The sequence below is a fragment of the Paenibacillus hubeiensis genome (genome assembly GCF_032334105.1).
Lineage (GTDB): Bacteria > Bacillota > Bacilli > Paenibacillales > Paenibacillaceae > Paenibacillus > Paenibacillus hubeiensis.
Genome location: NZ_JAVYAE020000001.1, coordinates 995,820 through 1,053,490 on the forward strand (window position 1 = coordinate 995,820; position 57,671 = coordinate 1,053,490).

At 54.0% G+C, this 57,671-nt stretch carries 52 protein-coding genes (2 of these 52 cut by a window edge); 5 read left to right on the top strand and 47 right to left on the bottom strand.

What is annotated here, in order from left to right; translation table 11 throughout:
- From RSX24_RS04755 to RSX24_RS04825, 15 genes are all read right to left on the bottom strand, one after another.
- A protein-coding gene (locus RSX24_RS04755) for a F390 synthetase-related protein (protein WP_339277043.1) crosses the window boundary here: on the bottom strand, positions 1 to 230 show its beginning. It extends 1,084 nt beyond the left edge of the window; 230 of the gene's 1,314 nt are visible here — the first part of the coding sequence; it begins with the start codon at positions 228 to 230; its stop codon lies beyond the left edge, outside the window.
- Positions 227 to 1,090: an MBL fold metallo-hydrolase gene (locus tag RSX24_RS04760; protein WP_343259792.1), complete on the bottom strand. Its 864-nt coding sequence runs from the start codon at positions 1,088 to 1,090 to the stop codon at positions 227 to 229. Before RSX24_RS04760 ends, RSX24_RS04755 begins: the two co-directional genes overlap by 4 nt.
- Entirely contained in the window at positions 1,084 to 2,085 is a 1,002-nt protein-coding gene (locus tag RSX24_RS04765; RefSeq protein WP_343259793.1) for an NAD-dependent epimerase/dehydratase family protein, read from the bottom strand. The genes RSX24_RS04760 and RSX24_RS04765 overlap by 7 nt, the downstream gene beginning before the upstream one ends.
- Positions 2,082 to 3,377 carry an ATP-grasp domain-containing protein gene (locus tag RSX24_RS04770; protein WP_343259794.1) on the bottom strand — a complete coding sequence of 432 codons (1,296 nt, stop codon included), beginning with the start codon at positions 3,375 to 3,377 and terminating at the stop codon, positions 2,082 to 2,084. The genes RSX24_RS04765 and RSX24_RS04770 overlap by 4 nt, the downstream gene beginning before the upstream one ends.
- Complete coding sequence (locus RSX24_RS04775; protein ID WP_343259795.1) at positions 3,367 to 4,368, bottom strand: beta-ketoacyl-ACP synthase III; 1,002 nt, start codon at positions 4,366 to 4,368, stop codon at positions 3,367 to 3,369. Before RSX24_RS04775 ends, RSX24_RS04770 begins: the two co-directional genes overlap by 11 nt.
- A gap of 96 nt (positions 4,369 to 4,464) precedes the next feature.
- Positions 4,465 to 5,349, bottom strand: a complete 885-nt coding sequence (locus tag RSX24_RS04780) for a TIGR01777 family oxidoreductase (protein ID WP_343259796.1) — start codon at positions 5,347 to 5,349, stop codon at positions 4,465 to 4,467.
- A 127-nt stretch (positions 5,350 to 5,476) separates the two neighbouring features.
- Positions 5,477 to 6,010, bottom strand: coding sequence for a hypothetical protein (locus RSX24_RS04785; RefSeq protein WP_343259797.1), 534 nt, complete (start codon positions 6,008 to 6,010; stop codon positions 5,477 to 5,479).
- A 208-nt stretch (positions 6,011 to 6,218) separates the two neighbouring features.
- Positions 6,219 to 7,613: a M20/M25/M40 family metallo-hydrolase gene (locus RSX24_RS04790; protein WP_343259798.1), complete on the bottom strand. Its 1,395-nt coding sequence runs from the start codon at positions 7,611 to 7,613 to the stop codon at positions 6,219 to 6,221.
- A gap of 74 nt (positions 7,614 to 7,687) precedes the next feature.
- A complete protein-coding gene (locus RSX24_RS04795) occupies positions 7,688 to 9,337 on the bottom strand; it encodes an ABC transporter substrate-binding protein (protein WP_343259799.1) in 1,650 nt (549 codons plus the stop codon).
- 271 nt (positions 9,338 to 9,608) lie between these two features.
- Positions 9,609 to 10,166: a DJ-1/PfpI family protein gene (locus RSX24_RS04800; protein WP_236416056.1), complete on the bottom strand. Its 558-nt coding sequence runs from the start codon at positions 10,164 to 10,166 to the stop codon at positions 9,609 to 9,611.
- 157 nt (positions 10,167 to 10,323) lie between these two features.
- Positions 10,324 to 11,058, bottom strand: coding sequence for a YdcF family protein (locus tag RSX24_RS04805; RefSeq protein WP_236416059.1), 735 nt, complete (start codon positions 11,056 to 11,058; stop codon positions 10,324 to 10,326).
- A 480-nt stretch (positions 11,059 to 11,538) separates the two neighbouring features.
- Complete coding sequence (locus RSX24_RS04810; RefSeq protein ID WP_343259800.1) at positions 11,539 to 12,093, bottom strand: nucleotidyltransferase family protein; 555 nt, start codon at positions 12,091 to 12,093, stop codon at positions 11,539 to 11,541.
- 282 nt (positions 12,094 to 12,375) lie between these two features.
- Positions 12,376 to 13,263, bottom strand: coding sequence for a glycoside hydrolase family 43 protein (locus RSX24_RS04815; RefSeq protein ID WP_339277028.1), 888 nt, complete (start codon positions 13,261 to 13,263; stop codon positions 12,376 to 12,378).
- Between the two features lie 89 nt (positions 13,264 to 13,352).
- The gene (locus RSX24_RS04820) at positions 13,353 to 14,210 is read right to left on the bottom strand and encodes an EamA family transporter (RefSeq protein ID WP_339277027.1); all 858 of its coding nucleotides are present in this window, start codon (positions 14,208 to 14,210) and stop codon (positions 13,353 to 13,355) included.
- A gap of 18 nt (positions 14,211 to 14,228) precedes the next feature.
- Positions 14,229 to 15,203: a metallophosphoesterase family protein gene (locus tag RSX24_RS04825; RefSeq protein WP_343259801.1), complete on the bottom strand. Its 975-nt coding sequence runs from the start codon at positions 15,201 to 15,203 to the stop codon at positions 14,229 to 14,231.
- 305 nt (positions 15,204 to 15,508) lie between these two features.
- On the opposite strand from RSX24_RS04825, the gene ant(6) reads away from it, so the two are divergent.
- The gene (gene ant(6), locus RSX24_RS04830; protein WP_343259802.1) at positions 15,509 to 16,375 is read left to right on the top strand and encodes an aminoglycoside 6-adenylyltransferase; all 867 of its coding nucleotides are present in this window, start codon (positions 15,509 to 15,511) and stop codon (positions 16,373 to 16,375) included.
- Between the two features lie 60 nt (positions 16,376 to 16,435).
- Complete coding sequence (locus RSX24_RS04835; RefSeq protein WP_343259803.1) at positions 16,436 to 17,206, top strand: DeoR/GlpR family DNA-binding transcription regulator; 771 nt, start codon at positions 16,436 to 16,438, stop codon at positions 17,204 to 17,206.
- A gap of 213 nt (positions 17,207 to 17,419) precedes the next feature.
- Here RSX24_RS04835 and RSX24_RS04840 read toward each other — a convergent pair whose 3' ends face one another.
- The 16 genes from RSX24_RS04840 to RSX24_RS04915 all read right to left on the bottom strand — a co-directional run bounded on the left by RSX24_RS04840 (position 17,420) and on the right by RSX24_RS04915 (position 41,279).
- Positions 17,420 to 19,390, bottom strand: a complete 1,971-nt coding sequence (locus RSX24_RS04840; RefSeq protein WP_343259804.1) for a rhamnogalacturonan lyase family protein — start codon at positions 19,388 to 19,390, stop codon at positions 17,420 to 17,422.
- 222 nt (positions 19,391 to 19,612) lie between these two features.
- Positions 19,613 to 21,136, bottom strand: coding sequence for a sulfatase family protein (locus RSX24_RS04845; RefSeq protein ID WP_343259805.1), 1,524 nt, complete (start codon positions 21,134 to 21,136; stop codon positions 19,613 to 19,615).
- Positions 21,137 to 21,163: 27 nt separating this feature from the next.
- Positions 21,164 to 23,584, bottom strand: a complete 2,421-nt coding sequence (locus RSX24_RS04850; RefSeq protein ID WP_343259806.1) for a helix-turn-helix domain-containing protein — start codon at positions 23,582 to 23,584, stop codon at positions 21,164 to 21,166.
- Positions 23,585 to 23,648: 64 nt separating this feature from the next.
- Positions 23,649 to 24,518: a carbohydrate ABC transporter permease gene (locus RSX24_RS04855; RefSeq protein WP_236416330.1), complete on the bottom strand. Its 870-nt coding sequence runs from the start codon at positions 24,516 to 24,518 to the stop codon at positions 23,649 to 23,651.
- A 148-nt stretch (positions 24,519 to 24,666) separates the two neighbouring features.
- Positions 24,667 to 25,641 carry an ABC transporter permease gene (locus tag RSX24_RS04860; RefSeq protein ID WP_236416076.1) on the bottom strand — a complete coding sequence of 325 codons (975 nt, stop codon included), beginning with the start codon at positions 25,639 to 25,641 and terminating at the stop codon, positions 24,667 to 24,669.
- A 30-nt stretch (positions 25,642 to 25,671) separates the two neighbouring features.
- Positions 25,672 to 27,306, bottom strand: a complete 1,635-nt coding sequence (locus RSX24_RS04865) for an extracellular solute-binding protein (protein WP_343259807.1) — start codon at positions 27,304 to 27,306, stop codon at positions 25,672 to 25,674.
- Positions 27,307 to 27,497: 191 nt separating this feature from the next.
- Entirely contained in the window at positions 27,498 to 28,040 is a 543-nt protein-coding gene (locus RSX24_RS04870) for a hypothetical protein (RefSeq protein ID WP_343259808.1), read from the bottom strand.
- Between the two features lie 299 nt (positions 28,041 to 28,339).
- Positions 28,340 to 29,296, bottom strand: coding sequence for a carbohydrate ABC transporter permease (locus RSX24_RS04875; RefSeq protein WP_438286770.1), 957 nt, complete (start codon positions 29,294 to 29,296; stop codon positions 28,340 to 28,342).
- A gap of 82 nt (positions 29,297 to 29,378) precedes the next feature.
- A complete protein-coding gene (locus tag RSX24_RS04880; protein WP_343259809.1) occupies positions 29,379 to 30,278 on the bottom strand; it encodes a carbohydrate ABC transporter permease in 900 nt (299 codons plus the stop codon).
- Positions 30,275 to 32,872 (bottom strand): DUF5696 domain-containing protein, encoded by a 2,598-nt coding sequence (locus RSX24_RS04885; protein ID WP_343259810.1) that lies wholly within the window; start codon positions 32,870 to 32,872, stop codon positions 30,275 to 30,277. Before RSX24_RS04885 ends, RSX24_RS04880 begins: the two co-directional genes overlap by 4 nt.
- Positions 32,873 to 32,886: 14 nt before the next feature.
- Complete coding sequence (locus RSX24_RS04890) at positions 32,887 to 33,507, bottom strand: Yip1 family protein (protein WP_343259811.1); 621 nt, start codon at positions 33,505 to 33,507, stop codon at positions 32,887 to 32,889.
- Positions 33,488 to 34,987, bottom strand: a complete 1,500-nt coding sequence (locus RSX24_RS04895) for an NHL repeat-containing protein (protein WP_236416088.1) — start codon at positions 34,985 to 34,987, stop codon at positions 33,488 to 33,490. Before RSX24_RS04895 ends, RSX24_RS04890 begins: the two co-directional genes overlap by 20 nt.
- Positions 34,988 to 34,997: 10 nt before the next feature.
- Entirely contained in the window at positions 34,998 to 35,861 is an 864-nt protein-coding gene (locus RSX24_RS04900; protein ID WP_236416089.1) for a carbohydrate ABC transporter permease, read from the bottom strand.
- Position 35,862: 1 nt separating this feature from the next.
- Complete coding sequence (locus tag RSX24_RS04905; RefSeq protein ID WP_236416334.1) at positions 35,863 to 36,768, bottom strand: carbohydrate ABC transporter permease; 906 nt, start codon at positions 36,766 to 36,768, stop codon at positions 35,863 to 35,865.
- 81 nt (positions 36,769 to 36,849) lie between these two features.
- Positions 36,850 to 39,780, bottom strand: a complete 2,931-nt coding sequence (locus RSX24_RS04910; RefSeq protein ID WP_343259812.1) for an extracellular solute-binding protein — start codon at positions 39,778 to 39,780, stop codon at positions 36,850 to 36,852.
- A 116-nt stretch (positions 39,781 to 39,896) separates the two neighbouring features.
- Positions 39,897 to 41,279, bottom strand: a complete 1,383-nt coding sequence (locus RSX24_RS04915) for an ABC transporter substrate-binding protein (RefSeq protein ID WP_236416092.1) — start codon at positions 41,277 to 41,279, stop codon at positions 39,897 to 39,899.
- A gap of 551 nt (positions 41,280 to 41,830) precedes the next feature.
- Here RSX24_RS04915 and RSX24_RS04920 point away from each other — a divergent pair.
- Complete coding sequence (locus tag RSX24_RS04920; protein WP_339277006.1) at positions 41,831 to 42,865, top strand: LacI family DNA-binding transcriptional regulator; 1,035 nt, start codon at positions 41,831 to 41,833, stop codon at positions 42,863 to 42,865.
- 190 nt (positions 42,866 to 43,055) lie between these two features.
- Here RSX24_RS04920 and RSX24_RS04925 read toward each other — a convergent pair whose 3' ends face one another.
- Positions 43,056 to 44,234 (bottom strand): DUF4272 domain-containing protein, encoded by a 1,179-nt coding sequence (locus RSX24_RS04925; RefSeq protein ID WP_343259813.1) that lies wholly within the window; start codon positions 44,232 to 44,234, stop codon positions 43,056 to 43,058.
- Between the two features lie 46 nt (positions 44,235 to 44,280).
- Complete coding sequence (locus RSX24_RS04930) at positions 44,281 to 45,501, bottom strand: RtcB family protein (RefSeq protein WP_438286757.1); 1,221 nt, start codon at positions 45,499 to 45,501, stop codon at positions 44,281 to 44,283.
- A 457-nt stretch (positions 45,502 to 45,958) separates the two neighbouring features.
- Here RSX24_RS04930 and RSX24_RS04935 point away from each other — a divergent pair, with 457 nt between their 5' ends.
- The gene (locus RSX24_RS04935) at positions 45,959 to 46,135 is read left to right on the top strand and encodes a hypothetical protein (RefSeq protein ID WP_236416096.1); all 177 of its coding nucleotides are present in this window, start codon (positions 45,959 to 45,961) and stop codon (positions 46,133 to 46,135) included.
- An 85-nt stretch (positions 46,136 to 46,220) separates the two neighbouring features.
- On the opposite strand, the gene RSX24_RS04940 is transcribed toward RSX24_RS04935, so the two are convergent.
- The 12 genes from RSX24_RS04940 to RSX24_RS04995 all read right to left on the bottom strand — a co-directional run bounded on the left by RSX24_RS04940 (position 46,221) and on the right by RSX24_RS04995 (position 55,852).
- A complete protein-coding gene (locus tag RSX24_RS04940; RefSeq protein WP_236416098.1) occupies positions 46,221 to 46,655 on the bottom strand; it encodes a GNAT family N-acetyltransferase in 435 nt (144 codons plus the stop codon).
- A 42-nt stretch (positions 46,656 to 46,697) separates the two neighbouring features.
- The gene (locus RSX24_RS04945) at positions 46,698 to 47,198 is read right to left on the bottom strand and encodes a GNAT family N-acetyltransferase (RefSeq protein WP_343259814.1); all 501 of its coding nucleotides are present in this window, start codon (positions 47,196 to 47,198) and stop codon (positions 46,698 to 46,700) included.
- Positions 47,199 to 47,266: 68 nt separating this feature from the next.
- Positions 47,267 to 48,202: a hypothetical protein gene (locus RSX24_RS04950; protein ID WP_343259815.1), complete on the bottom strand. Its 936-nt coding sequence runs from the start codon at positions 48,200 to 48,202 to the stop codon at positions 47,267 to 47,269.
- A 492-nt stretch (positions 48,203 to 48,694) separates the two neighbouring features.
- Positions 48,695 to 50,620, bottom strand: a complete 1,926-nt coding sequence (locus RSX24_RS04955; RefSeq protein ID WP_343259816.1) for an FtsX-like permease family protein — start codon at positions 50,618 to 50,620, stop codon at positions 48,695 to 48,697.
- Entirely contained in the window at positions 50,617 to 51,372 is a 756-nt protein-coding gene (locus RSX24_RS04960) for an ABC transporter ATP-binding protein (protein ID WP_236416107.1), read from the bottom strand. Before RSX24_RS04960 ends, RSX24_RS04955 begins: the two co-directional genes overlap by 4 nt.
- Positions 51,373 to 51,472: 100 nt before the next feature.
- Positions 51,473 to 52,477 (bottom strand): sensor histidine kinase, encoded by a 1,005-nt coding sequence (locus RSX24_RS04965; RefSeq protein WP_343259817.1) that lies wholly within the window; start codon positions 52,475 to 52,477, stop codon positions 51,473 to 51,475.
- Entirely contained in the window at positions 52,474 to 53,163 is a 690-nt protein-coding gene (locus RSX24_RS04970; protein WP_236416111.1) for a response regulator transcription factor, read from the bottom strand. Before RSX24_RS04970 ends, RSX24_RS04965 begins: the two co-directional genes overlap by 4 nt.
- Before the next feature lie 73 nt (positions 53,164 to 53,236).
- The gene (locus tag RSX24_RS04975) at positions 53,237 to 54,010 is read right to left on the bottom strand and encodes a class I SAM-dependent methyltransferase (protein WP_343259818.1); all 774 of its coding nucleotides are present in this window, start codon (positions 54,008 to 54,010) and stop codon (positions 53,237 to 53,239) included.
- A gap of 22 nt (positions 54,011 to 54,032) precedes the next feature.
- Positions 54,033 to 54,434 carry a hypothetical protein gene (locus RSX24_RS04980; RefSeq protein ID WP_236416113.1) on the bottom strand — a complete coding sequence of 134 codons (402 nt, stop codon included), beginning with the start codon at positions 54,432 to 54,434 and terminating at the stop codon, positions 54,033 to 54,035.
- A gap of 83 nt (positions 54,435 to 54,517) precedes the next feature.
- A complete protein-coding gene (locus RSX24_RS04985; protein ID WP_343259819.1) occupies positions 54,518 to 54,781 on the bottom strand; it encodes a hypothetical protein in 264 nt (87 codons plus the stop codon).
- A 26-nt stretch (positions 54,782 to 54,807) separates the two neighbouring features.
- Positions 54,808 to 55,317: a GNAT family N-acetyltransferase gene (locus RSX24_RS04990; RefSeq protein WP_343259820.1), complete on the bottom strand. Its 510-nt coding sequence runs from the start codon at positions 55,315 to 55,317 to the stop codon at positions 54,808 to 54,810.
- Between the two features lie 4 nt (positions 55,318 to 55,321).
- Entirely contained in the window at positions 55,322 to 55,852 is a 531-nt protein-coding gene (locus tag RSX24_RS04995) for a YfiT family bacillithiol transferase (RefSeq protein ID WP_339276992.1), read from the bottom strand.
- 237 nt (positions 55,853 to 56,089) lie between these two features.
- Here RSX24_RS04995 and RSX24_RS05000 point away from each other — a divergent pair, with 237 nt between their 5' ends.
- Entirely contained in the window at positions 56,090 to 56,743 is a 654-nt protein-coding gene (locus tag RSX24_RS05000; RefSeq protein WP_343259821.1) for a hypothetical protein, read from the top strand.
- Here the strand turns inward: RSX24_RS05000 and RSX24_RS05005 are convergent.
- Together RSX24_RS05005 and RSX24_RS05010 are read right to left on the bottom strand one after the other, a co-directional pair.
- The gene (locus RSX24_RS05005; protein ID WP_343259822.1) at positions 56,725 to 57,276 is read right to left on the bottom strand and encodes a GNAT family N-acetyltransferase; all 552 of its coding nucleotides are present in this window, start codon (positions 57,274 to 57,276) and stop codon (positions 56,725 to 56,727) included. The two genes, RSX24_RS05000 and RSX24_RS05005, sit on opposite strands and share 19 nt — an antisense overlap.
- Positions 57,273 to 57,671, bottom strand: partial view of a cupin domain-containing protein gene (locus RSX24_RS05010; RefSeq protein WP_343259823.1) — the 3' portion only. Its footprint extends 57 nt past the window's final position; only the last 399 of its 456 coding nucleotides appear in the window; its start codon lies beyond the right edge, outside the window — the gene reads right to left on this strand; its stop codon occupies positions 57,273 to 57,275. The genes RSX24_RS05005 and RSX24_RS05010 overlap by 4 nt, the downstream gene beginning before the upstream one ends.

Sequence of the window (57,671 nt, forward strand, 5' to 3'; positions counted from 1 at the left end):
AGCCGATCGAAATGCTGCATCATCAGCGTTTTATCGATCAGCGGGAAATTTCTCCAGTCAGACGACGCAATCCCTGCCCACCATTCCCGGTAAAAAGGAGAGCTTTCGCGGATGCGATCGACGTGGCGAACGATCTGCCGCTCCTGCCAGCGCTCAAGCGCCTGGCGCGTCCTCCAAGTTCGGAGCCCCCGAGTCAATGCGTAGTGGCGCAGTATGCGAAACGTGCTCATCGGGTCGCCCCCTCGGCCGTTCCCCAGGCTTGCAGCGCTTCGCGGCAATGGCTGGGCACGATTCGAATGTGAGGGAATCGCTGATGCATCGCGATCAACCGGTCAAAGTTGCGACGATACTCCCCCCGGTCCGACATGATGAGGCCGGCAAACGCATGCGGCCTGCGTTGTTCGCGAAAGGCCCTGCTGGACCAGACAGCGTCGGCGCACAGGAAATAATCGTGCCTGCCCGTGCTGAGCAGCAGTCCCATCATGCCTGCGGCATGTCCGGAAACATCAACGCCCAATATGCTGCCATCCCCAAACAGATCGTAGACCTCCGGAAATGGAAAATCTGCCGGAAGGCTTTCCACTCGCTTCGCCTTTCCTGTCACGGGAAGAGACCTGGCCTCAAAATCTTCCGGCAGCAATCCGGACAGGAAACCTGCCCGCACGGCAGCGATCGGGCCCAATGAACGAACGGCATCGTAGGCCTGCGGCAAATAGATCATTTTTGCCTGCGGAAAATCCCGCACGCCCGCAATGTGATCCCCGTGGAAATGCGAGAGAATGATATAGCGAATGTCTTCCGGCTGCAGGCCGATCCGCGCCAAAAACCGAACGGCACCGTCCCCTTCATTGTAGACGACGGGCGTAATATAACGGTACAGCGCATTGGGCAGACGATTCGTTTCCCGGAAGAAACGCGAGCTATAACCCGTATCCAGCAGCATGGGTCCATGCACCGGATGCACGATGCAGGCGAAACCGGCCGGAAACGAAACGGGGCGCAGGCTTCCGCCGCGCAGTGTCAGGAATTCGGGATGCGTGCAGTACCCCGCAGCGCCAAGGTGCAGTTCAACGGCGGTCGATATCAGCATGCAGCAGCCCTCCACCAATCCGCGAATTTCCGCAAGCCTTCGTCCACGGACAATCGCGGCGCATACCCGAGCTTTCGCTTCGCGTCGTTAATGTCCAAGGTCTGCGTGACGGCTAACGAGCCGACCGTATAGCGGGTAAGCATCGGCTCCCCGAGAAAAGGCAGCAGGCGATGCACCCCTTCGAGCACCGCCGCGGCTCCGTACGCCGTCCGAAGCGATATGCGGCGCGTGCGCAAAGGCAGTTCGAGCATCGAGAAAAGGTCGGCAACGACGTCCTTGAACGGCCTTGGATCGCCGTTGGATATGTTGTACGCCCTGCCGAGCGCTTGTTCGTCGGCTTTCCAGCAAAGCAGCAGCGCGTCCACGACGTTATCGACGCACGTCAGATCGATCTCCGCCTGTCCGCCATCGATCATCGGCACGCCCGATTTGGCATTCGCCGCCACGATCCGCGGGAACAGCGTCCGGTCATGGGGGCCGAAGATGGCTCTCGGACGAATGATAATGGAAGGCATTCCTTCGGCGTGAGCCTGAAGCACAGCCTGTTCGGCCAAACGTTTCGTCGCCGCATAATGATTCGCCGGTCTCGGCGGCAAGGGATCATCCTCATGAATCATATGCCTGGAAACGTATCCGAAGTACACGCTTGGCGTGGATACATGAATTAATCGCTGCACGCCTGATCGCAGGCACGCATCGGCTACATTTTGCGTGCCTTCCACGTTGCTGCCGTAAAATTCGCGATACGCTCCCCATGGCGACGATAACGCCGCGCAGTGGAACACCGCATCCTGTCCTTGGCATGCCTGTTCGACAGCGTGTTTGTCCCGAAGGTCGCCGCGCACAAACCGAATGCCCTCCGCTTCCGATTGAAGCGACTGGCCCAAGCCGGAATCGCGCCCCATGGCGGTAACCTCCCAGCCTTCCGAAGCCAGCCTGACGGCCAGGTTGCGGCCGAGGCAGCCGGTGGCCCCCGTTACCAATGCTCTGTTCATTGCTGTTCACCATTCCATTCTATGTCATGAGTCAGGGCTTCCGTCAGAGAAACCCGATAGTTCCGTGCAAGCCGCCATGCGTCCAGCACGATGCGCGGCTGCTGCAGCCAGGGTCTTCCATCCCCGCGAGCGTATACGACATCGCGAGCGCCCTTCCAGGCATGCGCCCATTTCCGCAATCGGGACGGCGTCCACGCATATTTTAGTCCGACGCCCAGCATCGGCAGCAGCAGCATGGCCTTGGCATCAGGCTCCGGAACAACCATGCGCCCTTCGCTCGCCAGACGTTCAGGAGCCAACAAGGCGCTGACCAGCTCTTCCCCCGAACCAAACAGATGAATGCCGCTCGTGGCACGGGGATTGCACTCTATGGCAAACACTTGGCCATCCGGCGTTTCCATGAAATCGAAGCTGATCTGGCCGCTATAGTTCGTCCCCTCGACAAAACGCCTGACCCAACGCAGTGCCTGCTCATGTTCCAGATGCTCAAAATGCACGCTGGCTCCTGCCCGGCCTGTCCGGAAACGATTCTCGTAAGCGGCATGCGCCACCACCAAGCCTTCATGCGCAATGCTGTAGGTGCACACTCCCCGGCCTTCAATATAAGACTGTGCGACCCAAGGAGAAGCCGGGGACAAACGATCGCCTTCCGGCGGTTCATTCCGGTATGAGTGCCGGGTTTGGGAAAGATCGTGCAATGGCATGCTCCATGCCCCACGCCGATTCCCGCCGCTGCGCATTTTCGGCAGCCGCACTTTGGAAGCAAAGCGGGAATACACCGGTTTCCATACCCAGTGCCCCTTTGCCTGCAAGTCAGCGTCTTCCTTGATCCACTGCCGACGACTCTCGATCAGGCGAGTTTCGGGAACCGGAAGACCCAGCGAGCGGGCAAGCAAAATAAACTCATGTTTATGATGCAGCCTATGCAGCTGTTCCATGGCCGGAGCCAAAACACGGCAGTGCTCGCGCAGCCGCTCCGCCCCCCGGGCCACGTGGAAAATCTCCTCGCACATCGGGATCAGCACATCGATCTGATGAAACTTTACCAAGCTCTCCAAGGCCTCCAAATACGCGGCCCGCTCTTGGCGTGGCGGCGGTACCGCCAAACACCGGTCTACCGCGGAAGACGCACTGCATAGATGGTGTTTCATGCTCTCGGCAACATATACCTTATGGCCTGTCCGCTTAAGCATGCGCGCCAAATCAAGCGTCACCGGCGCACGCCCGCCCGTCAATAACACGCGAAGGGGAGTAGAGCGCATATGGCCTTGCACGGCAATGTCAATAGTCAAAAATGAGTCCCCCCAGAGACAATCCCGCAGCCGTGCCCACCATCAGCACCCTGTCGCCCCGTTGAATGCGCTGCTGGCGAATGGCTTCATGCAGCCCCATCGGAATGGACGCGGCAATCGTATTGCCATGATTGCGCGTGATGTCCATGAACCGTTCCGCCGGAATGCCCAGTTTTTTGCGAAGCAGCCTCATCGCCATCGCGCTTCCCTGATGGGGAATGACCAGTTTGAAATCCTCCATCCGCGTTGCGGAAGCCGCAAGCAAGTCATCCATAAATCCCGGGAGCAGCCTTGACGCCATACGAAAAATCGCCTGCCCATCCATATGAAACAAATACGGCTCCGGTGCGGAAGCATCGTAATGGGCCGCATGAAGCCTTGTTCCTCCACCGGCAATCTCCGAGTAGCGCGCTCCCCGGCTGTACGTTTTCATCGAGGCATGCACGATCCGGGAACTCTCGTTGTCGGCAGCCCGCTCAATAATAACAGCCGCTGCCCCGTCCCCGAAAAGCGCGGCGCTTTCTTTGTCTGCCCAGTTTAGTCCCGGCGAAGCAATCTCCGAGGCAACCAGCAGCACCCGGTGGTAACGGCCCGCATCTACCATATAAGAGATCACGTCCAGACCGTTCAGGAAGCTCAGGCAAGTCGCGTCCATGTCAAAGGCCGGGATGCCCGAATCCTGCTCTCCCATGGCCTGCTGGATGAACGCAGCCGTGCTTGGCAGAGGCTGCTCCTTCGTGCCGCTCGTACACACGAGGCAGTCCACATCGGTGAATTGCAACCCGGCATCCTCCAGTGCCGCCTCCGCCGCCCTTGCTCCCATGTACGACGACGTTTCCTTTCCTTCGGCATAGTGACGCACGCCCACACCCGTCGCTTTGCCAACCCAGCCTGCAGGCACCTGCAGGCGAGCATCCAGTTCCTCATCCGTTACTTTCCGTACCGGAAGATACTTTCCGGTTCCAACGATCTTCACTCTTCTAAGCTGCAATGGCCCAACCTCTTTCTATTTATGTAACGGAAAAAAGGCAGACGATCTGCCTCTTCCACATCTTCATGTCATACGAACAAACCGAACCTGTTAAAGCTATCGCTGCAAAATGCTCGCAAGCGCCTTATCAAGCGTGTCATATTTGAACACAAACCCTTCCTGCTCCAGCCTCTCGGGAAGCACCCAGCGGCTTTTGAGCACAAGCTCCGTTTCGGTTCGAATAAAGCGCGCGCCGAGTTCCAGCATCCAGCGCGGCGAAGGCAAGCCGACTTTCGCCCCCATCTGCTCTCTCAGACTCGCCATCAACTGGCGGTTCGTTACGGGATGGGGCGCAGAAGCATTAAAGGCACCTTCCAACTGCTCATGCTGCTGCAGAAACTGGACTATCCGGAACAAGTCCTCGATGTGCAGCCAGCTGAAATGCTGCCGTCCCGATCCCTGCGCACCGCCCAAGCCGAAGCGGACCAGATTCGTGAGCGGCTGCATCACCCCGCCATTGCCCAGCACGATGGCTATGCGAAGGGCGATCTGGCGCGTGGAAGGCAGCTGAAACTCAAAGAAAGCTTGCTCCCAAGCTTTCGCGACGTCAACAGAGAACCCTGTACCGATCTCGCCTTCTTTTTCCGTCATCGGGCGATCTTCGGCATGCCTGTAGATCGTCGCCGTGCTCGAATTGATCCAAACCTTCGGCGGCTGTTTGCAAGCCAGCGCGGCCTCGCCCAGTGCCCGGGTTGTCCGAGTTCTGGACTCCAGAATCACCCTGCGGTTCTCCTCGGTATAACGGCAATTCACGGATTTTCCGGCCAGATTGATCAACATTTCGGCCCCCTCCAGAGCCTGGACAATGCCTGATCGGTCTTCCCAGCCGACATGCCCCGGTTGGCGCGAGATGATGAGCACCTCGTACCCGAGCTTGCCGAATCTGTCCGCAAAATCCTGCCCTACAAACCCCGTGCCTCCCGCCAATACCACTTTGCCCATCGAATCGCCCCGTTTCCGCGCAGAATGTACTGCGAACATTCCATATACAAGTAAGAACGCCGAAATCGCCTTATTGGTTTGCTCATTTTTGCACATTTGTTGCTCATGGAAGCGATCGCGACCTCGATTATTCGTTCCGCGTATTCCCTGCTCCCAGTGCCGCGTATAATTTCACGCATTCTTGGCGTGCCCAATCGTGAGCAGGGTTTTGCTCAAGCTGCTCTCTCAGCACATCGTAAAAATCATGAATCATGAAGCCCTCTGGCAAGGAACCGAGCATGGCGACAAAGTCATACTCCGGCAATACGCGCTTTCCTGAACCGATTTCCTCCAGCCAAACCATCCATGCGGATACGGACAACACGCCTTCCTGCCAAAGCTCCGCTTGCAGTCCCAGCACATCCTGCAACTGCTCGTAGGCCGTTTCGTCGGCACAACGCCGACAGGCCGTTACAGCCAGTTCATACAGTTCCGTCACGGCGCGGCGCTCCTCCGGGGTCAATTGCATTTCCAGACCGGCGAGAAAATCATCTGTCTGAATGGAGCGTCCATCGTCGTACAGAAGCGGAGCTTGAGCAAGCAAACGTACGATTTCTTCCATCTGCTCCGCACATATTTTATGTTCTTGAACAAGTCGGGGTAACATATAGTCTTTGATCATCGTACACTCCTGCATCGTTTGGTTATGATTTACACTATTATAACATGACGGCGCAAGCGCTCTGCCCGAAAATAAGGAGTGACGAGCAGACGAGCAATGCATACCAGCTAATGTGGCGAAACAAGGTAATGCCTCTGAACCAAAACATCGCAAAAAACGCAAGCTGCGAGCTGTGACACACCCTCACTTGCGTTTTCGTTCATTTATATCACCGGATTGCATGACCTGGTTGTCCCGACCATCTCTTGAAAGAAACGCGCGACAAATGCTCCAACACGTAACATGTACTGCGGATCGCCCTGAAAAAAGTGCTGATTTCCAAGTTTTCGTTCGGACCATGATTGTTTTGGTCGTAATTCGCATATGGAACAATAACGGAGGGCACGTTCAAAATCTGGGTCCACACATAGTCCGGCAGCGTGCCGCCAAGGCTGGGCTGAATGACAGGACGTTGCCCTGTGGATTGCTCCAATGCCTCGGCAATGGCGAGCACGGCCGGATGGTCTGCGGGCGTCCTTGAAGCGGGGACCGCCCCTTTGCGCGTCAGCGTAATGCCGGCATCATGTTTTCGCACATGGCGGGCGAGCGCTTCGTATACCTGATCGGGGTCCTGTCCTGCAACGAGACGAATGTCCAACCGGGCTGTGGCGCGTGCCGGAATGATCGACCTTCCTCCTTTGCCTGTATGACCGCTGAACAATCCGTTCACATTCAGCGTCGGCTCGAACATCAGCCTGCGATGATACGTATCGCTATCGATATCCAGCGCAGCATAGCCGCTCTTGCGTCGAACCCCTTCCAGATCGTAGGGGATGTCGTGCAATATCTTTTCTTCAAGCTCCGTCGGCGGTTTTACTCCATCGGCAAACCCTTCAATGGTCACCTCGTCTCCGCTGCGCATCGTGTGCAGCAACTCGACCAGTCGCCATATCGGATTAGGCACGATATTGCCGAGGTTGCCCGAATGGTTGTCCCATCTCGCTTCTTCCGCCACCAGCTCCACGCCCAAAGCACCGCGCACGCCGAGCAGGATGGATTGTGCTCCCGACTCATGGGAAGAACCGTCTGTCGTATAGACCAGGTCCGCTTGTAGAAGCGTGCGGTGCTGCTCTACGAAAGCTGCCAGATGACGGCTCCCGGCTTCCTCTTCTCCCTCGATGATCCATTTGACGTTCACGGGCAATCGTCCGTGGAAATCCAGGTACGTCTTTGCACCGAGTATGCTTGCAACGAATTGCCCTTTGTTGTCGCCCGCTCCCCGTGCATAGATGCGGCCGTTTCGAATCGTCGGTTCAAAAGGAGCAGTTGCCCATTCGTCCAGCGGATCGGGAGGCTGCACATCATAATGGCCATACATAAGCACGGTGGTTTCATTGTCGGGATGGAGGTATTCCCCGTAAATGATCGGATGCCCTTCCGTTTCATAACGGCGGTTTTCGATGCCACAATCCGTGAACAACTCTTGTACCAGGGAGGCGCATTCGAGCATGCCGATATTTTGCGTGCTGATGCTTGGCTGGCGCAGCAGCTTGAACAATCGCTCCAAATACAGCTCTTCGTTCCGGGAAATAATTGAATCCACGCCTTTGACCAAGTTTCTCATCCTTTCTGTGTACAATTCCGTTTCGTCGTGCAGTCTCAATAAAGGGAAGAGTTCGTTTTATCCGGACAATGCGTCTATTTTTGAACGTATACATCGTTGAAGATCGGATACCCCAAGCCATCAAATTGCAATCCTTTCAGCGTATCGCTAGCTCCTACCACATACGGGAAGATGTATATCGGAATGATAATCGCGTGATCGTGGATGTACCTCAACACTTTGCCGTATATCTCAGCCCGCTTGGCATCGTCGAATTCAACCGCCCCTTGTTCAAGCCACTCGTCGACTTCCGGACTGGAAAGATTGGACAGTGTAGCCCTCGCTCCCGGAGCAGCTGTATGATAGAAAGGAAGCAGCGCATGCGGATCATCCTTGACCTGGCTGTTGCCGTAGATATCGTAGTCCCCGTTCGTGTGCACAACGGTACCGACATCCTGCGTAATTTCCACTTCGACCTGTACGCCGATTTTTTTGAGCTGCTGTTGGATCATTGCAGCAATGTCATTCCGCTTTTCCCGGTTCGGCGAACCGTCCACGTAATGCAAGACAAGTTTCTGTCCATTCTTTTCACGAATGCCGTCCGCGCCGACTTTCCAACCGATCTCTTCCAGCAGTTGCGCTGCCTTCGCCTGATCGGGCTGGATCGCATTTTCCAGAGAAGCATCGTAACCCAATATGGAAGGCGTCACCGCAGACCAGGCTTGCTCATAGGTGCCCAGATACAGCGTCTTCACGATCGAACCGACATCGATGCCGTATTGCAATGCCTGCCTGGCCTTCAATTCGTCCCATGGTTCTTTTTTCTGATTAATGAACAACGTATAAGGAAGACCTGGCGTGTTCACTTTCAGCAATTGAAAACCGGGCTGTTTCTCCAATGTCAGCACATTTTGGGGCGGGACCGTCTCGATGGCCGTCACTTGTCCGCTTTGCAGGCTGCCCACGCGAGTGGCTTCTTCCGGCATGATTTTGAACGTGAGCGTGTTTAGATATGGTGCTCCTTTATTTTCAACTGTTTCTGGAGCCCAAGCGTAGTCGGCATTGCGTTCCACCTGTACCTGCACGTTCTCGTCCCATTTGATGAATTTGAAAGGTCCTGTACCGACTGGATGCTGTCCGAACTGCTCGCCGTACTTTTTCACCGCGGTTGGCGATACGATGCTCAGCGCAGCTTGGCTCAAATTGCCGAGAAATGCACGCGAAGGCTCGGATAAATTCAGTTGGATTGTATATTCATCGATCACGTCGGAGCTTTCGTAAGGAACGATTAATGCCGCCGAATTGCCGGCTTTGGTGTTCGGGTCAAGAATACGGTCCAAGCTGAATTTCACCGCTTCGGCATTGAATGGCGTGCCGTCATGGAACGTCACTCCCTTACGCAGTTTGAACGTATACGTTTTGTGATCCTCCGACTCCTCCCACTCGGTGGCCAGCCAAGGTTTGATCGTGCCATCGTTCGTTTTTACCACCAAATTTTCGAAAATCGTCCGGTAAACGCGAATGGCAACCGCAAGCCCGCTTCGTGCCGGGTCCAACGTATCCGGCGAGGTGGCGAGCGCGTAAGTGACGTCCCCTCCTTTGGCTATCGTACTCCCCGATGCTTCAGACCCTTCTGTCGGACTGTTCGTCGCCGTTCCTTGACCCCCGCCCGAACCGTTCGCGCAAGCCGACAACAACAAAACCAATGTCAAAATGACCGAAGCCCAGCGTATCCGTGTGCGCATGCGATCCCCACTCCCCCTGTCAGACATTCATGTGCTGCTGATCCGCAACATTAGCCCATGATGCCTGCGCGTTATAATATTGATTAATTCAATTGATATACTTGGTATTAAATGATACTTGATCCCTTCCTGGATGTTTAATCGAAACAATCTATAACGTTATTGAAAAATCATATACTCGGTAAGCTTCTCACCAAGAGAAGCGGGCTAACTCAAAAAGGACGCCCCCTCGGCAAGATGCCGACAAGAACGTCCTTTCGTTTCATTTTGATCATTTTGAGTCGCCAAAATACTTGAATACTTCGACCGTCTCCGCTAAATCTTCCGGACCCGAATAGATCTCCATGACCTTGCCGAGCTCAATGCCGAAATCAACGTATCCTTGCGCTTTGGCCGTAACGAGACGCCCGTCAACGACCACGTTTGCATCCATGTAATGCCCTTCCGAAGTGATGGTCCTCATTTCCGTCTCCGCATTGGTGGTGAACGAGCGTCCCGCTAATAAGCCGGCCTTGCCCAGCAGCAATGTGCCTGCACAAATGGCGGCCAGCGCCGATCCATTCCGATCGAGCGCCCGCAGCCATTCAAACAATGGCTGCCTGTCAAGCAGCGATGTGACATCACCGCCAGGAATGATAAGCAATTCAACTTCAGCGGGGTTCAGTTCTGTGAAAAGGTGGTCCGGGTTGACGGACAATCCCTCGTAAGATCGAAGCGGTCCCCGATCCGGCGCCACCGTTACGATTTCCCCTTGCGTTTTCATAAAATAACTTGCCAGCATGATTTCAAAAGAAACATAACCTTCGAACAACAGTAGATGTGTCTTCATCTGAAATAAATCACTCCTTCCGCAGATGTTCGCGGATTGCCACGCTGGGGCTCTCCCCAACCTCATGCGTATCCGTCAAACCTTTATCGGTCCAAACAACAAGGGCCGCCATACCCGATCGGGAACAACGAGCCGGCGTTTGCCTGTTTTCCCGCATCTAGAGAAAGGCCTTGATCGCCGCGAAATACTCGCGGATCATGTTGACCGGCTTCAGATGCATCGGCGAAGGCGCCGAAATGCCGTATGCTGATGCATATCCGTTTTTGGAAGCCAGGTATTTGGCCCTGAACATGTGGTAGTCGCTCGTTACCAGCATGATTTCAGGATGTTCGTTCCCTGCATCTTCAATGATCTTTTTGGAAAAGGCGAGATTCTCCTGCGTGCTGGTCGACTTGTCTTCCATCAGCACCTGTCCCGGATCGATGCCCTGTTCCTCAACAAGGTATGTTCTCATGGCGAGCGCCTCGGTAATGGATTCCCCCGGTCCTTGACCACCCGATACAATGACGGGAATATCCGGGTGAGCGCGTATGTAGTCCAGACTGGCATCCAGTCGCTGCTTCAAGGTCAGCGAGAGCTCTGTGCCTTTGATGCCTGATCCGAGAATGATGACATAATCGGCCTCTTCGGGATCATCCGAGTGCAGCTGGGTAAATACGAGGGCCTCTATGATGACGAACGAAACGGCAGCGATGCCGAAGCCGATCAGCAGAATTCTTTTGAACACCACGTGTCTCTTATAATCAATACGGCGCAGAACGATGAACGCCGCGCTGAGCATGCCGAAAAACATGACGGGAAACCGTGCTCCCCAGAACGATAAAAAGAGCATAAAACTAACCACTAAAACGATATCCAATATCCACCCTTTGCTGCGCATGAATTGTTTCATGAACTCCGGCCTGTCCTCCTTCTTTGAGCTTTACGCCAGAACTCTGACTCAAGCTCCCGTATACCCTATAAACAAATCATATGAAGTTTCGTTGCGGCCAAACAAGGAACCAAATTCCAATCGCGATGGATAGACGGATTGCACGAATTGCGAGTTACCACGTATCCTTCCCATCATGTAACGGAAAGCAGGCGCTGGAGAGACTCTAACGAAACTCACACACCTTATTCGGCAAGATTTCGCCTATGTTGAAGGCTAACGAATCTCAGGCACGCTAAAGTAGACCGAACGAGTCTTTTTAATGTCAATCCAGCCAAATAGCGTCTCTACGGTTCGTTAGCGCTCGAAACCACATCAATGCCGCCGAATAAAACGCCTCAGGTTCGTTAACACGTGAACATCCCATCCAGTTCTCTATCAATCGGCATCCACTCCCACCCACAGCTCCACGAACGAAATACTCGATGAATTTGCCCAAGGCTAATCCCGAATAATCGTCAGTTTCGGCCACTGTAGATGCCAATTTTTGCCTTCCACACGCCGCAAATATGCGCTCCGGTCCGCAAAAAAGGGACTTCGACGCACAATCAAACCGTACAAGTCTTCCAGTCCGTGCGGCGCGCAAATGTCGAGTTGGTCCTGCTCATTCAGGCGAGCGCCTACCGCCGTTACCACCTCGGGCCAATGCCGAAGGGCATCCGACGTCGATTGATACGGCTCCGTACCGTTACGCAGATGCATCCGGGCCTGATTTTTCACCGACCAGAGCGGATTCCCCGTTTCACGACGAAGAACGTTCTCGATCTGCACGTCCCGTTCTTCCCGCACATCCTCCGGATCATAATAAACTACGTCGATATCGGTATGCGAGTCGCGATGCTTATAACCATGCAAACGATCCCATATATAATTGCGAATATATCCCGCGCCAATGCAGCATTGAGGCAAGCCAAGCGCCCGTACCCGCCGCAGATCCTGCAGAAGCTGCGCGTATTCGGAGATGTCCTCTTTCAGCCGATCCTCCAACCGTATCATCGCCTAAGCCAAGCCCCCTTCCCACAGATCCCATGTAATCTCCAAATCATCACCTTACCACTATATCACGTCCGGCTGACCCAAATAAAACAAACCCCGGTTCCCGGAATAACTAACCAAGCCAAAGACCCCTTTAAGAAACGCAAATACCCCTTCCGCAGCCCCGCTCACATCCATCCGTACAGACGTTTGCAGCCTGGGCAACCAAAGGGGTTTTCCCGCATACGATGCTTATTGGTTTCTATTCGACCTTGTCACTTCGCTGAATTTATCGAACCCGGCTCAACCCAACTTGTCTATGAGGCTGAATTTCCCGTTTTGCTCCGCAATGCGGAATATGGCCGGGCGTTCCTTCGGATGTTCGTTGGGCGTATGAATGGTCAGGCAGAGTTTGCCGTCCAACGTGCGAAACAACATGCCATGTCCGCCATCTTTGGCAAACAGCGGCGTCTCGTCCTGCTTCCACGGCCCCTCGGGCCGCCCCGATAATGAACGCGCAATGCCCATCGTATATCCGGCCTCCCCCATGGTGGACCACATCATGACAAGCTCGTCGTTTTGCATCCGGTACAAAAAAGGTCCGTCCGTCACATGACGGCGGCCTTCGTCCCCGCTGCCCACCGACCATGGGGCTTCGGAAGCCCGGAACAACAGAACCGGTTCACCGATCGCTGCCGACAGGTCTGGCTTCAGACGGACCGCATACATCTCCCCGTCTTCAACCTGAACCCACTCCCGGCAAAAGATCATCCACGGGTCGCCCTGTCCATCCACATGCAGCGTGCCGTCCAGGCACTCCCATTCCGGCGGGGTCAGCGTTTCCGCCCATATTTCAAACGGGCCTTCCGGCTGATCCGCAACCAGCACCCCGGTTACCCGCGGTATGCCCTCGGCCTTGAAGCTGGCGAACATGTAATACCGTCCATCCCATTCATGGACTTCGGGTGCCCAATAGTGATGATCGGACCAAAAGTCCGGTGCCGGACGAAAACACGGAATCGGTCCCTGCCAATGGACAAGATCCTCGCTCTCGTAAACATCAAAACCGATGGCCGGACCGTTCCATACGTTTTTTCCGATCGAACCGTACAGGTAGTATTTCTTTCGGGACGGTACCGTCAATATGTAAGGATCACGCAAATGAATCTGCTCCAGGCTAAACTCGCTCAACCATGACTCCCCCTCTTGAAAAATACGTTGTCCCCAAGAGTATACATGATATTCCCGAACCCCGGTGCTTCAAAAATCAGACATGGCCCTCATCCCCACATGCCGATCAACAAGATGCCGCCGAATATGACGATCGAGCAAAGGATGCGTTTCCTGCCCTGCTGCTCCTTCAGCAGCAAAATACCGAGAAAGGCGGCAAACACCGTCCCTACCTCACGCAGCGGGCCAAGACGAGCCATCGGCGCCTGCTCCAGCGCAAACAGGAACAGCAGGTACGACCCGGGGTTCAGCAGCGCACCAAGCAGGATGGTCGACCGATTGGCCTTCCATTCCTGCCGCAATTGTTTTGAAGCAAGCATGGCCGGCGTAAGTCCCGCCACGAAACCGATGTTGGTTACTTCAAGCAGGGACAACGGCGAAAGGTGTTCCAGATTCAACTTGTCCACAAACACGTAGCTGGTGGTACACAGCCCGACGCAAAGCGCCATCAGCACCGGTTTCAACCCCTGTACTCCGGAATGGCCCGCCACTGACCTGCCGCCGATGCCGCTCAACGCAACAAAACCGCCAAGCATGCAGGCAATGCCGATCCATCCCGCCGGGGACAGCGCTTCCCTCAAAAAAACGACGCCGATCAGCGGGACCAGCAGCGTGCTCGTCCCCCGCATAATCGGATAAATTTGTGACAGGTCGCCCAGAACGTACGTCTTGGACAACAGCCACGAATACAGCGCCTGCAGCGCCATAGATACCACCAACAATCCGTATGCCACGGTGGACAGTGTTTGTTCCGCAAGCTCCATTACTAATGTGGGAAGCAAAATCACCGTCGGAATCATCATTATCGACCAAAGAAAAACGCTTTTGTTCAAGCTGCGTTTCGTAAACATGCTCCATATCGCATGAGCCATGCCGGATGCCAACACCAGCGTAATCGGCAAAATCATCGTTGTCTTCGTCCTCTCTTACGCTTGCTGCTGCCCTGCGGCCGTTTCCGGAGCATGTTCGGGCTGCTCTGCAACCGTCGAACCGTCTTCCAGACGAAGCCATGTATCAAACGAGCGCTGCCCTTCCTGCAGCCTGATGACCCGCGCCCCGCGCAGCATGCCGTCACGTCCGTACGTGCTGTGTCCGCTGGAACGCCCGTAACAGAGGCGAATGCCGTGGTACGTCCCGTGAAAATCATTTACATGGTCATGCCCGCAAAAGGCGCCCATCACGTCCCCCATTTCCAGCATAGCCGCAAACAGGCCCGAATTCACTTGAGCGGAGCACACCGGTTCATGCTTCACGCCGTAACAGGTCTGCGTATCCCACATGTACTGATATTCCGGAATCGGGATATGGAAAAACGCCAAGGCTGGCAGCTTCTCCCCGCGTGCGCGGCCGGGATTGGCGCGTGTGGATTCATCCATCAGCCACTGGAGCTGATTCGGCTGAACCCAGCCGTAACCGGGGATGGATTCGATCTGCGAATAGGCGCCCGAATCCAGAAAATACAGCTGCGCTGCCGCCTTGCCGTCCGTACCGGCGATGAATAACGCATAATTGCCCAATCCGGCAATGGACGTCGGCCCGGGTTCGGTGACGCTGTGGTCATGTTCCTGAATGACGTCCATCAGCCCCTGCTGGGTGATCCGATTCTCCGCGTCATGATTCCCGTATACAAACGCCCAGGGGATGCCCCGTTCCTCAATCGCGGACACCGCATCCCGGAATGCCTGCTCCGGATGCTCGCATGGTTGATTGCCCGGATCGACCGGGCCGGTATAGATCACGTCTCCCGTAAACACGACGAGATCGGGCCGTTCGGCCTCCACGATCGTTTCCATCATCCGGCGCGTGCGTTCGTCTTCGGGCCGACCGTCTTTCCAGTGCAAGTCCGTAAACTGCACGATCGTAAAGCTTCCATTTTTCCCAAATGCCAATGGCTGTTTCATCCTGCGCCTCCTGCCCATGCCTGAAATCCACATTGTTGTTTTGTGTGGTTTCATGTTGTTTGTTATGATATTATTCCTGACTCCTCCATCTGTCAACTACGAACTAGAAGGATTGCGCGGCCTTTGCGTCGAACTACACAACAACAAAATAACAAACGATATAGATTGAACTGGAATTTTACACCAAACGGAGAGAGAACAGAAACAATCTGGAGATAACAGCGATTGGAGGATGGCTCTGACCGCGTAGTGTCTCTGTGTAAAAATCATTGGTTCAACCTATATACGCAATGGAGGAATGCATCATGCGAACAGACCAGGACATGCTGGCATGCATCCTGAACGCAGCAAAATCCGATGAACGCGTGCGCCTCGTCACGCTGGAAGGCTCACGAACCAATCCCAACATTGCGCCAGACCCGTTCCGCGATTTCGACATATCCTTTTTCGTGACCGAACTGGACTCCTTCAAGTCGAACGATGCCTGGCTCGACGTTTTTGGCGAAAGACTCATGATGCAAAAGCCCGAGGATATGGAGCTGTTCCCGCCCGAGCTCGGCAACTGGTTCTCCTACCTCATGATTATGGCGGATGGGCACAAACTGGATTTGACGCTCATTCCTCTGAACGAAACGGAAGCCTATTTCGAAGACAGCGACGGACTGGTTCGCGTGCTGCTGGACAAGGACGGCCGGGCTGCGAAGCAGCAGCAAACTGCACCCACCGATCAGTCCTACTGGATCAAACCGCCTACGGCCAGGTCCTTCGACGATTGCTGCAACGAGTTCTGGTTCGTCGCCACCTATGTCGTCAAGGGCCTCGCACGAAAAGAGATTCTGTTTGCCGCGGATCACATGAACAACATTTCCAGACCGAATCTGCTGCGCATGATGAGTTGGCAGATCGGGGCGGAACAAGGCTATTCTTTTAGCGTGGGGAAAAACTACAAATTCATCGACCGCTTTTTGCCGGAGGAAGACTGGCAGGCGCTGCTGTCTTCTTATTCGCAACACGGATATAAGGAGATGTGGACATCCCTCTTCGTCATCTACGACCTGTTTCGCAAATACGCGAAAGCGGTCGCATCCCGGCAGGGTTACCCTTATCCTCCATACGACGAGGTAATTACGGAATATACGGAACGGATTCATCGCGATTTGAAACACCGTTAACAACCGTGTCCCCCGAGTATTGAAATGCAGAACGACGTAAACTACAGGAGGCACCGCATCATGTCCCTAACCTATGAGGAACGCAAACATACGATTCTTACCCGGCTGGCCATCGAAGGCAAGGTTCAGGTGCAAACGCTGGCTCAGCTGTTCCAGGTCTCGACCGAGACGATTCGGCGGGATCTGGACCGACTGGAGAAGGAAGGCGAGCTGCGCAAAGTATACGGAGGCGCCGTCCGCGTTCGCGCCGGCATGAATGAAGCCCCCTTCCAGAAACGATCACAGCTGCAATCGGCCGAGAAACAGGCCATCGGCCGCGCGGCGGCCGCATTGATCGAGGATGGCGAGACCGTCCTCTTGGACAACGGGACGACCACGCTGGAGATCATGCGCGAGCTGAGAGCCCGTTCCCAGGTCACCGTCATCACCAACTCCGTCCCGATTCTGACCTGCGCGCTGGAACAATTCGCAGGCAAAATCATTTTTGCGGGAGGAGACATCCAGCCTGCCGTTCAGGCCTCCACCGGCCCGATCGCGCATGAGCTGCTGAACCAGTTCAAGGTCAACAAGGCGTTCATCTCCGCGGGCGGCATATCGCTAACGGACGGCATCACCGACTATTTGCTGGAGGAAGCCCGAATATCCCGCACGATGATGGAGCGGGCCGAGGAAACGATTTTGGTGGCGGACCATACGAAATTCGGGCGCTCGACCTTTGCGCGCATTGCGCCACTGGAAAGTATTTCGATGGTGGTTACGGACAAATGCTGCCCGGCCGATTGGCTGCAGGCGCTGCAACAGCTCGAAATCGATGTCGTGCGGAGCGATTGAACATGCAAAACCAGCCCTTGACAATTGAACTGCACCCCCATTTGTTAGACAGGACTAACAATGGAGGCGCAGGTCATGCAGGGCTGGTTTTCTTTTCGTGATCATTTTGAAGGAGTGCTTGCGAACAGCGCATCTGACCCTTACCGGGTTCCGTTGTGCCACGCATCATTGAGCGAAGAATCGCCGTCTCCTGCCGGATCTCCCGCAAACGGGTTATTCCGATACGGGCCGGATATTGGGCAACAGCGGCGGCGTCATTCCGTCGCCCAGATAATAATCGGTCAGCAGCGACTGCATGTATCCTTTGACCGCGAGACCGTTACGGTATGCGGGATTATGAGGCAGCGTGTACAGACGGACGTCCGACGGGATGGTCGTTGTATATAATCTCAATTCCAGGTTGTCACTGGCTTCGAACAGAATTTCTTCGCGCCAGTCGCCCAGTAAATCGCCGTACAGCACGGGGGCGTTCCTCGAATTAACGCGCACGCCCTCTGCCGTGAACAGATTGGCCGTCTCTTCCGATTCCCAATTCCATTTCTCCACAACGTTTTTGTCGAGCAATTCGCTCAATACGTCTCCGTCCCACCATATGCGGAAATTGGTGGAAGGCTGAACCGCACTGATGACTTCGCCGTCTACATTGTAAATGCTGCCCGAGCTTGACCATGACTCAAGCCCTTTATACCGGGGATCGATGTCCGCAACCGTGCCGCGTGCCACGTCCTGGGGCACTTCGCCCGTGCGGATCAGCTCCCCGGTAGCCGCATCGGCATAAAACCAGGGGAACTGGTTGACGTTGCCGTTCTCCGCCTGCTGTATCCCGTACTGCTCCAGTCCCGGACGGTCCGGATCGATGTCCGTAATATGGAACCGATCGCCGTGCACGACGCCGGGCAGGCTGTACAACGTATTTCCGTCATCATCCAGCGCCCAGCCGCCGAAGGAAATTTCGTCCCGACCGTCTTCGTCCAGATCCAGTATGCGGATTTGATGAAAAAACTCCCCGTCTGCCCCGGCATGTCTCCATCGCTCGGTCAGCGCGCCGTCCCTGTAATCATAGGCTGACGTTACGTACTGGAACACGCGGCTGGCGGCACGATTTTTCAGTGCAGTCACCAGGCTCGGATGCACGCCGTCCAAATAAGCGATGCCGAAATGCCCGCTCAGCGGACCGTCTGCGGCGTAGTCATTCACGATCGTCGTCCGGGCAGCCTCTGTTCCACTGAGACCGTCCACGACCGACACGTATTGTTCACGCTGCGGCGTGGCAGGTATGACATTCCCGTCCGCGAACGCAACGCCTTCATACGTGCGCAGCAGCACCTCCGCTTTGCCGTTGCCGTCCAGGTCGAAGACGGTGACATTGTCGTTATCGCGCCAACCGCCCAAGCCCGGAACGCTGAACTCGCTAACGGATGCGGGCGGAGCGTTATACGTATCGATCGCGGTGACGCTGTAAGGTCCCAGATCGATGCGCCAGAGAAACCCTTCGGTCAGACTGTACGCTTCGACATATTTGTTGCCCCCATTGACCGGGATGCGGGTCACCACGAATTCATACTCCCCATCTCCGTCCAGATCGCCAGGCCAGCCATGCTGCACGAAATAGTCGGACGGATTGGAGGTCATCGGCTCGAGCGGAATGCTGAAGAAGTTGCGAACCTCCGGTTGCGCAGCGATAACCGTCTCCTCGCTAATATCCTGCAGCTGTCCATTCACAACGGATTTCACCACGTAACCGTGGCTCTGCGTAACGTCTACTCCCGTGTCCGTAAAATTCGTGCCTTGGGCAAGCGGCGCGTCATTCAGCTTCACTTCTTCCGAGCCCGTTCTGCGGTAAATGTCAAATGTGGTTTGCTGCGATTCGGTACCGAGCAAACGCCAGCTCAGGTAAACTTTTCCCTCTCCCAAATAAACGGCGGTCAACCCTCGCCCGAGCTGTTCCACCAAACGGGGCGCAGACGTTGTTTCCGCATGGGCATATGGGTCCCATCCCAAGCTTCCTGCCAACGGGAACGCGCCAATGACGCCGCTGAGCAGCAGCATCAACATCCGTTTGCTGCCGCGGGCCGTTCTGCGCCCCTTGTCTGTTTTGCCTGCTGCATGCACTGTGCTCGGTCCGTTTTCTCCGCCTGTGCTGTTCTTCCCTTCTTCCCTCTTCGCCGTTTTCCACATCTTCATCGCAAACTCGCCTCCATCGTGATTAATCTTTGGTATAAAAAAAGAGGCAAAGTCCGACTTCCGCCCTGCCCGCATCGAATTTCGTCCTGCAAGCATTCTGGCAGCCAACGGCTTTGCCTCCGGTTACCCGGTCAACAGAGTAATTCATGTGAAGTGACACGCGCATCCACGCCTAAAGGTCCAATACAAGATGTAACCACGGGCACGTCCGTCGCAGGCAATCTACCTCAACGGTTTCAGTCCGCCGCGATCGTAGAAAAACGGCCCTTTGGCCCAGCTGACCGCGAGATGCATCAACAGTTCGGTCTTCAGCTGCTCCCTGATCCGCGCGTGCTCTTCGCGCTCATACAGGTTGTCCCACTCATTGGGGTCTGTGAGCAAGTGATACAGCTCTCCTTTGGTTTCATGAACCCGGGAAGCTGCCTGCGCGACGGAGCCTTCGATATACAAAATGAGCTTCCATTCCCCTGTCCGCCACATATACGCGGGTGCCGAATGAGGCGCGGTTACGCCTTTGCCGTGGAACTCGCAAAACGTGCCGCGATGCCGCAGCCCGCCCAGCAAATCGACGCCGGGAAGCATCGGGTTCGGTTCAAGCCCGGCTGCCTCCATGAGCGTCGGCACCACATCGACCAGTTCTGCGGGTTTGGCGTCGACGGTTCCGCGGTTCCGCTCGGGTATGTAGGATCCGGAAAGGATGAGCGGCACTCTGACGCTGCTGTCGTACAGGTTGTATTTGGTAAACCGGTATTGCCGTTCGCCCAGCATCTCGCCATGGTCCGACAGAAAAACAACCAGGGTGTCCCGTCGTCTGCCAAGCCGCTCCAGCTTCTCCAGGGCACGCCCGAAATAATGGTCCAGCCAGGAACAGTTCGCCCAATATCTCAGCGTGGTCCGTTTGCGTTCTTCCGGACTGCGCTGCTCCCACACCTGCCTTTTGTCCAGATACGATTGCCGGCTGTGCGGATTTAATTCATCGGATGCGGACAGATGCGTGTCCGGCTCGTCCAGCCAGGGCGGCTGCGCGATGTCGGGGATATCCTCCAGCCGGTACAGATCCTCAAATGCTTTCGGCACATTGAAGCCGGCATGCGGTTTGAGAAACGACAAGTAAAAAAATAACGGACGATCCGGATCCACGCCGTCTTCCAAAAATTGCAGCGCCTGCTCCGCAACCCATCCGTCCCGGTGTTGATGCATCTCAAGTTGGCTCGTCATCCCGGTATAACCGTTCGCGTTTTCTTCGCCGCCGCCGAAATCCTTCGTCTCCCGATGGTACGCCTCCAGATCCTCGGCATGGGTGTCTCCCATCATGGTCGCTCCCTGTTCGTAATGGCCGCTTGTGCGCGCCAATCCGACGGCCCGCACTTCAAATCCGCGGGTAGACGGTTCTTCCACGCCTTCGGCATGGTTCCAGTGCGTTTTCCCAAAGCCGGCGGTCTGATACCCTGCACGGCGCATCAGCTCCGGCAGCGGTTCCGACGGCAGCCTGTCTTCTTCGAACAGCCCGCCGTAGTTCGTACGCACGCCAAGCTGCGAAGGGTAATACCCGAACATCATCGAGCTGCGGCTCGGCACGCACATGGGCGCCTGGCACACGGCCTCCTGAAAAGTAATGCCTTCGGCGGCAATCCGGTCGATATTCGGGGTGCGTATATATTCGTTATACTGACCGATGCAATCCCATCGCTGCTGGTCGGTCATGAGAAAAATAATGTCCGGCTGATTTTGCGATTCCTGTGACACGTCGCCTCTCACGCTCCTTTGGCTTTTTTAGACGGAACGGTCATCCCGAGCATGCACGTCCTGCCTTTGAAGGTCCTGTCGATACCGGTTCGGTGTCGTGCCCTCGCTTTTCTTGAACAAACGATTGAAATAACTTGGCTGATAACCGACCTGTTCCGCAATTTCGCTGATTTTGACGTCGGTCGTCCTCAACAACTCCTTGGCCCGCTCCAAACGGACGGCCGTGAGATAGTCGACGAAATTTTGCCCGAATGCCTGCTTGAACGCCCGGCTGAGCGTATAGGCATGGATTCCGTGAGCATCGGCCAGTTCGTCCAGGGACAGCGCTTCGGCATACTGCGTTTCGGCATGTTCCTTCATGTGATGGACCGCCATCTGTACCTGCTTCTCCTCCCGCCCGGTGAATTCCTCCACGCAAATGCGAATGATCCGCTCCCTGAACCACACGCATGTCTCCTCCAGATCATGAAGCTCCATCACTTCTTCATAGAGCCCCAACCCGAACAGCCGCACGGGATCTTCACCCAATTGCGCAAGCGCATGCTGGATATGGGCAAGCAGCTGGTACATGGCCTGGCGAACCTGCTCCCCGGGCGATGCGGAAGCGGCATAACGATTCGCAAAATCGCGAAATCGATCCATTGCTTCCTGTTCGCTTCCGTTTCGCAATGCGGCAAGGATATCCTGCTCCAGCTCCAGCGGATAGAACGCCCGCTCCATACCGGCTTCTTCGGCATTCTCGGCCATGTCGGTGAGCGGAGAAGCGGAAGAAAATCGCCTTTTTCTCAGCACTGCGCGCGCCTCTTGAACAAGCTTTGGAAGATGGGTCGCATCGGCGCATGCTTGACTGACGGCCACCGTGACCCGCACGCCCCATTCTGCCTGAACGGCATCGATCCATTGCTGCCCGATCCGGCACACTTCTTCCCTGAATCGGGATATGCCGATGCCTGATTCCCCATGCGGCGGAACGGCCAGCAGCAGCGCGATGGACAGATCGTGATAGTTGATCGTCTCGGAGAGACAAGGCAATTCGCCGGCCCGCTGCGTCAGCATGTCGGCGGCCATGATGCCGATCCACTCCGGAGATTCCTTGCCAAACGGATTTCCGTTTTTCTGCAGCAGGGTGACCGGGCGGATATGGCACAGCATGACGATAAAGTGTTCATCCTGCACGGCCCATCCCAGCTCAGCCAGCCTGGCCCGCCATTCGCGGTCCGAAGAGGAATGAAGCTGCCCAAGCGTGAGCTGCTGGAGCAAATTGTTCCGCGCCAGAGGAAGCTGTTCTTCCAACCGCTGCTGCAATGATTCGCGCTCCCTTTTCACGCCAAGCCAGTGCTGTTCGATATGTTTCATTTCATCCATTCGTGACGCTGACCTGCGCTTTCCCGACAGCATGTCGTTGCCCGGCATGCTTTCTTGGCGCCCACGTTCTATGCCGGCAGGCTCTATGCCCGTAAACAGTCGCAGCAAACGTTGCAAAGGTTGATACAACCGGAGCGAGCCGATCCAGGATAACGCGAGCGCCAGCAGCAGCCCTGCTCCGCTGACCGCCAAAATCAATCTCGGCACACTCACGATCGGCGCCACGATCTCGTTCAGGGGAGAGGCCGAAACGTAAATCCAGTCGTGGCCCAACCTGCGAAAATCGCCGGAAAGCACGGAATACGTCGTTCCTTCATATTCCATCAGGAAGGAGTTCGGACTTCCGCTGTCTGCCAGCCGATTCCGCTCAAGGCCGACGGCCGCTTGCAAGGCCGATACCTCCCGATCCTGCGGAAACAATGGCGTTCCGTCCGCATTCAGCAGAAACGTGGTGCCGCCAGCGTAGGGGGACAACGTACCCAACATGCTTTCGAGCTGCCCCGCGTCCACGGTCAGGATCAATGCTCCGATCGTGTCCCCGGCGCCGGCAGGCAGGCGATTGACCAGCATCGGCGATGCGCCGTCTGCAGAGCGTGTCCAGTATGCGCCTTGGGCACGCCTGAGCAATCCTTCATAACTGCTGATCTCCGCAGGCGCTGTCAGGAAATCGTACCGTTCGGAATTCATCATGACCGCTCTCGGTTCTTTCAGATACAACTGCACGTCGTCGATCAACGGATTCGAGTGGCGGATCATGAGCAGCAGACGGTACAACTCGTGTACCTGCTTGTATTTGTAGATAAAATCCAGCTCTTTCAGCCGATGGTCGAACACCGGGTCGAACGCCCATTGCGAAAAGTTCAATTCAAGCGTATCCAGCTGCTCTCCGACCCAGAGGGCCCGCTGCTCCAATTGTTTCGCGTGCGCCTCCTGCAATATGCTTTCCATGCGCACGTTGATCCAGATATACAGCAGCCCGCCGGTAACGATACCCGGAATGCACGCGATCATCAGCATCGTCAGCAGGCTGCGCCTGAAATACCGCCCTCCCGGAAGCCCTTGGGCCATACGCTTGATGAACATGTTGATCCCTCCTCCCTTGCATAAATATGGCGTTGATACCCACCCACACCATGCGTGTGCCAACCTATCCCTTCACGGAACCGATCAATGCTCCTTTGGCAAAATGTTTTTGCAGGAACGGATACACCGCCAGCACGGGCAAGATGGCCACGATGATCGCCGCCATCTTCAGCATTTCGGTCGGAGGCGTCTCCACCTGCTGCCCCGGCGTGACCAGATCGATATTGGACGCGCCGAGAAGCATGTTCTGCAGAAGCACCTGAATGGGCCATTTGGCCGAATCGTTCAAATAGAGCAGTGCCGTGAAAAATTGGTTCCAGAAGCCGACCGCGAAGAACAGGCCAAAGGCCGCCAGGGCCGGCAAGGATAAGGGCAACACAATGGTCACCCATGTGCGAATGGCGCTGCAGCCGTCGATGGCTGCCGCCTCGCCGATTTCCTCAGGCAGGCTGTCGAAAAAGTTTTTCATCAATAACACCGTCCATCCGTTGGCCAGCGCGGGCAAAATCAGCGACCAAATGTTATTGATCAGCCCCAGCTCGCGTACGAGCAAATAATTCGGGATCATGCCCGGGCTGAACAGGATCGTCAGCACGATGAGCAGCATGATCGTCCGCCGGAAGCGGAATCTGCGCTGGGACAGCGCATACGCGAGCGATGAGGATACGACAAGGCTGAGCGCCGTGCCCACGGTCGCGAGAAAGGCGCTGTTGCCCAGCGACCGGGCAAAGGCCGGCGTGGACAGCAGGTATTCATAAGCCTCGGTGGACCAGCGCTCCGGGAACAGCACGATTTTTTTCTGCAAATATTCCCCGGGGTCCGTCAACGAAACGACGAGCACATAGTACAGCGGGAAAAACATGGCGGCGGCAAGCACTCCAAGCCCGATGGCATTAAGCCACCCGCCGATCCGTTCACTTCTTTTTACGTGCAGCACGCCCTGCAACCTCCTCTCCATATGATGCAGCTTTCTTTCAGAAAGCTTTTCAAGTGACCGCCTCGCTTCTTCAGATTGGTTCTGCCTCTCCGTTAACGTGCGTATGTTTTTGCGGTTTATTTAAGTCCTTGCAGCTCTTAGCAGATCAGTATACGCCTTCATGTCCAAGACGTTTGACGATGCGGTTGGAAATCACGACAAGCACAAGGCCAACCATGGATTTGAACAGCCCGACCGCCGTACTGTAGCTGAAATCCCCCTGCTCGATACCCATCCGATACACATACGTATCGAACACTTCGGCCACTTGGGACACCGCGCCGTTATACATCAGGAAAATTTGCTCGAACCCCACTTCCATGATGTCTCCCAGCCGCAGAATAAACAGCACGATGATCACGCCTCGGATGGCGGGCAGCGTAATATGCCAGATCTGGCGCAGTCTTCCCGCCCCGTCCATTCTCGCCGCCTCGTATAATTGGGTATCCACGCCGGCCATCGCGGCAAGAAACACGATCGTTCCCCATCCCGCTTCCTTCCACATCGCCTGCAGGGTTACCATGATCCAGAAGGAATCCGGGTTCGTCAGCAGATCGAAGCGCGGCCAGCCCCATAGGGCAAACAATTCATTGACGATCCCTGTCCCTTTGGCGAACAGCAGCAGTGTCAGTCCCGCAATAATGACCCATGACAGGAAATGCGGCATATAGATGACCGTTTGAATCAGCCGTTTGTACACAGTGCTTCGCAGCTCGTTCAGACAGAGCGAGATCAGGATCGGGAACGGGAAGAACAGCAGCAGGTTCAGCAAGCTGATGGCCAGCGTGTTGCGGAACAATAACAGGAAATCCGGATTGCTGAAAAAATGCGAGAAGTGCTGCAAGCCTACCCATTCGCTGCCTTGAAGCCCACGAAAGGGCGAATAGTCAAAAAAAGCGATCACGATGCCCCACATCGGCATGTATTTGAAGACAAGGAAGAATGCCAGGCCAGGCAGAGCCAGCAGGTATAACGATCGGTCGCGTTTGAGCGCGGACAAGAGACTCGCGCCGCTTTTCCTTGTCTTGATTCGGTTTCGCTTCTTCCCGAACGCGCCCATGCGCTGCTCATGCAAACTCATGCTCCGCACCTCCTTCCTTGGCATGCATCATTATTGGCCATTCCGTTTCTTGTACGCCTCGGTCATCTCGTCCGTCATCGCCTGCATGTTCGGGTCGCTGCGCAGCGATTCCACAAATGCATCCCATGCTTCGATCGGTTCGCGGCCCAGAATGATTTTCGCCTTCAAATCCTGGATTTTTTTGTTCAGTTCAGGCAGAATCTTCTGCCCGGTCTCGGACTGCAGTCCTGCCGTCAAGTCGGCCACGCTCGTTTGGTCACGTTCCTCTTCCACTTTTTTGAACAATTCGTTGGCCTGCGTCTCTTCTTCCGTCTCCGCCGTCGTATCCCACGGCAAGTCGATGATATTTACGATATGGTTGAAGTCCGAAGCGTTGTCCGCCGTCAGTTTTTCGCTGTTCGCCACCTTTTTGCCGTCCACGACCGTATGATGCACGCCTTCGATGCCGTAATGCTGAATTTCGAACACTTCGGGGTTCATCCACGTATCGACCAGCTGCAAAATGCGCTTCATCTTCTCTTCCGGCACGCTGGAAGGAATGGCCAGAATGCCGTTGTACCCCGCACCTTTCGGGTTATACCCGTTCAGGTTGGTAAGCGGATAGAAATCCGTATATTTGAAATCGGGGTCCACCTTTTTCAGATCGTCGGCGTAGATTTTGCGCATGGTGCCCGTTTTGTCCACGATGATTCCCGCCTGGTTGCGCTTGAACAGCTCTCTTGCTTGCGTCAGCTTGAGCGATAACAGGTCTTCCGGCATCATGCCGTTTGCATACGCCTTGGTCAGATACTGCAGGGACTCCCTGACTTCGGGAAGAAGCTCCCTATATACCAGCTTTCCTTGAGCCTCGTCCCACTTCCAATTGCCGTTAATGCCAAGGAACGAGCTCTCGATAGCACCGAGCACTGGCCCCAGATTGCCGCCCCACCCCAGGTCGTCCGGACTGACGTAGGCAGCCAGCGCCGTGGTATCCTTTTTCCCGTTGCCGTCCGGGTCCTGCTCCACAAACGCCTGCATCACTTCAAACAGCTCATCCGTCGTTTCCGGTACCTTGAGATTCAGTTTATCGAGCCAGTCCTTGCGGATGATGAAAAACGAATCCCCCGTCACCGGCCTTGGCCGCGGTATGCCGTAATTGCTGCCGTCTGCCGCTTTGGTCGTTTCCCAGGCAATGTCCGGAATGCGTTTGCTCAGGTTTGGATAATCCTGAATGTAAGGCGTGATATCCCAGAAGGCGCCCTGCTTGACCATTTTCGTAAACGTGCTGCCAAAAGGATCGTTGATCATGATCAAATCGGGAATATCCCCGGAAGCGAGCGTCAGATTCAATTTGTCGGTGTAGATGTTGTTGGATACCCATTGAATGGTCATTTTGGAGTTGGTGGCCTTCTCGATTTCCCGTTTGATCACATTGTCGTCCGCGGCCGGCACGGCACTCGGCGTAATGGTCATGATGCTGAGTTCGAGCGGATCGTTTGAAGGTGCTGTACCGCCTTGGGTTTGCGCCTCTTCCTTGGTTCCGGTGCCGCATGCGCTCAGCACCACCGTCATCACCAACACCACCGAGATGATCCAAGCCAGGTTGCGATTATTGCGGTTATTGCGTTTGACGGCCGGCGTCTTCGCCGGTGGTTGTTCATTCCTTTTTTTCTCCATGTGCAGCATCGGTTTCGTCCTCCCTTAGCCTTTTAAACCTATCTAATTAATCGGATTAAGGCTTGAAAAATGGGCTTTGATTTTCGGGCTCGGCAAGCCTTTCCCGTATCGATCAAAGCTTTCACACACTATAACGAATGCCCGAATTTCCTGCAATTGCACTTTTTTGCAAGCAGGGAAGACCGCCATGGCACAGGGATTCAAGCCCTTCCGTGCTCTCTGATCAGATCTTCGTCCCAGATCTGGACCTCGATGTATCGTTCCGGACCCTGGTCACCATTTCGGTTCCAATCCTGAGGCCAGCCGTAGGTATGAACCACGTCCAAGATTTCAGCTTTGGTATATATTTTCTTCCGGTAAGGCTTGCCGTCTTCGTAGCGCATGGTCGGAAAGAGATCGCCATATGTAAAACTTACCGCATCGGCCCGCAATTGCTCCCAGCCAATCTTGATCCGATCCGGCTCCGCGTACCAGGATTCCAGCCAATCGCATGCTCCCAGCGTCAGATAATGGGGATACGGGTTCATCGGCCGACCGCCCTTGGCGATAAACAGCTCTCGCGCTCTCCGCTCAAGCTTGCGCCGAACAACCATGTAATCCGCGGATCGCCGGCCCGCGAAATTGCGCCCTTCCGCGCGCAGCCCGGCAGTGACCGTTTCCGCCTCGCGTTCGCTCAGGCTCGACAGATTGCGGAACGGACCGAACCGCTTGTCATAATAATGATAGGCACTTGGATGATTCATGGAAGTTGAGCCTCCGTTGGCATCGATTTTGTCAATGATAGTGCTAGTGTACATGAGTCGAACCTTCTTGGGAACCATTTTATGGAATACGTCAGCATAAATGGTTCGTCCCCTTCCGGTTCATGTCGGAGGAAATTGGGTCCGTGAATTCCGCTCCATGAAGCTTCGGCACGCAAAAAAGCATCCCGTATCAGCTCAAAAACTGACAGGAACGCCTTTTCGACCACAAGCCACATTCTATTCAAAAAAAACAGCTTATCGCCCGACATTCATAAATTCATTTTCGAAGGCTGACCGAATCAGCCGACGATGCCGGAACGTTCAATGCTTTCCACGAAATAACGCTGCACGAACAAATAGAGGATGATCAGCGGCGCAATGGCCAGCAATATGCCCGTATCCACGATCATCGCCACGTAGTTCGGATCTGCCTTCATGCCCGAGCTCGAACCGAATCCCATCAGCTGTGGAATCCATTGGTTCGCCTGCGCAGGCAGCGACGCCACCTTCAACGAGATGAGCGGACTTTCGCTCATGAACAGGGACGAGTAGAACGTATCGTTGTACTGCCACACGAACGAAAACAGGATCACCGTGATCAGCGGCGACACCGCGTTCGGCAGCATGATGCGCGCAAATGTCCGGAACCCGCCCGCACCGTCGATCAGCGCCGCCTCCTCGATCTCTTTCGGCATGCCTTTGAAGAACTGGCGGAAAATATAAATGAACAGCCCTGCTTTCAATCCGCCTGCGGTGGCTGCCGTAATCACCGACGGCCAGTACGTATTCAGCAGGTTAACGCCTTCTTTCCCGGTAAACAGGCCGATGATGCCCAAAATGTCAAAGCTGCGGAAATGCAAATACATCGGCACCATCAGCGTGCTCGTCGGCACGAGGATGGTCAGGATGACGAGCACGAACAGCACGCTGCTGCCCGGAAACGAAAATCGGGCGAACCCGTATCCCGCCAGCGCGCAGGATATGGCCGTCAACAGCGTCGTAATCGCGACGAACAGAAGCGTGTTCGCCAACAAAGGCCAGTAGTTCATCACCTGGGCGGCCAGTTTGATATTTTCCAGCGTGAAATGCTGCGGAATCATGTAGATGGTGGGATTATAGATGTCCTGCTTATCCTTGAACGCCACCGAAATTTTAAGAAACAACGGGTACAGGATGATAAAAGATATCCCGATGACCAGCGCATACCTGAAGATGGAATAGAGCAGATCCGACGTTTGGTTGCGGACCCTCTGCATGCGATAGTTCGGCTTCGGGACAACCACCATGCGATCTGTGCCAGGCACGGCCATAGTCTGATGCCTCCTTCTGCATTAACCGTCAATTGTAATGAACGCGGCGGGACAGCACCCAGCCGACAACGACCAGCACCAGGCCGATCACCAGCGTATAAAGCCAGGACATGGCGGAGCTGAGTCCGAAATTTTGCGTTTTGAAGGCCGTCTGGTAAATCATTTCCGTCACCGGACTGCCTGCGAACGAATCGATGATCGTATAAATGACGTTCGTCAGAATCAGCGGGCTTACCATCGGAAACGTGATTTTCCAAAACGATTCGTAGCCGGTCGCGCCTTCCATCTTGGCCACCTCGTACATCGAGCCAGGCACGGATTGCAGCGCCGCCAGGAAAATCAGAATCTGTACCCCGGAGCTGCTGATGATGTCGTAGATGCGCATGATGGCTTCCACGATGTAGTCCACGTACGCGGCAGGCAAGCCGACATCGGCCAGCATACGCACGATGGAAACGACGTTGAAGGCCGTGCCGCCGCCGGCGGACGCCTCGACCGCATTTGCATCGCCCATCAGGTTGATGAGTCCGGCGGATTCCGCGGCCGCAACCGCGCTGGAGGCCAGAATGACGGGCAGGAAAAAGATCGCCCGCGCCGCCGTCCTGCCTTTGAACTTCTGGTTCAGCAGCGTGGCGGTGAACAGGCTGAAAAACAGGATCATCGGCACGTTCAGCAGCATGGCCCCTACCGAATCGAGCAGAACGCGGTTGAAGCTGGCGTCGACCAGCAGCGCGTTTTTGAAATTTTCAAGCCCGAGGAATTCCAGTTCGTATCCGCCCGGGGCAACCGACAAACGGCTGAGGCTGAAGCGGATGGATTGCAGCAGGGGCGTGGCGAACAGGAAAATGAAGCCGATCAGCCACGGGGACACAAAGGCTAACCCGAGCAACGCCCTTCGCGTTTTGAGCGACATGCGAACGGTTTTCATCCTTCCACCCCTTCCCTCAGCACATAATCCTCTGCCTCAATCTTGATGCCGCCGATCGTCACCGGACTCGTCGTGTAATTGATCAGCAGCTCGGTTCCATTGCCGTATTCCACGCGGACGACCCCGTCCTGAAGACGTTCATGCGCCACCATCGGGCGGTTCCGCACTTTCCCGAGCACACTGTCGGCCTCCCGGTACAGTTCGATCGCTTCGTCAAGCCAGTACGTATACTCGGTTGCATAGGCGGAATCGTAATTCGTCGTTTTCAATCGCGAAGCAGGCTCATAGGTCCACTCGAAATAAGGCGCCGCCCCCAGCTCCAGGCTGTGCAGCAGCTGCTTCCGCAAACGTTGGTCCCCCGTCGTGTTCATGGGCGATGCGGCATAATCCACATATCCGTGAATGACCATTTGGTAAAAAGGAACCTCTTCGTCCGCGATATTAAACCGGCTGGAGCCGGACGGTACATCGACGATATGTTCCGCATACGGCCAGGCGTATGCGTTCGCGGACGTCAGCATCAGCGCCGGATAAGCCTGATGCAGCCGCTCCAGCTGCTGCTTGACGATGTTTTTGGCCGTCTCGCGGTGAATGACGCGGCTGTCGCGATAATCGGCGCTTAACACCTGCCCCAGATCGCGCAGCGACAACGCGCCGAGCTCCAGACCGGAGGTTTTGCCTGCAAAGGTGTCCACCACATGCGGCAATTTCGCGGCCGACAACAAATAATAGCTGTCCCTGGTCAAGTCCATCCGGTTCAGGGCCGGATTGTACGGATACAGCTCTGCCGTTTCTTTGGTCACGAACCGGGCCGCATCCGAAGCCGGGGCAAAACCCGGATCGTTATGGTAAATCTGCTGAAAAGCCACGTCAGGGTACAGACCGCCGCCCGAATCCTTCAATTCGGACGACAGGCTTCGCAGCTCGGAACGGCTGCCCACCTCACCGTCCAGTTTGACGACGGTTGGCGTACGGTGACTGATTCCCCCGCCAAACCATCCTTGAAATCGCATCTGCACCTCGTTCACGCCGCCTTCCCGCAGCTTGGCCGCCATTTCTGAAGCCTGCCCGTAAGTGGTCATGGCCATGAGAGAGCGATATGGGACGCCAAGGAACGAAGCGCGTTTATCCACCGCGCCGAGCACGTTGACATAGAACGGCAATCCGCCCTCTTCCCCGATCGGCTTCAACTGCCCCCGTTCCACGAGCTGCTGCTGGTACAGGCGCGCCATGCCGGAATAATTCGCCTCAGGCCCGTTCAGGAACGTGTATCTGACCTGAATGTCTCCCTTATACGGCTCCTCGCTCAGCAGCTGGATTTCCTGCATATTCTGGGACGTATACATTTCCAGCTCATCCTCCCCGCGGAGGAAGAATGTGCCGTAGACGTGATTGTAGCTGTTTTGACGGCCGCCGATATCCGCGGCGATGCCGGCGATGGCATCCCCTTTTTCGATGACCGCAAACCAGGCATGATCCCCGCTCTTCAGGCCAAATACCGGCATATGCGCGGACTCGCTCACTTGAGGACGTGCATAAGAGTTGTCATTCGGGTCCGCCCCGTAGACTCGCTGCACGTATTGCTCTTCTTTTACCTTGCCGTTGTTCAGGTGGATGAGGCTGCCCGAGCCGTCGGGAACGAACATGTAACCTTTCTCGTCCGCTCCGGCCGCGCCGAAGTAGGCCAGCAAATCGATATTGCGAATGCGGTATGGCCCGTTCTCCTTCACCTCGCCAAGCGGAACGGTCACAACCAGCGAGCCTTGGTCCAACCGGTACTCCACGGGAATGACGAAGCTTGGTTTATCGGATGCGCCGCCGCCCTCGATGCCATTTTCCTGGTTGTCGTAAGCCAGATCCTCCTCGGTATACCCGGCCTTCCCGAACGCATCAAGCATCTTGCTCAGTACGAGCGGCTTCGATACCTGTCCGTCCAGGCGTTCCAGCACATCGGGATTGTCCTTGGTCGGGTAATAGCGGGCGGAAACGTATTTCGCCGCCGACGCCTCCAGCTTCGACAATACCTTTTCTTCCAGACGCTGCTTGCCGATTAACCGGGGCAAGGCATCGATGCTGAGCGAAGTATCGCCGAGCGTGTATGTGACGCGTATTCCCTGCTCCAGATTGGCCGCCGCAAACTGCTTGTTGCCGATGCTGGCGCTGAAATTCGGGAAGGTTTCCATCGTGCCGATGGCATCGCGAAAAGAAACGGCCAATTGGGAGGACAGCATTTCTTTCTCGTAGCCGGACGCCAATCCATCCTGTTCCCTGTTCGCCGGGTTGCTGTACCAGACATGGCCGCTTTGCCCGTCGCGCACGGCAATTTCAGTCGTTTCCTCGTTGTAATAGAGGCCCAGTCCGCCTTCCTCCGCCACCAGCCGCATGCCGGGAACGCCCACGGACGTATCATCGATGTATCGCAGGTTCTCTGCGGGTACCTCCGCTTCCTCCCCTGCCATCGGCGATGCCTCGACGTATGCCGTCGCATCAATCGCCGGAATGCCCTTGTTGTTCATGTACAGCAGCCCGGCTGCAAGCACGATGACAGCCGCTCCGCCGGCCAGCACCGTATATAATCGCTGCCTCTTGATCACGGATGCCGCCTCCTTTAGGTGCGAAAAATCAACTCTCGGTAAATGTTGTAGCCGAACTCGTACAGCTGCTGCAGCATGCTGAACACAAGCGCGCCCAGAAATACGATGATGCCCATCACGATGACCGTCAGCAGCATCGTCACGAGCGTTTTGAGTACAGTGTATTGGTGAACGGTCATCATGCCGATAAACAGCAGCATCGCAAACCATAGAAAAGCGATGTTGGTAAACAAATAATAGAACACCGTCTCCTCTGCCACCATGAAGTTGCTGATGACAATCAACGGAACATTGATGAGGACAATCGGAATCAGCGAGTAACCCGTAACCAGAAAAATTTCCCTGAACTTGCCTTCCCCCTCCATCAACGTTGTGATCGACCAATTGGCGATGCACCACAGGAAAACAGGTACGGCAATCGTCAAAATCTCGCGCAAGCTGTTGATGGTACGAGGATCGGTATAATTGACGAGAAAACCGGCATACTGCTTCTGCAAAATCATGACCACGATCGTCAGCGCAAGCGCCCCGAAAGCAAAGACCAGCCTGCCCCGGTTATCCGACTTCATGTCCCAGAACGCATCGATGGGGTGAAAAATGAGATGCATCGGAAACTTAATATAGTCCTGTTTCACGGTCCGCCCCCCTTCCCCGTCTCCATTTGAGCGCCAGCCGAGCGGCAACCACGGCCGCGACCAACGCGATGACCGCGGTCAGAAACGTTCCGAAATGCTCCTTCATCATCTCCCGCCGATATCGCTTGTACGCTACCGAGTAGCTCTTGCGGTCCATGCCCAGTTCGAAATAGCCAAGGGCTTCCTTGTTTTTCTTTTCCATGAGAAGCGATTTGCCGATGCCGATATACGCGATGTCGTAGTTGGCATTCAGCTGCAGCACTTCCTTCCAGATGTTTACCGCTTTCGTATCTTCGCCTTGGTAATGCAAGACGACCGCTTCATTCACTTTGGAACCGAAGCGGGTCGGTTCGTACACGGCCAGATTCGCCTTGCCCCGATCGAGCACCAGCGAATACGGACCCGATTGTTCGATGGCTACGGGGGTCTTGAGCGTGCCGACCTGATTTCCTTTTCCTCCGTACACATAAAGCAAATGGCCTTCGTCGTCGTAGGTGAACACCCGGTTCTGCGTCGCGTCGAGCACGCTGTACATGCCATTCCCCAGCACTTTGACATCGATGAGCTTGGAAGGCCCGACGCTGTTGCGATAGGCGACGTCACCCTTGACGTCGAAATAGCCAAAGCGTTTGAGCACGTCCTCGCCGGACGGATTCAGACGTTTGATCGGCTCGTTTGAGCCAGGATCGATGTTCGTTGCATAAACGAACCCTTTCGGATCGATGTCCACATTCGAAAATTCGGTCGGCACGAACAGCACCATCTGCGCGCGCTGCGCCTTGGTCGAAAACATGCGCCAGATGTACTCGCGGTAATCGCGTTCCACCTTGTTCGTGCCCACGTACCCGATGAATGCGCCGTGTTCATCAAATTGCATAATGCCTTCGTACACGCCCTGAGCCACGACGTAGACCCGTCCCACATGGTCAACCGTCAGCTTTTGGGGCTGGAATTGGAAGTTGGTTGCCAAAATGTCGGACTCCGGTTTTGCGATCATGTTCAGCAGGCCGCCTTCTTCATCCAGCACGACCACGCGCCCGTTGCCCGTATCCGCAACATAGATGCGCTCCTGCTGATCCACGAACAAACCGCCCGGAACGTTGAAGCTCTCCTTACTGCCATTTTGCATGAAGCCGTCGATGACCCGGAGCAGCTTCAGCTCGTTGTCCAGCACCACGATCCGGCTGTTGCCGCTGTCCAAAATGTAAGTTTTCCCGGCAGAAGAGACGTTCACGTCGCCGGGGTCCTTGAATTCGCCGATGCCGAGGTCGCTGCCCGAAATGGTCCGCAAGGGCAAATAAGCATCCGGCGAAGGTACTGCTTCTTCCCAATAGTTATAATTGTAGCTCTCGTACGGTGCCGAAGAGGCTGCCGCGGATGCCGGATCCGCAAGCACAACGATTATTGCGGCCAAAAAGGGCATGACCGCGGATTGCCAGAAACGATGGCTTGAAAGCCGTTTATTTACGCTGCGTGCCATATCGATCCCCCTATTCCTTCATGCCGGAGCTCGCCATCGTTTCGATGATGCGGCTCTGCGAGAAAATAAACAGCGTGATCGGCACGCTCATGAGGATGAGCGCCACCGCGGCAGCAGCCCCGGCACGCGAGATGCCGCCAAGCACGATCTGGCCTGCCGCGTAGTGAAGCGTCTTCAACTGTTCGCTATAGATATAGCCATTGCCGTCGCTGCCCCACAGCATCTGGAACAGCAGGATGATCAGCGTCAGCCAGGCCGGTTTCACGTTAGGCATGACGATGGACCAGAAAATGCGATACTCGCTGGCGCCGTCGATCTTGGCCGCTTCCAGCAGCGCATCCGGAATCTGCTCCATGAACTGCTTCATCAAGTACAGCCCAAGCGAGTAGGCGAACGCAGGCACGATCACGGCCCAGTACGTATCGATCCATCCGATCCAAGACATGATCATGTAGTTCGGAATGGCCGTGACCGCAGGCGTGAACATCAGCGACAGGACGACGACCTGGAACATGAACGCCTTGCCAGGGAATTTGTGCTTCGCCAGCGGGTAAGCCGCCGCCGAGGCAAGCAGGACGTGGCCCACGATGCCGATGCCCGTAATGAACACGGTGTTGAATACGTACCTGGAGAACGGCACCCATGAATCGCTCAGCAGGTTCATCAGATCGGTGAAATTGCTGAACGTCGGATTTTTCACGAACAGGGTCGGCGGAAAAGTGAAAATCTCATCAAGCGGTTTGAACGCATTGTTGATGGCATAGATGAGCGGCAGCACCATAAACGCACCGAAAACGAGCAATAGGGCGAACAGGGAGAAGTTGCCCGCGCGCGAGCGGTTGATCCGTTTTTTGCCGGTAGCGATCGCGGCCATGTTATTCCCCCACCCTTCTCAACATTCTCTGCACCAACAGGTTCGTGCCGACCATGATCATGAACAGCACGGTGGCAATGGCCGAGGCGTATCCCATCTCGAACCGGGTCGTTCCGAAATCGATCAGATGGGTGACGACCGTCTCCGCCGCGTAATTCACGCTCGGGAATCCGGCCAGCGCGATCGACACGTCCGCAACCGCAAACGACGTCGTGAGCTGGATGACCGCCCCGAACATGAGCTGCGGCCGCATCGAAGGGAGCGTGATGTACCACAGCTCCTGCCAGCGGTTTTTGATGCCGTCCACCGCACCCGCCTCGTACAGCGACTTGTCGACGGTTTGCAGTCCCGCGATGAAGGCGAGGAACCCGGTTCCCAGACTGAGCCACAGCTGGACCAGAATCAGGATCGGCATAATGTACGCTTCCGTTTTCAGCCATTGGATCGGCTCCAGCAGAATGCCCCACTTGATCAGCAGGCCGTTCGCGATGCCGTAGCGGTCACCCGAGAAGATCATCAGCCAGATGAAATACACGTTGCCCGAAATCGACGGCGCATAGAAAATAAGCGTCATGAATGCCCGCCATTTCGGCGTCAGTTCATTGATGATCCAGGCAAACACGAAACACGCGATATAACTGACCGGACCGGTGATGATGGCAAAAAGCAGCGTGTTTTTGATCGCGATCAGGAAGACGTCGTCCTCCAGGAACAGCCGCGTATAGTTCTGCCAACCGATGAACCGCGGAAACTCCAGCATGTTGAAGTACGTGAAGCTGAGAATGATGGAGACCGCGACGGGGATGACGGTAAACAGGGTGAACAGGAGCATGTACGGAGCCAGAAGCACATAGGAATGTTTGCTTGCCTTCACTTCCTTCAGCTTCCAGCCCCACCAGGCCTTCATGCCCCTTCTTGGCGATTGGCCGGGAGAGGCGTCCTGCCCATCCCGGAGAGATATTTGCGACACGGTTAACCCTCCCTCTGCTTACGGAAGACCGAATTCTTTGCGTTTGATCCGAATCTCGTCCTGAATGTATTGGGTGTAGTCCATGATGGATTCCCTGGCCTCGACGTTGCCGACGACCGTTTTGTAGAACGCATTGAACAGGTGGCGTCCCGTAAAATACCCGCCCGGCACTTCCGGAATGCCCTGCACGCTCTCGAATTGCTTCTTAAGGTTGGCATAGTCCTCGGCCGGCCACGGCAAGGAATCCAGCGCTTTGATGTTGGCCGTCGGATAACGCGCGGCTGCGCCCATAAGCCCTTCCATTTCCCGGCCGAACTCGGCCTGGATCGGCGTGCTGGTCCACCATTTCATGAACGCCCATGCGGCGTCCTTATCCTGCGCGTTCTGCAGCATCATGACGGCGCTGCCTGTGCTCGGAACGTCCCGATTCAGCGAACCGTCCGCCTGGACGGTGCCGGGAACCGGCACAAATCCCCATAAGCCGCGAATTTCCGGCGCAAACACGGACAACTGGTTGTACGTGGTATAGTCGCTCAAACCAATCGGCATCTGCCCGGTACGGAAGCGGTTGGCGAAATCGTACTCCCGTTCCAGCTTGTAATCCGTATAGAACTCGGTCCAGCGCTTGAACGTTTCGATGCCGATTCGCGAGTCGAGATCGGACTCTCTGCCGTCATTGCGGTAGAACGCCCCGCCGTTTTGCAGCAGCATCGTGGCGTACTGGGAGTTCGGCGGGATGTTGACCCCCTGCATGTTGGCCTGAGCCACGACCGGCATGCCGAACTCCATATGGTTTTTGCTCAAGATCGCAAGCGTGCTCTCCACGTCTTCCCAAGTCTGCGGCACGTCGAGCCCCAGCTCCTCAAGCACGTCCTTGCGGTAAAAGAGCATGTTGAAGGTTTGCGTTTCCGGCAGGGCATAGACGCCCGAATCGTATTCGTAAGGCACGATGGCGCTGTCGCGGAACTCCTGCTTCACCTCGGCATAATCGCCGAACTGCGTCAGATCCACGGCAGAATGGCGCATCGCGAAATTGACGGGCAAGTCGTTGCCGATCTGCATCGCCACGTCCGGGCCGTCTCCCGACAACGTAGCAGGCAGCAATGTGCCCATGTTGACCAGTTTGAGATTGACGCTGATGCCGGTCTCCGGCGTAAACGTCTCGTCGATCATCGCTTTCATCGTATTCGCCTGGTCGCGTCCGCTGCCGATCCATACCGTAATCGCGCGCTGTTCCTCCGAGGATGCAACGTTGCCGATCTGGTTGTAGTCGATGAAAAACGAATTATAGAACGTTTTGGCTTCGTGGCCGAGTTTGGCCATCGGCCCCATGCCGGTTTCGGGAATCCGCTCATCGACCGACGTAACATACAACGCATCGATCTCCAACGGTTGTTCTCTCGCCTGCTGCACCCAGGTGCCAAGCCCGCCCGCATTCGTTTTGTAGGCCGCGAGCCGTCTTGGAATGGTATCCGGTTCCTCCACCATCTCGTCCAGCTGCTGGGACATCGTCTTTAGCAGCGCTTCCTGATCGCCGGATTGCCCGGACAGCAGCCGCAGCTGGGCTGCCACTTGCTTGAGCCGCTTGCTCTCGCCTTCAAGCACCTCCAGCAGGTTCGGGATTTGCTGCTCGACCCGATAATCGCGGAATTCGTCGGGCTTGGTGCCCGTAATCATCAAAATGCGGCGATACATGGAGTTCAGATTGTACAAACTGTCCTCCACATGGCGGATCAGCGGGGCGAAGTCGCCGAGGCTGTTCTCCAACCGGATGACATGTTTGCCTTTCTCCAACCGGAACCGATATGGTTCGCTGCCGCCCAGAACGTCCACGCGGTAACCGCTCTCATAACGGAACGGCGCCTTGTTCATTTCGGCGAAGGGCACCTCGCCGTCGATCGTCAGCTTGCGGGTCGAATAGATGCCTTTCACAAAGTTTTGCTGGGCGGTAAAGCCGATATGGTAAAGTCCGGTCTCCGGCACGTCGACTTCCCATTCGATCCATTGGCCCGGCAGGCGCCAGTTGTAGCCTCCAATGGTGTTGACGCGAATCCGGGAAGCGCTGTACGGCGATACGGCCGAACTCGATCTTTCGCTGGTCGGGTACAGCGTGGGCGAGGACTTGGCGGTGGCCGCTTCCCCTTCGATCCGCAGGACGATCCCCTTCGGCTGTCCGGACAAATCCGTTTGCCGGGCCGCCTCCGTTTCCGCGTACGGCACGGCTTGCTTGTCATTGAACAGCCGCAGTGAACGGATCACCATCGGTTCGCGCGAAGATTTCAGCGTCAGCACATGTTTGCCTTTGGCCAAATAAAACCGAAAGGCTTCCTGTTCATAACCGTCCGAATCCCGAAACGTCTCCTCCATCCAACGCGGCTTCTCCACTTGCTTCGGGCGCAGATCGTTGCCCTGATTGTCCTGCTGGACGTCCTGCTTCTCATTGCCCCATACACGGTCGAACTGCAAATAAGCCGCTTCCGCAAAAGGAAGCTCGCCATCGATGTAGAGCGCACGCTCTATGGCAGAGCTCTTGCCTTCAACCGGGTAATATACGGCGGAAAGGTTGTAAAGCCCGCTCTCGGGAACGTCGATCTCCCACTCCACGAGACCCGTTTCCCCCGTGTACAACGATACACCCTTCATGCCTTCGTAGTTTTCGAGCCGGCGCACATCGTCTCCCTCGGCCCGCGCATAACTTCCGGCCTCGATAGTGATGTCTACCTCGGGCCTGGCATCCGTGCCCACCCGCGACAAATATTGCTCGTAACCGTTCTTTTGCCTGGTTTGCTGCAAAACGGCATCCACCTGTATCTCGGGCAGGGGTCCCGAAGGCACTTCCTCGCTCTTCGCGTCCATGCCGTTAATCAGAACAAGCATGACGCACAACGCTGCAGCCACCCCAATCGCAGCTGTGAGAATTCTTTTTTTTCGTCGTTGCATTCCAGCCATCCTGCGAGTCCTCCTCATCAAGGCTGATGCCAGCATTGCCTCCGTCGGCACCTCGGAAAAAGGGGCATCCGTGCATCATTGCGGGCACGCGACACCCCTTTCCGATTGTGCTGGAATTATGGTTTGCCGAGCTTGTCGACAGCGGCCTGAGCCTGTGCCTTGTATTTTTCGGCGGTGGCGGTCACGGACGCATTGTTTTTGATGATATCGTTTACATAATCGCCGATCGGATACCCTGCATAGGCATCATCCAGCAGGATGCGCCCCGTGCCCGCGATATGCTCGCGAATCATGGCGATATCCCTCTCGTCGGTATAACGGCTTTCCAGGTAATCCTGGCCCGGATATTCTTCGATCTGCGGGATGTCAAACGTTTCTTCCCAGATTTGATACACGATTTGCGGGTCTTCGACCCCTTTGGGAATGAACTTGGCTGAAGCTGCATTGTTGGCGTAGGTCACTTCCTTGCTGCCCTGAGGGCCGTTCGGAATCGGGACGACGCCGGCGGCAAACGTAATATCGCCAAGCTGCCATTCCGCAGCGGTGAACAGGGCGACGTCCCCGTCCTTGAAGGTGTTGGACTCTTCCCAATTGGTTTTGTCGCCGGTCTTCACTTTCACGACGTTTTCCACGTTATAGAGTCGTTTGACGAACTCGGCGGCCTCAATCGTTTTCGGATCGGACAATCCTTCTTTGGCATTTTCGTCGTCTACGATCGTTCCGCCATTGGCTGCGGTAAAGTGGCGAAGCGCGTCAATCGCCCAACCCGAGTATCCGTACACATCAATCTTTCCGTCGTTATCCGTATCCTTGGTTGCCTGCTTCGCCAGTTCCAGGAATTTGTCCCAATTCCACTCCCCTTTGTTGTAAAGCTCCTGTGGATCGGGGAGCGACAGTTTCTTGAACAAATCGCGGTTATAGTGCATCCCCAGACCGATGCTGGTCGGTGTATCGAATGCATAGTAGTCGCCGGCGATGGCCGGGTATTTGGTCATCAGGTTCGCTTCCTTGTTGATATTGTTATCGTCGGTGGTAAATTCGGACAGGGGCAGCAATTGGCCCTTGAGAATGGCCGGAAGCGCCGATTTATACTCCATCTGCACGATGTCCGCAAACGGCTCGCCGGCAAGGGCGGTCGTCGTGAACTTGTTCATGTATTCTTCGAAAGGCACGTTCACGAACTCAATCTTGACGTTGTACTTCTTCTCCACCTCGGCTATCTTGTCAAGGCGCGCCTTGTCGGATGCCGTTTCCCCCGCCGGCTTCAGGTCCCACCAGGCAGCAACCTTAATGACCCTGCCGTTCAAGTCCGGCACGTCTGCCGCAGGCGGTTCTGTATTGCTCTCCGTGTTGTTTTGGGCGGTTCCCGTGTCGGTGCCTGATTCAGCGTTTTGCTCATTTTCGGCTGCTGGCGAAGTTCCCCCTCCGCCGCTGCAACCGGAAATAACCAAAACCATGCTCAATAACAGAAGCGATAAAAAATTCCACGTTTTTCTCATGCTTCCCACAACCTCCCCGAATGTGTGTAACCCACTTTCCCCTTCAAAGGTAATAAACAACCAAACCTAACGAATTAAACAAATCGTCAATATTCGTTATTTTATTGTTTGGTTATGACAAACAAAATTTAACATACGGAAATGTAAGCGTCAACATTTTTGTTGTTAACTTTTTCTATTTTTTCTGGTATCATGGTTGTGTAAGCTTAAAAACCCCTGTTATAACGATATTATCCTGTTTCCGAATTCATTCCTCATCTACAGAGATCGTTTCACTCCTACACATCATGTTATTTAACAGAAATAACAAAACAAAAAAATATGTATATAAACCGCAAAAAAATTAAGGGATAACAGCGAACCGAAACGATACTTCATTCCAGTAGACTGGTTGTGCTTGATTAGTAGATTTCTCTCGATTTGCCCGTATTCATTTTGCTCCGGTTATGGCAATCCATCATTAGATTCATGAAAATGAATCATGTATACTAGAGTCAGCTTGATGTCTCATTACGGATAAACGGCAGAACTACGAGTGTAAGGATGGTATGATGAAGACGAAGGTAACAATTCAGGAAATTGCGCACTTTACAGGACTGTCGAAATTTGCGGTCTCACGCGCGCTTTCCGGCAAATCGGGCGTCAGCGAGCAAACGCGGGACATGATCCTTAAAGCTGCAGGCAAACTTGGGTATTTTAAGGACAACAGCACCTTGTCCGGCGATCAACATAACGGCAATGATCTGCAAGATCCCCAAAACGTGCGCTGGAGCGGAACGATTCTGATCCTGTTTCCCAACGTACGCTATCAAAACCAGGAATCCATCTATTGGGGGCCGGTGTTTAACGGGATTTCATCCCGTTTGAACCAAAAGAACATCAATATTCTGACGCTCACCGAGCCTTCCGCCGACCAATTGTTCACCCTGCTGAACCCGGATGCCATCCGCGGCATCATTACAGTCGGCACGATCTCGACGCCTATACTGCTGGAGATCAAGCGGCTCGGAATCCCCGTCGTTATGGTGGATCACCTTGACCCGGTATTTCAATCCGACAGCATTTTCACCGACAACTTCGCTTCCATGCGTGAAATCATGCTCTACCTTATTCGAAAAGGATTTAAATCCTTCCAGTTCGTGGGTGATATCGGGGATGCGCAAAGTTTTTACGAGCGCTGGGTTGCATACGGGGCAGTGCTCATGGGCGACAACATCGAAATGAACCAATGGCCGGAGCTGATCGCTCCCGACATCGATTTTCGGCAAGTGCTCTCGTCGATTATCGAGGAGGGGAAGCTGCCCGAGGTATTCGTGTGTGCCAACGACTTTTATGCGCTGTATACCATCGAAGCTTTGCAAAGCTTGGGAATCAACGTCCCCGAACAGTGCGTGGTCACCGGTTTTGACAACGTATACGACAACATTCCGCTGCTGGCCACGGTTAACGTCAATAAGGAACTGCTTGGCGCTCGTGCCGTAGACCAGATGTTATGGCGCATCCTCAACCCGGAGAGCAGCGTGGAGAAAAAACTGATCCTGGCCGACGTGATCATTCGCGAACAGTATGGTAAGCCCAACGGATAGCGCGGTCTATGTTTCATATGCAGAAATCCCCTGTACCTTGGCACGTTTGCCAGTACAGGGGATTTCTGCTGATTCATGTATTTGATGGTTATCCTCGTTGATTAGGAAAAAGGGATAAACAGCGATCGGAAGATGGTACTGCGCTCGCAGGGCACTAGTGGATTTATTATTGCGGTTTATATAGACGGACCTACGTATCCGTGCGGACATCGTCCCAATCTTGATCCATGTAACAAATCAACCAGTTTAGCGCCCGGTGACGTTCATAGGCCACCCCGCCAATCAAGCCGGCGGGAGGCTCCTGCTCCTTGATGCGGCTATCCACGCATACCCAGTTATAACGATAAATTAGATCCGCCTCGTCCATGATTTCGCTTTTGCCGCGCATCGTGGCATCGGCAACAAATGCGGCAAAATCCTCCTTCCGCTGCAAATGGCCTACCGCCTGGCTGACATTGCAGATTTCTGTCGGCGCACCCAACTGGTCGATGTACCCCAGCGCCCACAGCATCACCGCATACGCTTCGTATCCCCAGGAATACGCAATAACGTCCTGATGTTCGGCACCAAACTGGTGCACGAAATCCCGTTCTGCCGGAGAAAAGAAACGTTCCGCCCCGTACTTGTCGATCACTTCCTGCACCAGCGCTGCCGTGTCTTCGGCACTCTCGCCGACCCCGAGGCACTCGCCCTTCAGCGCTGCAATGCAGAGCGCCACCGCCCGGGCGGCGACTTCCTCTTTGCTGCGAATCGTCGTATGCTCTTCCCCCGCTCGTACAGGCAGATTCGCGTTATAGGGAATGCCCTGCTCGGACAATATCCGTTCCGATCTCGCCTTCCTTTTCTTTCCGGACTCGGTCTCTTGCAAATCGGCATGCAAATAGCTGGTATGTGCCGTCACCGTGTAATCCTCGACTTCGGAACGGCCAGCCATGTCAAGCAATAATTGCCCCTGGGCATTCAGCAGCGAGCCTCCTCCCCAGAAAATGACCGCATCCAGCGCGGATGCAAGCTGCAGCAGTTCCCCATAGAACGTTTCGTCGATGTCTTCATCCGTTTCGATGCCGATCACCATGTTCAGCGTGGAGCATTTGATCAATACTTTTTCCTGGACCAAGGGCCTCTCGGCCTCGATCTGCCCAAAGAAATTCATCATGCCCTGAATCATCGGACCGAATTCCTCGGGATGTGTCTGGCTGGTCATGATGTTGAATCCTTTGCTTTTTTTGCTGAACCATTTCTTGCGGGTCACCCGAATATGGGTTTTGTCCGGTTGCTGCTCGATCGTATCTTCCGGATATAGAGAGGTAATCATTCCATACAGCTCGTCCAGATCAAAACGAGAGCTGTACAATGCGCAATTTTTCATACCGTTCACCATCTTTCCCATGTTGTGCTTGCGTTGACTCTAGCGCCTAATCCTTGTAAGGGTCGAATTCGTTGCTGCCTGCCATCGCCACGCCGACCGGACGCAGGACATGATTGATTTTTAGCGTATTTGCATGGGCGTTCAATACATCCTGCAGTTTTTTATACACAAACGGGCTTTCATCCGTGCCAGCACCGCGGAGTTCGACGCCATACGCCCGAATGGCCTCATGCATTTGCCGTTCGCTGATCTCGCCGCCCATGCGTTTGCGCAGCTTGTAGTTCATTTTGCCTGCGGCCTGCGTACGGCTCATAATGCGGCCGGCTCCATGCACCGTGCTGCGGAATGAGGCTGTGTTTTCCTCGCTGTCCACGCCTTCCACGATGACCGAAATATCGCCCATGCTGCCGCCGACAAAACCAAGCTGCCCGGGGGCAAGCGGCGTCGCTCCTTTACGGACAACGACAACCTCTTCGCCCATATGCTGCTCCTTCCACGCAAAATTGTGATGGTTATGCACGGCATATTCCACGTTAGCCCCAAGAATGCGTACCGTCTGATCGATGACGTAATCACGCCCGGCATACGCATATCGGCCCGCCAGCGTCATCGCATCCCAATACATATGCCCCAACTCACTGTTCAGATCGAGGAGCGTAGGCGGCTGATCCATGGATTCCCCTGGTGCCTTGCCGCCGAATTCCCGTCCTGCCGCAAGATTGAGGAAACCGCTCGCCACCTTGTGCCCGAAGCCGCGGCTGCCGAAATGGTTGGCCACCCATACCTTGCCCGTCGCTTCTTCCACGAACAGATCGACAAAATGATTGCCGCTCCCCACCGTTCCGAGCTGGTTGCGCGCCAGGACTTTCAGCTTCTGCTGCAGCCCCGGCTCAATGCTGTCGAACAGCTTCCAGCTTGCATCGTCGAACAGCTCATGATCGACAGGCGTCGGGTTGTTTCGACCCACCCCGAACGAAATCTCCGCCTGGACCTGGTCCATGATGCCGGAAATCCGGTCACGGATATCGCTCCACAACAGGTTGGTGCGAATCGCTTTGTTGCCGCAGGCAATGTCGTATCCGACGCCGGAAGGGCTAATCATGCCGCGGTATGCCACCACGCCGCCAATAGGCTGCGAGTATCCTTTATGATGGTCGGCCATCAGGGCCACGCCCAGCACGTCACCATGCAGGGAACAGGTCACGGCCTGGCTGACTGCGTTCTCCAGCGGTTCCCCCCATACTTTGATGTTATCGATGATACGCATCGTAATCTAAGCCTCCTTCGTTCATCTGCACATTACATAAATACGTACATACGTTCCGTTATCATAACTTCGTTTATTTTACCAAAAAATCACGGTACCTGGAAACTATTAATTCCTTCAGGTATAGAGTTGGGTTATACTTAAATTCTTCTTATTTTAAAAAACTCACATTTTTCCATCATATTGTGATTTTAATCAACGATTAGAAACTTTAAGTAGAATAAATTAGACTTGTTATCTGTTTTTGAACGAGAATACAGCAAGTTGCAGTGAAATAGCTGCTTTGGCTTTAAAACTCAATCTTTCCAATGTAAGGCTCATAGGGAGTTTTTTCGGAGTCTTCGGAGTGGAAGCATTGCAGGATTTTATTTTAAAAGACAAAAAAGAAGACGTTATGCTGGTAAGCAATGATGACTACTTTAACAACATATTTCGTTTCATTTGAGGAGGTAACCGATTGACTACTGCTATGAGTGGTGTTTTATGGCTCCTAGGGGCATACGTTATCATCGTTTTGACTGCAATGCTGATCGGGGTTAAAAAAAAGCAGTTGCGTTCCGAATTGAAGAAAACTGTCTTTATCATTGGAATTATATTTCTAATCATTGCATTTTTTATTTTTGTAGTTATGTAAGGCCTTATGATACAGTTCAGATAACAGCCGCCATCCTTTAAGAAATTTCGATGACGGCTGTCTATCTATCTGCACCAAAGCGAAATCAGAGATGCTTCCGGTACCCCTGCACCTTCTCGTCACCGAAGCCCAGCTTCTCGTAAAACCGATGCGCTTCCTTCCGCTGGTCGCCGGACACCAGGATCATATAACCGCAATTCCGCTCCTTCGCGATCCGCTCAATCTCGGCCATCAGCTTCTGTCCAACCCCCTGCTTGCGCACATGCTGCGACACGATCACATTCTCGATGACCATAAACGGCCTGCATTCCCCCACAAGGTCCATGCATTCGATGCCCATCACCGATCCGGCCAGCTTGCCTTCATGGAATGCGCCGAGCAAATAATACTGCTCATTCTCCGCGATGAAACGAAACATACGCTCCATCTGATCTACATTGGCAGGCATACCTATCAATTCATCATATAACTGACTGAGCGCAGGCAAATCCTGCTGTTCAATTTTTCGTATGGTAACCATCCGGCATGCTCCCCTTCGATTATGTCGTTTACTGTTGCGACGTCAGCCGCTCTTCGAAATCTGTAGATTGGAAAATTGCTGTATCGGACCTTCCCAGCCCGCTTCCCGAATTTCATCATACGTTCCACAGGTATAGCCTGCAATAACTTTGCGCCAAAAATGCTGGGCAGGCACGTTTTCTTCCATCTCGGCGACTTTCCACGTACCCTTGAAACGATTGAATAGTTGAACGGCTGCTTGCGCGCCCACGCCCTGCTTTCGATACTTCCGCATCACGAAAAACTCGGCCATTTCGTATACGCTCTCTTCCCCTGCTTGCTGCAGTTCGCGAATGAGCGCAAATCCGGCCAGCTTGTCATCTACCCTGAACAAGAACGGATGTCGCCCCGGTTCTGTCCAATAATGATCCAGATACATATATTCATACAATCCGTTTTCATTGACGTCCTCCGGGTCGTATTCGCTGAAATCATACTTGTAGAGCTCCAACAGATTGCGCAGCGTTGATTTGTGTTGAAGTTCAGCTTGTTGAATGGTCAACATGGTTCTTCCCCACCTTGCTTTCGATTTATCTCTTCTTGCCAGCAGTTTGAAATTCGTAAAGACATAATTTATGAAATACCGCCCTTTTTTGCACCCTTTTTTTGCTCCAAATGCAACCATGCCGCTATAACATTTATGTCATCGAAACTGCACTGCCCCATCCCCAAAAATGGTGTCATCACAGCTAATTGCAAGTGGCCATCCACTCTGGTTCTTCGACCGATCATAAACATTTTTGGTTTGTTGCCGGGCTGTAAATCTAAGCCTGAAGGGATCGTCCCAGTGCTATACTCATGAAATTCAAAACCTAAGTCCTCATAGTGCTTAAGAAGTTTGAATTGTCCCCGGTCTTTCCCAACATAAATAATGCTTATATTCATCGGATAATGATCATAGAGATTTCTTATCAACTGTTTTCTATTGGTTGCATGGTTATCATAGTAATTATAATACTCTCTGCTGTTTTCGAATTTTCCTGAAACGACATAGGGGAAATCCGTTTTGCTTTTCTTAGGAAGCGGATACCAGTCAAACATTGCTGTTTCCCCGTCCCTTTTATGTAAGGGATACGTGCTATAGTCATCATTTTTTGTGAAATATTTTAGTACTGAAAAATCAAGGTTTGCCTCAAGCAGAGCTGCTAAGCGAATTTGCATACGCATCGTTTGGTCGATTTTTCTATCCAGTTCCCAGCTTTCCGGCCTGCCCCTTTTTTTCAAGCTACCATTTATAGCTGTAAGAAGTGCGGGAGCGGAATGTGTATCTGTAACATACCAACCCCCTTCATATCCATGCTTCTCGTCTACGTAATGAACAAATTCATGATGTTGAGAGAGGAAATCTAATCTTCCTTCTAAATTTTCGTCATAATTAAAACGCCATAATCCCTCCTCCATACCGACAAAAACATATTTTGCATCTCTCAAATTCCCATATTGCATAAACGTTTCAAACTGATGAAATTCATCTTCACTCAAAATATATTTGCCGTTTATTACTTGCATCGTAGAACCTCCATGGATTTTTTGCTTTTCTTTCATAGAATCGTACCAGTCTGAAGTTAATTGCAGTTGTCAGTCCATACGCTAAGCAATGCAACTTTGTTCAACATATTCAAATATACCGTTATGTATCTCACCCTAGACAAAATTCCTATTTTCATAATAGCAATTTATTCATGATATAAAAAGAATTTTTGGCTTTCTCAGCCTGTTCATTTCCCAACATAAAACGATATAAACCGCACTAATCAATCACACAAGGCCACTGCGAGCGCAGTCCCCTCTTCCGATCGCTGCTATCCCCAATTTTTAGAGGGTCCGCACTTCATAGCAGTCCATCACACAAAAAAACTAGTAGGTACATTCTCCCTACTAGTTTTTTTCATATTCAACATCGTAAAATGCGACTATCTACAGATTTTGGAAATGACGGTATTGCTGCTTGAGGACTCCGGTAGAACATCCCGACTAACTCCGTCTAACTTCCTCCACCAATTACAGCGATTCCCTAATGACACGTTTATAGTACCACACCGATAACAGCCCGAAGACCGAATACAGCAGCGCATAGACAATCATGACAATGACCATTGGCGTAACCAACTCGGTGCCGAAGAAAAACCAGCCGGACTTGACCGCAAAATAGCTATGACTTAACCCCACCGCAAGCGGGATGCCAAAGTTGAACATTTGCTTGAAGCGAATGCCACCAAGCAGATTGCCCTGGGTGAACCCGATTTTGCGCAAAATGGTGTAGCTGTCCTTCTCTTCCTCGCCTTCGTTCATCTGCTTGAAATACAGGATGCAGCCTGACGTGATCAGGAACGTCAAACCGAGGAAACCGACAATAAACATGATCAACCCCATAGTGGTTCGCTGATTGTTCCGCATTTCGATTTGCGAGAAGTTCGGCACCTCCAGCTTCTGTGATTGAAAAACGCCATATGCCTCTTCCGTTTTCCCCCGGTCGATAATGCGCACGCCATAATAATCGGTCGGCTCCCCTTTCTGCAGTTTCGGGTCAAGATCCTGCACCAGCTTGGCATAGACGGTCTCGTCGACGACAGCAACAGGCGTACCTTTGGTGTAATAAGTAGGAAGTACGCCTTGCTTGGACGTGCCAACCAATTGCTGATCCAGGGCCTGGTGCAGTCCGTGCAGCACGATCGGTCCCTGTTCCTCGATGGATATCAGCTGTCTCACCACGTTGCCATACCCCATGAATACAACCTCGCCAGGCTTCACGTCCAGATCGCCGACCATAGCATCGCTAATTACGGAACTGGACAACATTTCTCCGTCGGAGGAATCATGCATGACCTGACTGGCATCAATTTCGATATATACGGGCTGCCTATGCTGCACCTCAACCTCGATGCCTTTCTCTTTTAACGACGATACGAACGATTCCATGACCTCCGCCTGCGCAAACGAAAAATCTTCCGGTATGCTTTCCCTGGCCTGTGCTTCGGCCGAGTAATACGCAATATAACTCAGTGACAGCATGCCGATGGCGAGTGCGGACACCGTCGTGATGATCGTAAGCAGCAGCGCATTGGATTTCATGCGAAACATGATGGAGGACAGGGACAACACCTCATTAATGGAAAGGTAACCCTGTTTGCTTTTGCGAATCAGATTGAATACAAAGCTTACCGATCCTTTATAGAACAGATACGTTCCCAGAATGACCGAAAACAGAATCAGCAGCATCGTGTACATCAACTGCTGCATATCGAGCACTTCCCCGCTGAACATGCGTGCGGACAGCACGTAACCGTAAGCAATCAATCCAATCCCCAACAGCCCCAACACAATTTGACCGAAGGACATGCGGCCGATCCGCTGCTCCGCAGTCGACGTAACCTTGAACAAGGAGAGAATGCTCTGAGCACGGATGAACGCGTAATTCATCAGCATGATGAGCACATACAGGCCAGCAAACACGGCAACCGTCTGCGCCAAGGCCAACGGCGAAAAATAGAGCTTCGTGATCGCCTCGATCTCCAATATTTTGAACAGAATCATAAGCATCAGCTTGGAGCCGATGAATCCGATCAGCACCCCGATCACCATGGCCCCGAAATACAGGATCGCGTTCTCTGCCGTCAAAATGCGGAAAATTCGGCCTTTCGTCAAGCCAATCAGTTGAAACAGCCCGATCTCCTTGCTGCGCCGCTTGATAAAAATCGTGTTGGCATACAGCAGGAAAATGCCGACGATCACGACCAACAGCACCGATGATGCGCCGATGGCGGCAGCTCCTTTTGTCGATTGTTCCACTTCGTCCATGGAGGGATCGTACTGCAACGTAGCAAACGAAAAATACAGCGCCACGCTGAAAATCAGCGCAAAAACGTACAGGTAATAATTTTTTAAATTTTTGCGCAAATTCCGGAAAATGATCTGATTGAGACTCACGGCTGCACACCGCCCAGCACGCCTTGCGTTTGGATAATGCCGTTAAAGAACGCTTGCCGCGACTCATCTCCCTTATGCAGCTGCGTATAGATCTGCCCGTCGCGGATAAAAATGACTCTGCTGCAATAGCTCGCCGCCAGCGGATCATGCGTCACCATGATAATGGTCGCCTGGCGCGTCCGATTCATGTCGCTCAGCTTGCCGAGCAGGTCGGAAGCGGACTTGGAGTCGAGCGCCCCCGTCGGTTCGTCCGCGAAAATGATGCTTGGCTGATGAACGAACGCCCGCGCGGCCGATGTCCGCTGCTTCTGCCCTCCCGAAATCTCGGACGGGTACTTGTCCTTCAATTCATAGATACCCAGCTCTCGGGCGATCTGCTCGAACCTCCGATGCGCTTCCTGTTTAGGCAGATCGGTAATCGAGAGCGGCAGCAGCACGTTTTCCTTGACCGTCAACGTATCCAGCAGATTGTAATCCTGAAAAATGAATCCCAAATGGCGTTTGCGGAATTCGGCCAGCTGTTTCTCCTTCATGCCTGTAAACTCCTGGCCTTCGATCTCGATGGTGCCCTGGCTGACGCGATCGATAGAAGAAAGCACGTTCAAGAGCGTGGTCTTCCCCGAGCCGGAAGGTCCCATGATGCCGACGAATTCGCCCTTGCCTACGCCGAGATCGATACCGCGCAGCACCTCCTGCTTATTCCATTTGTTGCCGTAAACCTTATGAATTCTCTTTGCTTCCAGTATCGACATGTCCCATCCACTCCTCTTAGGTATGCTTCCATCATAAAGTGAAATCCGCACACCATCCTGCGTTTCGCCGAACAATATGAAAAAGCATGTGACAATGCTGTCACATGCCTGAAAGGTGCGCCATTTCATTCTCCCGCGCAAAGGTCAACGTGACCAGGGTGCCTTCCCCAACCACGGATGACACGTCCAGTCGAATGCGAAGCGCCTCGGCGACCTGTCGGCTCAGGTACAGCCCCATTCCCGTTGCCGCGCCTTCCATGCGCCCTTGCGCCGACGTGTACCCCTTATCGAAAATACGCGGCAAATCGCGGGCGTCGATCCCTCGCCCCCGATCCTGAATAGTCAGCACAACATGCCCTTGAACGACCCTGCCGGCAATGACGACGTCGGAAGACGGGCTGTACTTCACCGCATTGCTGAGCAACTGCCGCAGGATGAATCCCAGCCATTTCCCGTCGGTGAGTACGTGGGATTCCGCCAACTCCACCTCGAAACCGATGCCTTTGGAGATGCACCATGACCGGATGGCGCGAATCTCGGCATGGATGATCAGTTCCAGCTCCGTCGGTTCGATAAACAGATCATTATGCATAAACGGAATGCGCTTCTGATGGAGCTGCCGATCCAACAGCTGATGGATGCGTACCCATTCGTAGGTCATTTGGCCTTTCAGCCTGTCGTCGGGCATCCGCTCAATCATAAGCTGCAGGGCGGTAAGCGGTGTCTTCACCTCATGGATCCAGGCCACCATCTCATCCTTTTCCTGCTCCAGCAGCAGCATGTTGGCCGTCGATTCTTTCCGGTATCTCTCCGTCTGGGCAACGACGGCATCGTGCACGATCTGCTCATGCGGGCTGCCGGGGGAGCCCAGTTCAGATAGATCATAGGTGTGATCCCATGTTTCCATCCGACGGTAGAACCGGGTCTCCGCCGGATATCTTGCCCACACGAATACGATGCAGATCACGACATTCAGTACAACGACGTAAAGCAAGGACTGCAGCGGAATGCTTGAATCCACATAGGCTACGAACAAGATCACCGCTTGCAATGCGAGCAGCAGCAGCAGCCAGCTTACTCGTTCGCGCAGATAACGCCAAATCATGCTTCTCCTTCTTCCGTCGCCATGTAACCCTGGCCAACCTTTGTTTCGATATAGGCATCGAGGCCGAGCGGCTCCAGCTTTTTGCGCAAACGGTTGACGTTGACGGTGAGCGTGTTGTCGCTGACGAAATGTTCGTGGTCCCACAGGCTGCGGATCAGTTCCTCCCGCGTGACGATCCGGTTTTTGCGCTCGACCAGCTGTTTGAGAATAAACATTTCATTTTTGGTCAATTGCACGGTATGCCCGTTGCAGGCAAGCTCGTTCTTCACATACTCGACCGTAGCTCCCCGCCAGGCGCGAAGTTCGGCCTGCTCGGCATTGTAGTTGTACACTCTGCGCAGCGTGGCCTGAATTTTGGCGATCAACACGTCGAAGTGGAACGGCTTCTGCACGTAATCGTCAGCCCCCATCTGCATCGACATCACCATATCGGTCGGATGATCGCGAGAGGACAGGAAAATGATCGGCACCTTGGAATGGGAGCGGATCATCCTGCACCAGTGGAATCCGTCGAACCGGGGCAGCTGAATATCGATGATGACCAGCTGCGGTTGAATGGCGATGAATTGTTGCAGTACTTTGTCGAAATCGTTCACGCCGTGCACGTCGTAGGACCACTGTCCGAGTCTGTCCCTGATTTCGGTGAACAACGATTCGTCATCTTCGATGAACATGATTTTAAACATAGGATTGATGATCATTCCTTTTCAAAAAACAATAGAAACTTCTTGTACGATTGTATCATTGTAAACATGCAACTTACATCTCCCGCTTTTTCCAAAGCGTGGTCCATAGAAACGGTACTCCGAATCGCCAATCATCCGGCTCCATTGCCTGCATTGCACGAAAACGGACACACTCGAACCTGTCTCCCAGAATGTACCGCAGCTTCTCTTCCGTATAGGCCAGGCCGCCTCGCATCGATTTTTCCTCGTAGACCTGCCAGTCGTTCATCACGCTCTCAGGCCCGCCTTGTCCTCCATATCCCGGCGCAAAGCAAGTCATCGCAAACATGCCTTCCGGTGCCAATGCCCGGTGGATCATGTCGATATACGGTATCCGTTGATGCGGAAGCAGATGATGCAGGCAGCCTGAATCATAGACGACGTTATATTGTGCTGCAGGGTTCAACTCGAACGCGGATTTGCATTCGAAATGCACTTCCAGCTGCATTTCTGCAGCCCGTTCCTTGGCCCAAGCAATGGCCGTCTCGGACAAATCGTAAGCATCCACGCGGTACCCCTGTTTGGCCAGATACAACGCATTTCGCCCTGGGCCGCATCCCAGTTCTAACGCCTTGTCACCAGACAAGAGATTGGATGTCACGTACTCCACCAGATTTTCGTCCGGTTTGTTCGAAAAGAAAGGGATGGGGCGGCTGCGATCCGCATAAAACGGTTCCCAAAATTGCTCCGGCGAACGAAACTCCGCATCCAGCATTTCAAAGACGTCCTGCACGCTTTTAATCGTTTTCTCCATAACCATGGCTCCCCTCAGATTAAAGATGTCGATCAGTTCAACGTTTCCGATCAAGCCATCACCCATCTTGCTGTCGTTATGTATCCTTTATAGGATTGGTCATTAACCCCACTACCCGAGTCACTTCCACTTCACCCACGCGCCGCGAACCTTCCATAAAAAAACCCTTGGTTCCCGTTTTAATCCGGTCACGATGCACCCTTCCCCTCATCTCCGGGATCAGAATCCACATTCGGGCCGTCCCTTCCCGGTTCACCGGGCGGTCTATGTCCAGCATGAGCGCTCCGTGCTCATCCTCGAATTCGGGATGGATCATGTATAGCGAGTCTACTTTGGGATCTTCATTTTCATATAGAAAATCGCACCGGTATCCTTGAAAGGGCAGGCTCTTGCGTCCGCCTTCTTCTGTCGAATAGAAGCGGTAACGAACATCGAAATCCTGCACATGTCCGCGTCTCGATTCATACGTTTCCCACACGCCAACCACCTCCCCCTCGCCCGTTTTCCCTAGTAAATCGTTACACTCCATTATAACATTTTCAACCAGTATAGTTCTATTTTTCATGCTTCAACCATGAACAAACCAATGCATTTTAGAATAAAAAAGCGTTCTGAATCATAGGAAAACCTATGCTTCGAAACGCCTTTGAATGTGATCACGATTCGTCCGTTCTTTCCGCCAGTGCGATGATGCCCGACCTGCGAAACGAGCCGGGACCAGCCGGCACTCATCTCCCGATCGAAACGTTCGCAATACTCGTCAAAGCGTTCAAGCTCATCCCTCTTCCAGCGCAGAAATTCTGCCGCACGATCAGGCATATGCAAGCATCGGTTCGCCTTCCCGGAGAGTTCTACTTGAGCTTTTTCGTAAGATATAAAATGACGTCATCATCAATGACAATCTCATCCCCGTACTTCAAATAACGGTCGTGCTTGTAAACCCCTTTCCCGTCCGGGATGTAACCCCGATGGGCGTAGAGAATTTGCGCTTTTCCATAGTCCGAAAAAATGCCCACGCCGATGCCCGCCGTATCCGTCCGCTCATGAATCACCGCCTCCGCCTCGTCCATCAGCCTGGTGCCGATGCCTTGGCGCTGATATCGCATCAGCACGTTCAAATCGTTAATCTCCGGAATCCCCGATGCTTGGAAAGCGGGATAGTCGGAATGCCACAACACGTTGACATATCCGGCGAAAACGCCGTCCAGTTCGGCAACCAACGTCACGCGATCCCCGTTCTCCTGTTCAATATAATAGCGGACATATTGCTCAGGCGACCTCTCCCATCCCTGATCGCGAAAAGCCTGCGAAATGATGGCCGGATCTCGTTGATCATTCAGGGGCCTAATCTGAATATCCACCCGATTATATCTCCAATCTTCTTCGCAAAGAAGTGATATGCGCCACATGGTGACGGCCGTGCCAGGCGTAAACGCCGAGATTGTAGTCCAAACGTGTGGTCTCCTGCGAGCCCGGATGGTAGAACGTTCTGGCATAATCCTCGTCCGTCAACGATTGAAGTAAATACACCCAGCGCTGATGCAAAGATTCAAGCAGCCGCAGTGAAACTTCAATGTCCAGTTCGCTGGAGTCATCCAATTCAGCCCAGCGGTCCTCATAATATGGACGAATCGTCGGGGTCTCTTCAGTGAGTGCCAGTTTGAAACGGATCAAGCTGTTCATGTGGCTGTCCGCCATGTGGTGCACGACTTGCCTAATCGTCCAACCGCCTTCACGATAAGGCAGGTTCAACTGTTCTTCGCTCAATCCGCTCACGGCTTCACGTGCTTTTTGAGGCAGCTCCGCAATGTCCTGAATCCACAACCGCCGCTGCCCGGGAGTAATTTCTCCCGTATGTACAAACGTGCCAACCGGATATCTCAAATCCTGTGTCATAGCCGTTCCTCCTTTTTTTACCAGACGATTTAAACCAATGGATGATGATATCATGTTCGCACAATGACCCAGCGTTGTGCAATACCGAACCATGTAAGCGGTTGACCAACCCATCCTTTCCAACTAAACTGTAGGGGAAACTGGAAAAATGAGTTGAACAGCATGGACTGCAACGACGGCTTCAGGAAATTCGACGAATTTTTAACGTGTAAAATAGAACGGGTGGAGGGATACATCATGATCATCCGCAGGATGTTCCGCGGAATATGGAAGCCAGGTCAAGAAGCAAGCGGCAGACTGGCTTTGGAGCAGCAAGATTCCGTGCGCCAACTAGTCAGGGAAGGCGTCTTCATGACGGCAGCGGCATTCGCTTGGCAGAACAATGTCTTTTTGTATTTTGAATGCATGGAAGCGGAAACGGACCCGCTCGAATCGGTTCAGCGGCTGGCCCCCCACCTTGTCGACTGGCCCGGAGAATCGAAGCCCAGAACATGGATCCCCATGGTGAATGTGTTTCACTTCAACGAACCCGCAAGCAAGGAGCATTGGCTGCGCAAAGCACCGGTAGAGCGCCGCGCGGGAAGAATTGCATTTCTGAAGCGGGAGATGATGGCGAGTTACATTTATTATCACTACCAGCTTCAGGAGGAGCGTGCATTCCATGCCGACAAGTATGAAATTATTGCGATGCACGAAAACCTGCTGTTCGGCTACCAGGAGTTTCCGAAGGTGATTGAAGAACCGATCGTTCCCGGGCGGCTTGCCACCAAAGGGACACCGGAGAACTGGGAGGATTCCCGCATGGATCTGCACTTTCAGCCCTGGGAAGACGGATATTTGTACTTTAAGCCTGTGGATCAAATTTTTGCATACTATGTTGGCGATGAATGACGGTACTCCATCAGCCAGCAATCCCTCATTTCACCCTCGTGCCATTCATGGGCCTTCAGAAGCTTGACCTTAAGGAATCCACATTTCTCGTAGCAATGGATTGCCCGCGCGTTCCACGCTTGAGGGTCCATCACGACGCGCTGCGCCTTCTTTTGCCCTACCAAAAACGCCACCATGGATTGCACGAGCAAACTGCCGATGCCCTTATTCAAATAGTCCGGTTCGCCGATGAATTGATCCGTTCCATAAATGATTTCGTCCACATCATCATACCCGTACTCGTGTCGTTCGTCTTCCTCAAGCAGATAGTACTGAATATATCCTATGGGGCGTTCCCGATACTCGACCATACAACGGATGGTTTCATCCTGTTCGTCGTAAAAATGCTCCCTTACCATTTGTGCATCATGCGGCCGATCCCTGCCTTCGTAATACTGCAGAACCGCCGGGTCAGACAACCAGCGAACGAGGTGCCTCTCATCATCACGGTTCAATTGGCGCACGGTGATGTCATTCTTCCGAAATACATTCATCGTTCTGCAAACCTCCCAATGAGTTCGCTCTCCGTCAGATTGCGCGTGAATTGATCCAGCTCAGGCGAAGCGTGCCAGTCTCCCGCCGTATTGGCACCGAATTTGATCGTATGGATCACGCTGTGCGGAGCCATATATACATTATGTTGTACGCCTGGCGGCACAATGACATGGTCTCCGGCCTTGAGGATGCTGACACTGGCAGCTTGATCCTTTTCAGCACATGCAGCATAAGCAATCCAACCGGATTGCACAAAATAATGTTCCGTGACCTGGTGATGGACATGGCTGTTTTGCCAGGCTCCTTCCGAAGATGCGGCCGTTCTGCAATAATAACTGCCGTCATCGCCCAGCATTTTGTACTTTTTCTCCCCGTTCGCCATCTGCTCATAATA

Coding starts and splice junctions, on each gene's coding strand:
- RSX24_RS04760 (WP_343259792.1), bottom strand. CDS start 1,090: ATGCTGATATCGACCGCCGTTGAACTGCACCTTGGCGCTGCGGGGTAC.
- RSX24_RS04765 (WP_343259793.1), bottom strand. CDS start 2,085: ATGAACAGAGCATTGGTAACGGGGGCCACCGGCTGCCTCGGCCGCAAC.
- RSX24_RS04780 (WP_343259796.1), bottom strand. CDS start 5,349: ATGGGCAAAGTGGTATTGGCGGGAGGCACGGGGTTTGTAGGGCAGGAT.
- RSX24_RS04785 (WP_343259797.1), bottom strand. CDS start 6,010: ATGATCAAAGACTATATGTTACCCCGACTTGTTCAAGAACATAAAATA.
- RSX24_RS04790 (WP_343259798.1), bottom strand. CDS start 7,613: ATGAGAAACTTGGTCAAAGGCGTGGATTCAATTATTTCCCGGAACGAA.
- RSX24_RS04795 (WP_343259799.1), bottom strand. CDS start 9,337: ATGCGCACACGGATACGCTGGGCTTCGGTCATTTTGACATTGGTTTTG.
- RSX24_RS04800 (WP_236416056.1), bottom strand. CDS start 10,166: ATGAAGACACATCTACTGTTGTTCGAAGGTTATGTTTCTTTTGAAATC.
- RSX24_RS04805 (WP_236416059.1), bottom strand. CDS start 11,058: ATGAAACAATTCATGCGCAGCAAAGGGTGGATATTGGATATCGTTTTA.
- RSX24_RS04810 (WP_343259800.1), bottom strand. CDS start 12,093: ATGATACGGTTGGAGGATCGGCTGAAAGAGGACATCTCCGAATACGCG.
- RSX24_RS04820 (WP_339277027.1), bottom strand. CDS start 14,210: ATGATTTTGCCGATTACGCTGGTGTTGGCATCCGGCATGGCTCATGCG.
- RSX24_RS04825 (WP_343259801.1), bottom strand. CDS start 15,203: ATGAAACAGCCATTGGCATTTGGGAAAAATGGAAGCTTTACGATCGTG.
- RSX24_RS04835 (WP_343259803.1), top strand. CDS start 16,436: ATGTCCCTAACCTATGAGGAACGCAAACATACGATTCTTACCCGGCTG.
- RSX24_RS04840 (WP_343259804.1), bottom strand. CDS start 19,390: ATGAAGATGTGGAAAACGGCGAAGAGGGAAGAAGGGAAGAACAGCACA.
- RSX24_RS04850 (WP_343259806.1), bottom strand. CDS start 23,584: ATGTTCATCAAGCGTATGGCCCAAGGGCTTCCGGGAGGGCGGTATTTC.
- RSX24_RS04860 (WP_236416076.1), bottom strand. CDS start 25,641: ATGAGTTTGCATGAGCAGCGCATGGGCGCGTTCGGGAAGAAGCGAAAC.
- RSX24_RS04865 (WP_343259807.1), bottom strand. CDS start 27,306: ATGCTGCACATGGAGAAAAAAAGGAATGAACAACCACCGGCGAAGACG.
- RSX24_RS04870 (WP_343259808.1), bottom strand. CDS start 28,040: ATGAATCATCCAAGTGCCTATCATTATTATGACAAGCGGTTCGGTCCG.
- RSX24_RS04875 (WP_438286770.1), bottom strand. CDS start 29,296: ATGCAGAGGGTCCGCAACCAAACGTCGGATCTGCTCTATTCCATCTTC.
- RSX24_RS04880 (WP_343259809.1), bottom strand. CDS start 30,278: ATGAAAACCGTTCGCATGTCGCTCAAAACGCGAAGGGCGTTGCTCGGG.
- RSX24_RS04895 (WP_236416088.1), bottom strand. CDS start 34,987: ATGGCACGCAGCGTAAATAAACGGCTTTCAAGCCATCGTTTCTGGCAA.
- RSX24_RS04900 (WP_236416089.1), bottom strand. CDS start 35,861: ATGGCCGCGATCGCTACCGGCAAAAAACGGATCAACCGCTCGCGCGCG.
- RSX24_RS04905 (WP_236416334.1), bottom strand. CDS start 36,768: ATGAAGGCCTGGTGGGGCTGGAAGCTGAAGGAAGTGAAGGCAAGCAAA.
- RSX24_RS04910 (WP_343259812.1), bottom strand. CDS start 39,780: ATGGCTGGAATGCAACGACGAAAAAAAAGAATTCTCACAGCTGCGATT.
- RSX24_RS04915 (WP_236416092.1), bottom strand. CDS start 41,279: ATGAGAAAAACGTGGAATTTTTTATCGCTTCTGTTATTGAGCATGGTT.
- RSX24_RS04920 (WP_339277006.1), top strand. CDS start 41,831: ATGAAGACGAAGGTAACAATTCAGGAAATTGCGCACTTTACAGGACTG.
- RSX24_RS04925 (WP_343259813.1), bottom strand. CDS start 44,234: ATGAAAAATTGCGCATTGTACAGCTCTCGTTTTGATCTGGACGAGCTG.
- RSX24_RS04930 (WP_438286757.1), bottom strand. CDS start 45,501: ATGCGTATCATCGATAACATCAAAGTATGGGGGGAACCGCTGGAGAAC.
- RSX24_RS04940 (WP_236416098.1), bottom strand. CDS start 46,655: ATGGTTACCATACGAAAAATTGAACAGCAGGATTTGCCTGCGCTCAGT.
- RSX24_RS04945 (WP_343259814.1), bottom strand. CDS start 47,198: ATGTTGACCATTCAACAAGCTGAACTTCAACACAAATCAACGCTGCGC.
- RSX24_RS04950 (WP_343259815.1), bottom strand. CDS start 48,202: ATGCAAGTAATAAACGGCAAATATATTTTGAGTGAAGATGAATTTCAT.
- RSX24_RS04960 (WP_236416107.1), bottom strand. CDS start 51,372: ATGTCGATACTGGAAGCAAAGAGAATTCATAAGGTTTACGGCAACAAA.
- RSX24_RS04965 (WP_343259817.1), bottom strand. CDS start 52,477: ATGATTTGGCGTTATCTGCGCGAACGAGTAAGCTGGCTGCTGCTGCTG.
- RSX24_RS04970 (WP_236416111.1), bottom strand. CDS start 53,163: ATGTTTAAAATCATGTTCATCGAAGATGACGAATCGTTGTTCACCGAA.
- RSX24_RS04995 (WP_339276992.1), bottom strand. CDS start 55,852: ATGACACAGGATTTGAGATATCCGGTTGGCACGTTTGTACATACGGGA.
- RSX24_RS05000 (WP_343259821.1), top strand. CDS start 56,090: ATGATCATCCGCAGGATGTTCCGCGGAATATGGAAGCCAGGTCAAGAA.
- RSX24_RS05005 (WP_343259822.1), bottom strand. CDS start 57,276: ATGAATGTATTTCGGAAGAATGACATCACCGTGCGCCAATTGAACCGT.